The following is a 44,290-nucleotide window of genomic DNA, read 5'->3' on the forward strand; positions in this document are numbered from 1 at the left end:
GGCGCTGCTGACGCGCCTCGTCGAGGTCGACGCGTTCGAGCGCTTCATGCACAAGGCCTACCTCGGCCAGAAGCAGTTCTCGATCGAGGGCCTCGACATGACGGTCCCGATGATCGACGAGATGATCCAGCTCGCCGCGGCCCACGGGGCGCGCGAGGTCGTCGTCGGCATGGCGCACCGCGGCCGCCTCAACGTGCTGGCCCACAACCTCGGCCGTCCGTACGAGACGATCTTCGCCGAGTTCGAGGGCGCCTCCACGCTGGAGGCCGTCACGACGATCCCGCAGGGCGGGACCGGCGACGTCAAGTACCACCACGGCGCGCAGGGCTCCTACCAGCTGCCCAACGGCGAGTCGATCCTCGTCAACCTCGAGAGCAACCCGTCGCACCTCGAGTTCGTCCACCCGGTCGTCGTCGGCGCCGCCCGCGCCGCGCAGACCACGCGCCAGGGCCCGCACGCCCACCGCGACACCGACGCGGCGATGCCGATCGTCCTGCACGGCGACGCGGCCTTCCCCGGCCAGGGCGTGGTCGCCGAGGGCCTGAACCTCCAGGCGCTCGACGGCTACAAGGTCGGCGGCACGCTGCACCTGGTCCAGAACAACCAGGTCGGCTTCACCACCGACCCGGAGGACGCGCGCTCCACCCGGTGGGCCTCGGACGTCGCCAAGGGCTATGACGTCCCGATCATCCACGTCAACGCCGACGACGTGCAGGCGTGCATCCACGCCGTGCGCCTCGCCTTCGCCTACCGCGAGGAGTTCGGCCACGACTTCGTCCTCGACCTCATCGGCTACCGCCGCTTCGGCCACAACGAGGCCGACGAGCCCGCGTACACGCAGCCCGAGATGTACGCCAAGATCAAGGGCCACAAGCGCGCCGCCGAGCTGTGGGCCGGCCGCATGGTCGCCGAGGGCACGATCTCCCAGGAGGACGTCGAGGCCCAGCGCCAGGCGATCTGGGACCGGCTGACCGCGCTGCACCAGGACCTCAAGTCCAAGATCAGGGCGGCCGAGGCCTCCGGCGGCGTCACGCAGCAGACCGGCGAGTACCAGCTCGACCGCTCGCCCTCGCCCGACGTCCCCACGGCGGTCACGCACGAGCGGCTGCTGACGCTCAACGAGGAGCTGCTCACGACGCCCGAGGGCTTCACCGTGCACCCCAAGCTCGTCAAGCAGCTGGAGCGACGCCGCGCGGCCCTCGGCCCCGACGGCGGCATCGACTGGGCCCACGCCGAGCAGCTGGCCTACGCCTCGCTGCTGACCGAGGGCACGCCGATCCGCCTGACCGGCCAGGACGTCGAGCGCGGCACGTTCAGCCAGCGCCACCTCGTCCTGCACGACGCCAAGACCGGCCAGACCGTGTGCCCGATCCAGAGCCTGCCCGGCGCCCTGGCGCCGTTCGAGCTGCACAACTCGCCGCTGAGCGAGATCGCGTGCCTGGGCTTCGAGTACGGCTACTCCGCCGAGGCGCCCGAGACGCTGGTGGCCTGGGAGGCGCAGTTCGGCGACTTCGCCAACAGCGCCCAGGTCATCATCGATCAGTTCATCATCTCGGGCCTGGCCAAGTGGGGCCAGACCTCGCGTCTCACGCTGCTGCTGCCCCACGGCTACGAGGGCTCCGGCCCCGAGCACTCCAGCGCCCGCATCGAGCGGTTCCTGCAGCTCGCCGCCGAGGGCAACATCCGCGTCGCGAACCTCACGACGCCGGCGCAGTACTTCCACCTGCTGCGCCGCCAGGCGCGCATCACCAAGCAGCGGCCGCTGATCATCTTCACGCCGAAGTCGCTGCTGCGCCTGCCGCAGGCGACCAACCGCATCGAGCACCTGGCCGAGTCCAAGTTCTTCCCGGTCCTCGGCGAGCCGCGGGTGCCGATCGAGAAGGTCACGCGCCTGGTGCTCTGCACCGGCAAGATCTACTACGACCTCGTCTCGCACCCCAACCGGGTCGACAACGAGGGCGTCGCGATCGGCCGCATCGAGCTGCTCTACCCCTTCCCCGAGGGCCAGGTCCTGGAGCTCATCAACACCTACCCGAACCTCCAGGAGGTCGTGTGGGTGCAGGAGGAGCCGCGCAACATGGGCGCCCGCGCGCACATGAGCCCGCGCCTGCTGCAGGTGCTCCCCGACCACCTCGCCTTCGGCTACATCGGCCGCCCCGAGCGCGCGAGCCCGGGCGAGGGCTACCCGGCCGCGCACACCGGTGAGCAGACCCGCATCCTGCGGACCGCGCTCGACCTCTCGGTGCCGGTCTCGATGTACCCCATCAAGACGCCGGGCGAGCGCTGAGCTGAGCGCTCGTCCCTGCCTCGACGCCGCCGAGCGGCGCGCCCGCGTCGGGGCGCGCCACCGGCTGGTGGTCGCGGCGCGCGCCGCGACGGTCGAGGAGGTCGCGGCGTCGCTGGTGGCGATGCACTCGACCGACCCAGCGTCCGTGGTCGTGGCCGCGTGGGCGCGGCTGGCGGATCGGGGCGCGCCGGCCCTGGAGGTCGAGCGCGCATTGTACGAGGAGCGCACGCTGCTGCGGTTGATGGGGATGCGGCGGACGATGTTCGTCGTCGATCGCGACGTGGCGCCGGTCGTGCACGCCGCGTGCTCGGTCACCGTCGCCGCGCGCGAGCGGGCGAAGTTGTTGAAGTTCATGGAGACGTCCGGGGTCGGCGGGCCGGACCCGGTCGCGTGGCTGGCGGGCGCGGAGGCCGCCGCGCTGTCGGCGCTGGACGCCCAGGGCGAGGCCACGGCACCGGAGGTCGCGGCGTCCGACGCTCGCCTGTCCGAGGAGCTCGCCATCGGGACCGGCAAGTGGGCGGCGAAGCAGAAGATCGCGAGCCGCATCCTGCTGGTGCTGGCGGCCGAGGGTCGGGTCGTCCGCGCGCGGCCGCGTGGCTCATGGACGTCGACGCAGTTCCGGTGGGCCTCGCTCGAGGCGTGGACGGGCGCGCCGCTGGCCGAGGTCGGCGCCGAGCAGGCCGAGGCGGAGCTCGCGCGGCGCTGGTTGTACGCCTACGGCCCGGCGCTGCCCGCAGACCTCCAATGGTGGACGGCGTGGACGGCGAAGCAGACGAAGCGCGCGCTGGCGGCGGTCGGCGCGGTCGAGGTGGCGCTGGACGGGAGCGCCGCCGGTGTCGCGCTCCCCGACGACCTGGAGCCGGTGGACCGCGGCGACCCCTGGGTCGCGCTGCTGCCGGCGCTGGACGCCACGCCGATGGGCTGGAAGCACCGCGACTGGTACCTCGGCGAGCACGCGGAGCTGCTCTTCGACGTCAACGGCAACGTGTCGCCGACGATCTGGGCCGACGGCCGCATCGTCGGCGGCTGGGCGCGCCGTCCGTCGGGCGAGATCGCGGTGCGGTTGCTGGAGGACGTCGGCGCCGAGGCGACCGCCGGCATCGAGGCCGAGGCCGCTGCGCTCGGTCCGCGCCTGGGCGACGCGACCCTCGCCCCGCGCGCCCGCGGCTACTCGCCGGTGGAGAAGGCGCTGCTGGCCTGAGGGCCGGAGAGGGCGCGCTCGGCGCGCGGCCGGGCGGCGGCTACGGTTGACGACGATGAGCGAGCCGCCGACGACCATCCTGCACATCACGACCGAGTCCGGCTGGGCGCAGGCACAGGCGGCCGGCGAGCTCAGGCCGCCCTCGCTGGCCGAGGAGGGCTTCATCCATTGCTCGACCGCCCAGCAGGTCGAGGCGACCGCGAACCGGATCTTCAGCGGGTCGGGCGACCTGCTGCTGCTCGTCGTCGACCCCTCGCGGCTGAACGCGCCGCTGAAGTGGGAGCGCGCGACGGACGTCGCCGCGGAGTTCCCCCACATCTACGGCGCGCTGAACCTCGGCGCGGTCGTCGACCACGTCGCGCTGCCCGAAGGCGCCGACGGCTACGTGCTGCCGCCGGCGCTACGCGGGTAGCCCGGGGCCCGCGGGCTACCCGTCGAGCGCGGCCAGCACCGCTGCCGCGTCCGGAGCCACCTCGGGGCTGAGGCGCCCCAGGAGCTCGCGCCAGCCCGGCTGCAGCTCGATGGCGCGGCGGACCTGGGTCAGGCCGGTGGAGCGGTCGCCGTGGGCGAACTCGGCGATGCCGGCCCAGAACAGCAGCTCGTGGTTGCCGGGCTGCAGGGCCGCCGCCGAGCGGTAGGCCTCCCCCGCCTCGGCGTGCCGGCCCTCGCCGGTCAGGTCGTCGCCGACGGTGGCCAAGATGTAGGCGTCGTTGACGCCGATCAGCCGCTCCAGCTCGTCCAGCGGCTCGGGGTGGTCCTCGACGCGGAGGTCGACCACCCGCCGCCAGTCCTCCCCGGCGGCCGGCACGACGACCATGGCCGAGGACTGCTTGCCGCGCACGTCGCCGCCCTGCGCCTCGGCGCCCCGCAGCGCCGCGAGCATCCGGCGGGCGAGCGGACCGGTGCTCGACGCGAACGCCTCGGCCATCGCCGGCCAGACGGCCTCCGAGGCCATCATGTTGGCCTGGACGCTGAAATCGTTCCCCGCGGCGTGCCCGGCGTACGGGATGCACCCGTCGCCGGTGTGCGTCGCGGGCGGGCCCGACGGCGTGATGACCGCGACCTGGCGGAAGCGCGCCGCCTCGTCGGCGGCGATCAGCCCGCCGAGGGCCGCGGACGCGGCGGCGCCGCCCTGCAGCGCGTCGAGCAGGTTCGGGCCGTAGGCGCGCTCGGCGATCGACTGCGTGACGACCGCCCCGACCCCGGGCCGCGCCCATGTGACGATCGAGCCCACGGAGAACCAGTGCGACTGGACGGCGGCGCCCAGCTCGCCGGTGTCGTCGTCGCGTGCGACGATCGAGTACGTGCCTCGGCGGACCATCGACACAGGATCCCATCAAGCGGTGCTCTCGCGCATTCGCGCCATCCCCGAGGGGTTCGTCCGGACCTACGGCGACGTCTCCCCCGGCGCCCCGCGCTTCACCGGCACGGTGCTGCGCCTCACCGACGAGGACGTCCCGTGGTGGCGTGTCGTCCGGGCCGACGGCTCGCTCGCCAAGGGCGACCGCCAGCGCGAGCGCCTGGAGGCCGAAGGCGTCCCGTTCCTCGGCGCCCGCGTCGACCTGCGCGTCGCACGCATCCCGCACGACGTGTGAACATGCCGACCTCGCCATGCCCAACATCTACGACCCCGTCTTCGACGAGCCGCGTGAGTCCCTCGACGGCTTCCACGCCCAACGGGCCCGCCTCGGCCACCAGCTCGGCACCGAGCGGCTCGGCCTCAGCCTCTGGGAGGTCGGCGCCGGCCAGGCCGTGTACCCGTACCACTTCCACCTGGCCGAGGAGGAGGTGCTGGTCGTCCTCGACGGCCGGCCGCTGCTGCGCTCGCCGCACGGCTGGCGGCGCCTGGAGCGCGGCGACGTCGTCCGCCTCCCGCCCGGCGACGACGGCGCCCACCAGCTCGTCAACGACACCGACGAGACCCTGCGCTTCCTCGCGGTCAGCACGCACGGCCAGCCCGACATCGTCATCTACCCCGACGAGGGCAAGATCGGCCCGGCCGAGCGCCGGCCCGACGGCAGTGGGCTCAAGCTGTTCTTCCGGCTCGACTCCGCCGTCCCCTACGACGAGGGCATCGAGCGCCCGGAGATCGGCGATGTGGACCCAGCGTGAGCTCACCCTGGAGCCGCGACGCCGCGGCTTCCACCTCATCACGCGCGAGGTCGTCGAGCGGCTGCCCGAGATCGGGAGCCTGCGCGTCGGCCTGCTGCATCTCCACATCCTCCACACGTCGGCGTCGCTGACGCTCAACGAGAACGCCTCGCCCGACGTGCGCCGCGACTTCGAGACCTGGGCCGACGCCGCCGTCCCCGAGGACTTCGCCTGGACGCACACCGACGAGGGCGCCGACGACATGCCGGCGCACGTCAAGGCCTCGTTGATGGGGTTCTCGCTCACGCTGCCGGTCGCCGGCGGGCGCCTCGCGCTCGGCACGTGGCAGGGCATCTACCTCGGCGAGCACCGCGACCGCGGCGGAGCGCGGCGCCTGATCGCCACGCTCACGGGCGAGTGAGCGACCACGTGAGCGCCACCACGGGTCCCTACGCGGCCCTCGTCGCCGAGCACGGCCTGGCGACCAGCCACCGCCTCGTGCTCGACGCGGTGCCCGCCGACGCCCGCGTCCTCGACGTCGGCTGCGCGACCGGCTACCTCGCCGCGGAGCTGGCGCGCCGCGGCTGCACCGTCGTGGGCGTCGAGTACGACCCGGTCGCCGCGCAGCAGGCGCGCGCGGCGTGCCGCGAGGTCGTCGTCGGCGACCTCGAGGACGCGAGGACCCGCGCGGAGGTCGAGCGCGCCGTCGCCGGCGCCGGCGGCGTCGACACCATCATCTGCGCCGACGTGCTCGAGCACCTGCGCGACCCCTGGACCGTGCTGTCCTGGCTGCGCACGGTGCTGGACCCGGGAGGCCGCGCGGTGATCTCGGTGCCCAACATCGCCCACTGGACGGCGCGCCGCGCGCTGCTGCGGGGCCGGTTCGACTATGCCGACTTCGGCCTCTTCGACCGCACGCACCTGCGCTTCTTCACGCGCGCGAGCGCTGCGGAGCTGGCGCGCCGTGCAGGCTTCGCCGTCCGGGAGGAACATCCGGCTGGCGCCCCGCTCCCGCTGGAGTCACGGGTCCCGGCACTGGCAAGGGTTCGCGACCGCTGCGTACGCCGGTGTCCCGGGCTCCTCGCGCTGCAGGTCGTGTTGGTCCTGACGGTGGCTCAGCCGCGGCCATAGCGCGTCCTCCTCAGCTCCTTGATGTCGTCGGGCATCGGCCGCGTGCCGAGCGGCCCGGCGCCCAGCAGCTCCGGCTGCAGCCGCGTGCGCACCAGCTCGCCGCTCACCGCGTCCACCCGGAGCGCCGACGTGCCGGGGCGCGCGCTGACCACGCGGATCAGCTCGGTGCCCTCGAAGACCAGGCCGACGCCGTCGTCGGCCGCCCACCCGCCGGGAAGCTCCCCGGAGCGCACGGCCTCCAGGAAGACCGGCAGGCGCTCGGGCTCGCCGTCAGCGTGCACGGTCAGCGACCCGGGCAGGAAGCCCAGCCCGCTGTTGGGCTCCGGCGGGCCGAACGACTTGGTGCACCCGCCCTCGAACCAGCACATCGCGCCGGCGCTGAGGCCCGCGAGGACGATGCCCGACTCCCACGCCTCGCGCAGGATCGCGTCCATCCCGTGGGCGGCCCAGATCGCCAGCAGGTTGCGCATCGACCCGCCGCCGACGTAGATGACGTCATGGGCGAGCACGATCTCGCGCAGCGAGCGCGGGTCGCCGTGGCGGCGAAACAGCGACAGGACCGTCGCCAGCGCCGCGCGGTTGCCGTAGGTCATGTGGAACGAGGCGATCTGCTCGTTCGGGTCTCCCGACGCCGTCGGGAGGAAGAGGATCCGCGGCTCGCGCCGGCCGGCCAGCTCGAGGACGAGCTCGTCCAGCGCCGGGTCGCCGGGCGTCGACGTGAAGCCGCCGCCGCCCATCGCGAGGATCGTCGGAGATCGCGCCGGGCGAGCGCTCACGCGACGGCGGCCAGGCTGGCGGCGGGCTCGCCGAGGTACTGCACGGCCAGCGGGTGCTCGCCGTCGGCGGAGATCCGGTAGGCCCTCGCCGTGGCCCGCGACGACACGGCACGCAGCAGCTCACGCCCCTCGAAGTGCAGCGCCGCGCCGTCCTCGGCGGCATAGCCCTCGCGCATCCGCCCCTCGGCGACCATCCGGCGGTAGACCTCGCCGCGCTGCGCCTCGCCGTCGTAGTGCACGCAGTTGGAGTGCGGCAGCAGCCCGAGGCCGCGCACCGGCTCGGGCGGGCCGTGGAACGCGGTGATCGCCTCCGAGAACCAGCACAGCGACCCGGCCGAGAGGCCGCAGAGCGTCACGCCGCGGCGCCACGCGCGCTTGAGGATCGTGTCGACGCCGTGCGCGCGCCAGGCGCCGAGCAGGCTCAGCACGCTGCCGCCGCCGACGTAGATCAGGTCCTGCTGGAGGAGGTGCGCCTCGAGGTCGCCCTCGACGGCTCCTCCACCCTTGTCGCGGCGAAAGAGCGACACATGGCTGGTGTCGGCGACCGCCGCGAAGCGCCGGTAGAAGCGCACGACGTAGTGGTCGGCGTCGCCGGAGGCGGTGGGGACGAAGCAGACGCGCGGCCGATCGGCGCCGGTCGCTCCCAGCACGTAGTCGTCGAGGAGCGGGTTGCCCGACTCCATCGAGAACCCTCCGCCGCCGAACGCGACGATCTGCGGTGGCCGCATGGACATGGCGCTAGGTTGCCCACCCGGATGGGCGTGTGGCTCCTACGGCCGGTCCGAACCGTGCTCGACCGGCGGTCCTGCGACCCGCGGCGCCGCGCGGTCCTCAGCGGCCCTGCCAGACCGGCTCGCGCTTCTCCTTGAACGCCGTCGCGCCCTCCTTGGCGTCCTCGGAGGCGAAGACCGAGCCGCCGATCGCGCCCTGCGCGTCCCACTGGTCGGAGCTCGTCCAGTCGTACTGCTGCTGGACGATCTGCTTGGAGGCCGCGACGGCCAGCGGCCCGTTCTTGGCGATGCGCACGGCGAGCTCCAGTGCGGCGTCGAGCGCCTCGCCCTTGCCCGTGATCCGGTTGACGACGCCGAACTCGTGGAAGCGCTCGGCCGGCAGCGGATCGCCGGTCAGGGCCAGCTCCATGACCACGTGGTAGGGCATGCGCTTGGGCAGGTGCAGCAGCGCGCCACCCGCGGCGACGAGCGAGCGCTTGACCTCCGGAATGCCCATCTTGGCGCCCTCGGCGGCGACGATCAGGTCGCAGCCCAGCGCGACCTCGAACCCGCCGGCTACGGCGAAGCCCTCGATCGCGGCGATCAGCGGCTTGCGCGCGCCGCGCTGGGCGATGCCCGCGAAGCCGCGATCGCCGAACCAGGGCGACTCGCCCTTGACGAACGCGCCCAGGTCCATGCCGGCGCAGAAGAACCCGCCCGCGCCGGTGAGGATGCCGACGGCGAGGTCGTCGTCGCCGTCGAGCTCGTCGAGCGCGCCGGCGATGCCCTCGGCGACCGCGGCGTTGACCGCGTTGCGCACCTCGGGGCGGTTGATGGTGATGACCATGACGCCGTCGCGGCGCTCGGTCAGGACGGCGGGCTGCTCCTCGGACATGGCGGGGAATCTAACCGCGTCGTGGCGCAGCCGCGCCGCCGGTCACCCCGCGCGGTTGGCGAACGGCACATACGCGCGGCACGGCTCGCCGCGCAGCGACGGGCAGAGCGGCAGCGCCGTCGGGACGGCGATCCCCGGCACCACCGGCAGGATCAGGCGCGAGGGCGTGCCCTTCGCGTAGGCGAGGGTGACCGCCGCGGCGCCCTTCGCCGGCGTCGTGTCTCCGAAGGCCCACACCGGTTGGTCGCCGCCGGGCGCGCTGATCGTGATCCGGATGCTCGACCCGGCGCGGTAGACGTGCCCTTGGTAGTACAGCGGCACGTTGACCTCGGCGAACCGGCCCGCGGGCAACGGCGACGCGTCGGCCCGCGTCAGGCTCGGCACCGGCTCCAGCAGCGTGCTCTTGCGGGGATCGAGCTTGCGGCGGCTGGCGCGCAGCCATCCGCCCTGCACGAAGGTCTCGGCGCCGTCTGGCCGGACCTCGGAGACGGTGACCTGGAGGTCGACGCTCGGCGCGCTGGCCTTCACCCATGCCTGGAGCGCGCCCGCGCCGACGACCGCCGTGCTCGCGCTCAGCGGGGCCGACACGTAGGACAGCGCGCTGCCCGCGGGCGGCTGGAGCCACCGGTACGGCGGCGCGGCGGTCCACAGCCCGCCCGCGCCCGCCGCTGTGTCGCCCGTGAAGCTCGTGGCCGGCCGCGCGCTCCTGCTCCACGTGAACGCGTCGCGGCCGCCGGCGCCCGCGGGCGCCGCGTCGGTCAGCGCGCCCCCGGCGCCGAGGTACCACGACTGCGCGCGGGTACCCGGGAGCGGGAAGCGCGCGAAGGACTGCTCGAAGCCGGCGACGGGCGCGCCCGCCGTGGCGCCGCCCGCGCCGTTGTCGAACAGGATGCGCACGGGCGGCAGCGCCTCGAAGGCGGCCTTGGCGTCGGCGTAGCCGGCCCGGCCCTGGATCGGGTCGTCGGGCAGCTGGACGCCGGGGACGCCCATCGCCGTCGCGAAGATCGTCGGCGCCGCGGCCTTCAGCGCGGGCGCGAGGTTGGGCGCGCGCCGCGCGACGTAGAGCTCGAGGAAGTCGTACCAGCGGTTGAACGTCGCGGGGTCCAGCGAGTCGATGTGCGTGCCGTTGGTGAACGTGAACCACTTGCGCGTGGTGCCGGTGAAGCGCGACGCGAGGGTGGCGCAGTGGCCGCCGGTCTGCTCGTCGGTCCACTGGCACGCCAGGTAGGTCGGCACCTTGATCTTGTGCACGAACGTGGCGGGCGCCAGCGGATCGGCGACCGACGGCACGTAGTAGCGGTTGTCGTGGGTCTTCTTCAGCAGGTCGACGGCCGCGGCGTGCAGGACCTGGTTGGCCTTGCAGGTCTGGTCGCCCTCCTGGATGCGCTTCAGCGCCCACGCCTGGCCGCCGGTCCTCGACGCGGGCTTGGCGTCGTGCACGCGGTCCTTGGCCCAGGAGAGCGCGAAGCCCGAGTTGAGGATGCCGCCGGGGTAGAGCGTCGTCGCCGTGTTGTCGATCACGCTGAGCGGCGTGATGGCCGCGAGGCTCGGCGGCGCGGTGGCGGCGGTGAAGAGCTGGCTGATCCCGCCGTAGGAGATGCCCATCATGCCGACCTTGTGATGCAGCGCCCAGGGCTGGCGGGCGACCGTCTCGATCACGTCGTAGCCGTCGAGGCCCTGCAGCGGTTCGAAGTAGTCGAAGGCGCCGCCGGAGCAGCCGGTGCCGCGCATGTTGACGTCGACGACCGCGTAGCCGAGCAGGTTGGCGATCGTCGCGATCGAGCTCTCGCCGCCGGCCGGGTTGGCGTACCCGTAGCCCGAGTACTCGACCAGCGTGGGGAACGGCCCCGAGCCGGTCGCGCCGATCGGCAGGTGGACGTCGATGGCCAGCTGCGTGCCGTCGCGCGTGGTGACGTAGCCGTAGCCGCCGGCCGGGAGCTTCTGGTCGTAGGCCTTGGTGCTCGGCGGCGTCGAGCGCTGCGAGAGCACGGCGAAGGGCTTCGTGGTGGTGCCCGCGCGCGTGCGCACGCGGTAGCCGCTCCCGGGTGCGACCTCGCGAAACACGACCCCGCCGAGCGCCCCGGCGCGCTGCGCGTCGACACGCTTGCCGCGCCGGTTGAACAGCGTGAGCTGCGCCCCCTTGGCGGCGCCGGTGACCTGCACCTGCTCGACGCTGCCGCGGGCGGTCAGGCCTTTGGCGTCGGCGCGGGCCGGGCCCGCTCCGAGGCCGAGCGCCGCGGCAAGCGCGCACGCCACCAGCAGGTTGACGCGACGCGACCCCACGTTCAGCGGCTCCATGAGCGCACCCTCTCATGAAGCCGCCGCCCCGCGGGCATTTCCGGCACGGCTGCGTGCCGCTTGCGCTACCTGCTTGCGAGCGACGCGATCAGGTCGCCACCACCGGGTCAGACCATGAACAGCGTGAGGTCGGGCTCGCGCTCGCCGCGCAGCACGGCGAGGTCGACCTCGACGCAGCGCAGGCCGCGCGACTCCGCGAGCACGCGCGCCTGCGGCTTGATCTGCTGGGCGGCCAGGACGCCCTGGCAATCGGCCATCGCCGGATCCTCGCGCAGACGCTGGAGGTAGCGCGTGAGCTGCTCGACCGCGTCGATCGTCGCGACGCGCTTGATCTCCACGGCGACCCAGCCGTCCTGCTCGTCGCGGCACATGAGGTCGACGGGCCCGATGTCGGTCGGCCACTCGCGGCGCACGAGCCGGAACCCCTCACCACACCAGTGCGGCTGCTCGGCCAGCAGCTCCTGCAGGTGGGCCTCGACGCCATCCTTCTCCAGCGCCGCGGCCTCGCCCATGTCGTGCGTGACGTCGGAGACGACCTCGACGATCCGGATGTCCAGCCGGTCCTCCGTCGCGCCCGCACGCTTGCGGACGACCATGCGCTCGATCGGCTCACCCTCGGTCTCGATGACCGTCGGCGGCGTCATCCAGTTCTGGGGCTTGACCGACGACCCACCGTCATGCCAGATCGAAACGCCCCCGTCGTTCTTGATCATGAGCAGCCGGACGGCCTCGGGCAGGTGGGTCGTGAGGCGGCCGGTGTAGTCGACGGAGCAGCGGGCAACGATCAGGCGCATCGCGATGAACGCTACGCGGAGTACCGGGCGGAAGGGACGCCCGCCCTCGCTCGCAGCGACGTTGCCGTCGATTGCCGGCCCCGGGCGGCGAAGGACGAGCCACCCTCGTCCCGCAGGACAATGGCCCACAGAGGAGAATCGCGAGCATGTGCCCGGCCGCAGCGCAGGCGGTTCTCCCGCCTCCCTGGACCTTGAACGTCTGATCGGCGACGCACGCAGACGACTGCCGAGATCCCATAAGGCGCTTCTCGAGCAGATCGGTGTCCAGGATGCAGTCGTCAACAGGTGGCCCGACGGCGTCCAGGCCTTCTACGAGACGTTGAAAGCGACGCCGCCCACGGCCGGCGATCTGGCCAATGCGCTCGCTGTGTGGCTTCCGGACGTGCGCGTCGTGGCCTACAACGGCGACCTCCTCAGCCACGCGCTTGACGTCCACGACCTCGACCAGGCATCGGTTCAACGGGCCGTCGACAACATCGCCTGGCACGAATACGGTCACGCCTTGAGCGCTACACGCGCGTCCTCGACGACGAAGCGCGATGGTCCTCGGCTCCTCGGCCTTCTCCCTCCGGGCCTGCGTGCTGCGATCGACTACCCGGGCGGATATCGTCAGATGCAGGTGTTCGACGAAGTGATCGCGAACGTATACGCGCTCGTAATTGGTCGAGCCGTCCAGTCAGGTGACTACCGTATGCCCAGCTTCCTCCACCCCGACGTGTGCGACGCTTTCAAAGCTGTCGTCCCGTGGCCTCCGGACGCCCGATGACCGAGCCGCCTGACACCCACGCCTTCCCCGCGAACAAGCTTGGCGCCTTCCTGCGCGCGATGGCCGACCCCGAGGGAACCGGCGCGATCACCGCGACCAGCGAGCACGACATCGCCAAGATCGAGGCACGGCTCTCCGAAGTGCACCGCGACGACGGCAGCGCTGAGCGGACCGATTAGACGATCTGGACGAGCGGTCAGCTCTGGCAGTTCTGCGGCTTGACAGATGACCCACCGTCGTGCCAGACCGACACGCCCCCATCAGCCTTGATCATCAGGAGCCGGGTGGCTTCGGGCAGGTGGGTCGTCAGACGACCCGTGTAGTCGATGGAGCACCGCGCAACGATCAGCCGCATATCGGGACCCTACTTCCCGCGGCCCCGCTTCTTCGCCGCGCACGTCTTGTAGGCCTTGGTCAACGTCGCCGTCCGGCCGTCGGCGAGCGTGATCGAGACCTTGACCGAGTACTTGCCCTTGGGCAGGCCGCGGAGGTCGACCTTCGGCTTGACGTCCTTGCCCTTGTAGGTCTTGGCCTTCCCGGCGACCTTGACCACCACCTTGGTGATCTTGGTGCCTGCGGGCGCGGCGAGGCGGAGGGTCAGCGTGCGACGGCTCGAGCAGGTCTTCGTGGACCCCGTGGGGAGCTTGATGATCGACGTGGCCTTGAGCGGCGCCGGCGATGCGGCCTTCACCGGGGGCGCCGGCGCGATCGCGGGCGGCACGGGGAGTGGGGCGGGCGGGTCCGAGACCGGCGGCGCGGCCGCGCCGGGGAGCTGCAGCACCGCGTCGGGCCCGGAGGTCGTCCGCGTCTGCGGGCCGTTCGTCGCGGTCGCGACCGCGCGGTAGTGCAACAGGCCGCCGGCGGGGAAGCCACCGCCCAGCGCGCCGAACACGCCCGCGCCGTCGGGCGTGGCCGGCAGGGCCGTCCCGTAGGCGTCGCTCGGCCCGGCCTCGAACGCCACCGACAGCGTGCCGCCGCCCGTGACCGCGGCGGTGAACCACGCCGCGTCGGTCGCCGTCGCCGTCGCGCCGACCCCGGTCAGCGCCGGCGCGGCGAGCATCTCGTCAGCGCCGATGTCGAGTCCGCCCTCGCTGATGCGCGCGTCGCCGTCGATGTCGCCGGTCCCGGTGGCGGGGTCCGGGACGCCGGCGTCGATCGTCGGCGAGCCGAGCCGCTGGTGGTAGTCCGGATCGCCCGGCGCGAAGACGGCGGCGGCGTCGGTCTGACCGGCGCCGGTCTGGTTGCCCTCGCCGAGCACGAGCGCGCCGCCCGCCAGGTTGTGGGCGTACGACGTGCGGAAGTTCGAGGTGGCGACGGAGAGGTCGAGCCGGCCGGGGTGCGTGAAGAAGTCGCTGGTCGACGCCGCGACGTCGTTCGCGGTCCCGCGCATGATGGAGTTGCGCACCGCCACGGCGGTCGGCCGCAGCGTGTCGCCCGGATAGAGGCCGTCGGTCCGCGCGAGCAGGCCGGTGCTGTCGGCGCCCGTCGCGATCGCAGTCACGTTCTCGACGGTCATGACCTCCGCTGGCGCGACCACGCCGCTGGCGAGGACGGCAACCCCGCCGGCGAGGTCGTTGGTTGCGACGCTGTCGCGCAGCGTGCCCGTCTGGATCTTCACCGCGGTGAAGGTCTCGAGAGCGGCGTGGACGACCATCCGCTCGGCGACCGGCGCCACGACGCCGGTCCCGAGGTTCAGCTGGCCGGTCATCCGCAGGTCATGAACCAAGGTCCCGCCGAAGCTCACGTAGGCCTGGTCGAGCACCGGATGGGCGCCCGGCGCGGGACCGAGCGTCCCCGCCCCTGCGTCACGGTCGACGGCCCCTGGTACGTCCCGTCGAGCAGTTGCACGTCGTCGGCCGCGGTCGCGGCGCCCGCCGCATAGGAGAGCCGGCACGGCGCCGCGACACTGCACGGCTTCTGCGCGCGCATGGCGCCCGGCCCGGCGACGAGCGTCTCGGCACCCGCGCACGGCGCGAGGGCGAGGGCGGCAGGCACCACAAGAGTCCCAAGCACCAGGCGGAGGAAGCGCATGGCGCGAGATCCTGAACGACCGTGTCCCACAACGGAAGACGGCCTCCTCGCCCGGCTAGGCTCGGCTCCCTCTGGAGCAGGTCCGCTCAGTCGAGCCCTGTGGCAGGAGACGGCATGTCGCCACGATTCCGACGCACCCCGCATGGCCGCGCTCGGACGACGCGCTGCGCTCGCGGGCCTGTTGGCCGCCCAGATCCTCCTGCTACCTTGATGTACATGACGACCGTCGGAGTCGCGGAGCTTCGCCAGAACCTCAGCCGCTACCTGCGGCTCGTCGAACAAGGCGAGCGGCTCGTCGTCACCGAGCGCAACCGGCCGGTGGCAGAGCTCGGTCCGCCGCCTACGACCGGCGAGACACTCGATCGCCTCATCGCCGAAGGCCGGGTCTCCAGGCCCACGCGCCGCAGCCTGCCCGCACCACTGCGGCTCGACGGCGATCCGACGGCTCTCAGCCACGCACTGAACGAGATTCGCGGAGACCGCTGAGCCGGTGGCGCTCTTCTACGCCGATGCGTCGGCGTTGGTGAAGCTCGTTTGCGAGGAGTCCGAGACCGCTGCGCTCGGCACCTTCCTGGCCGGCGCCGACATCATCTCCAGCGAGCTCGTGCTCACGGAGGTGCCCCGCGCGGTGCATCGTGCCGCATCCGAGGATCCCGCGCTGCCGCTCGACGCCCTCATGGCTGCCGCCGACGACGTCGTTCAGACGCTCGCGCTGCTGCCCGTCGATCGAGCGCTCCTGCTTGCCGCCGGCGCCCTCGCCGAACCGATGCTGCGCGCCCTGGACGCCATCCACATCGCCTCGGCCGTCACGGTGCTGCCGATCGACGCTTTCGTCACCTACGACGATCGTCAGGGCGCCGCCGCGCGACTCGCCGGTCTCCGCACCGTCGGGCCGGGCTGACGATCCCCGCCTGGTGCTACCGGCGGTAGCATTATCGGTATGAAGCTCAGCGTCAGCGTTCCGGCCGAGGACATCGCCTTCCTCGACGCCTACGCAGCCGAGCATGACCTCGGTTCGCGCTCGGCGGCGATGCACGTCGCGATTCGCGCGTTGCGCGTCAGCGCCTTGCCTGGAAGCTACGCCGAGGCATGGTCCGACTGGGAGGGCGACGGCGAAGCCGACGCCTGGGACGCTACGGCGGGTGACGGCGCCGCATGAGGCGCGGTCAGGTGTGGCTCGTCGATCTCGACCCGGTTCGCGGCTCCGAAGCCAACAAGCGACGCCCCGCCGTCATCGTCAGCAACGACGCCGCCAACAGCACCGCCGAACGCCTCGGCCGCGGCGTCATCACCGTCGTACCGGTGACCTCCAACCTGCGCCGCGTCTACCCGTTTCAGATCCTGCTTCCCGCAGAGGAGACCGGTCTGCACACCGACTCCAAGGCACTCGCCGAGCAGGTCCGATCCGTCGACTCCCAACGCCTGACCAGCCACGTCGCCACCGTCCCACCACGACTCATGGCCGATCTCGGCGACGCCCTACGCCTCCACCTCGCGCTCTGACCTGGCGGCGGTCAGACACTGCAGTTCTGCGGCTTGCAGCCGCCCGTGTCGGCATGCAGCAGCATCGACACCGACCCCGACTGACGGGCTCAGGGCTCCCACCACTCGATCGACGTCGCGCGCTTCAACGCCCGATCGAACGACAGAACGCGACCGACCCCGCTGGCCTCCGCTGCGGCGACGAGCTGGGCCTCCGCGAAGTGCAGTCGCTGTTCCTCGTAGATCTCCAGCGCTCGCAGGAGCACCGGCTGATCGGCGACCGACACGGTCGGCATCGCCAGCAGCGCCCGCATCGTCGTGGCCACCTGCGCACGCGGCGCTTCGTAGAACGATTCGAGGACGAAGACGCACTCCGCGAAGACCACGTCGGTCACCAGAAGGTGCTCGGCGTCTCGCAACACGGCCGTCGCCCTGCGGGCTTGAGCCGGAGGATCGCCGGTCAGGTGCCGGATCAGGACGTTGGTGTCGACGAAGGCGATCAGCGACGCGACTCGGCGTGCTCGCGATGCGTCTCACGCAGCACCCGGTCCCACGACGTCCCCTGGCGCCCCGCCGGCACCGAGATCGTCCCGGCCAACTCGAGGAAGTCCGGCGTCTTGGCGACGACCGCACGATCGCCGTGGACCCGGAAGACCACCTCGTCCCCCGGACGCAACGCCAGCGCATCGCGAACGGACTTGGGAACCGTGATCTGCCCCTTGCTCGTCAACTTCGCAGCGACATCCATGTCCTTACCTTAGCATCAGAGTAAGGCGCGTCCGCGACCCGCAGGAGAGCCTGCGGCCCCTACATCCCGGGAGGGATGCAGAGGCCGGCAGGCGGACGGCATTCCGTGCCCGAAGGGCGCTGGCTTCCGTTCCGGGCATCCTTGCCTGCCTTCTGAGGAGGTCATCGGCTGCTGGGTGGGGGACCTGAGTGCCCGTGTCAGCGTGCGGACTTATGGACACTCGACCTACCCGGCGAGGCGCGTGCCCGCCGTGCGCATCGAGGCGTCGCGGCGACGGTCGCCGATCGCGAAGCACGCCTCGGGCGCCTCGGCCCCGGTGAGCCACCGCTCCAGCCGCTCGGCCAGCGCCGGGCCGTGCTTGAAGGCGTGGCCGGAGCCGCCGCCGACCAGCCAGACGCGGCCGCCGTGCTCCGGGTGCGGGGCGACGACGAACCGCTCGTCGGAGGTCATCTCGTACTGGCAGACGCGGTTGCCGACCAGCGGCGCGCCGGCCAGCGCCGGGAAGCGGTGCGCGAGGTAGGACCGCGCCGCCGCCAGCCGCTCGGGCGTGGCCTGGCGCTCTACGGCGGTCGGATCCACGACCGGGCCCTCGTCGTCGGGGCCGACCTTCACACCGCGGCCGTCGAGGTCGCCCAGCCCGTAGGCGGCGCCGTCGAAGTCGACCCAGCCCGGCACGCGCGGCGTGGCCCAGGAGCCGTCGCCGCCGAAGTAGAAGACCTCCGCTCGCGTGATCCGTAGGTCCAGCACGTCGCCGAACAGCTCGGCCATCCACGCCCCGCAGGCCCACACCACGTGGTCGGCCTCCAGCACGCGGCCGTCGTCGAGCACCACGCGCTCGCCGTCGGGCCGGGCGATCGCCGTGATCCGCTGCGCGCCGGCCTGCACCGCGCGGTCGGCCAGTGCGCGCACGCCGTCGCGCGCCCACAGGATCCCGGCCTCGGGCTCGTAGAGCGTGAAGGCCAGGTCGTCGTCGTTGACCGACGGGAACAGGTCGGCGGGATCGACGCGCTCCACCGGGATGCCGAGCGCCTTCAGGGTCCGCTCGCTCGCCGCCTCCCAGCCGTCCGGCTCGCGCGCGAACCACGCGAGGCCCGACGGCACGACCAGCCGCGGATCGAGCTCGCGCCACAGCTCCAGCGCGCGCCGCGCCATGCGGGCGTGCAGCTCGTCGGCGCCGTGCGAGGAGCGGATGAGCCGCGACTCGTCGCCGCTGCCGGACCGCACGTGGCCGGGCGCGAGGCGCTCGACGTGCGTGACGTCCCAGCCCGAGCGGGCGAGGCGGTCGGCGAGAGAGGAGCCGAGTACCCCGGCACCCACGACTACGGCAGACGACGACATGGCGGGGAAGCTACCGGGCTCCCCCGCCGCGCTCGTCCCGAGACCCTGCCCGGAGCTACTTGACCGTGAAGGTCAGGAACTTGGAGGCGGTCTTCTTGTAGGGCGCCTGGCCCTGGTAGACCAGCCGCACGCGCCACTTGCCCTTGAGCTTCAACTTGGCCTTGAAGGTGAAGGGCTTGTTGGCGGGCTTCAGGCCGCCGACGAGCTTGCGCCACTTGCCCTTCTTGTTGCGGAACTGCCACTCGACGGCGACCTTGCCGCCCAGCGAGGGCAGCGCGCCCACAGACTTGCTGGCGCCGCGCGAGAGCGAGCCCGCCACCGAGCAGACGCGCTTCTTGCACTTGACCTTCCTGGTCTTCAGCTTGAACGCCGGCGTCAGCGTCGAGGCGAGCTTGGCGACCTTGGTCACCGACACGGTCTGCACGGTCGTGTTGCCGTTCTTGTCCAGCGCGGTGACCTCGACGGTGTGCGGGCCGAGGGGCAGCTTGCCGGAGCCCTGCCACGGCGCGAGGCCGACCGGCGTGTCGTTGACGAGGCCGTCCGTGTAGTTGCGGATCTCCTGGCCGCCGTCGAACGCGAAGGTGATGCGGGCGATGCCCACGCCGCCGTCGCTGGCGGCTGCAGAGAGGTCGAGCTTGTCGACGAACTGCTGACCGGGCACCGGCTTGACGATGCGGATCGACGGTCCGTCGAAGTCGCCGCACGGTCCGGCCGAGCCGCCGCCGGCCTGCGCGACCGCCCGGAACGCGCTCAGCGCGGGCTTCGGCGAGCCGTCGACGCGCAGGAGTCCGTAGTGGTTGAGCTCGTCGACCGATTCGGTGGTCGTGTCGCGCATCGTGAACCAGTCGGCCTGCGTGACGTATGGGTCGTTGGCCAGGCAGCTGTACGCCTTGGCGAGGAACGCCGCCTGGTTGGCCTCGTTGACGCCCGACGGCTTCTGCCCGGTCCACATGCCGCGGGTGCAGGACGTCGGGCCGCCGTTGGTCGACGACCAGCCCAGCTCGCTCATCCAGATCGGCTTGCCGCCGTCGCCGTGGGCGGCCATGGTGTCGTGCACCGTCCGGTAGCCCAGGAAGGTGAAGCGCGCGAGGTTGCCGTTCTCGCGGTAGAACTCGTCGGGGCCGCGGTCCAGGCACGACGTGTCGGTGTGCACGGCGACGACGTCGAACGAGCCCTGCGCGCCGGCCGTGTAGAGGTTCTCGAGCCAGCTGTAGTCGTTGCCGGTCATCGGGCCGGCCACGACGGTCGCGCTCGGGTCGCCGGCCTTGATGCCCGCGTAGGCGGCCTTGAGCATGGCGGTGTACTTGGTCGCGTCCGGGCCCGGGTGCCAGAAGACGTTCTCGTCGGGCTCGTTCCACACCTCGTAGCCGGCGACGGGGCCGACGGCCTTGTTGTGGGCGGCGAAGCGCTTGAGGAAGTCGGCGAAGTCCGCCGGATCGCTGGGCGGGACGTGGACGTCGGACGACCCGTTGGCCCACGCCGGCGCCTCGGTGACGACGAACAGCGGCTTGACACCGGACGCGTTGAGCTGCTTGATCGCGTCGTCGTAGACCTTGGTCGTGTTGGCGAGGTTGACCTCGTTGGAGGGATACTCGCCGCGCGCGTTGGGCTCGAAGTCCTTCCACAGGGCGAAGATGCGGACCTGCTTGGCGCCGGTGGCGATGGCCTCGCTCACGCGGTCGGGCGTCGGGGCGCCGGCGATGTTGACGCCAGGGCTGGCGGACTGCGCGGCGACCGGCACGAGCAGTGCGGCAAGGGCGGCGAGCGTGGCGGCGAGGGGAAGGGTCTTGAGCAGTCTCATGGCAGGGGAGGACACCGGGGTCGTCCCACAGATCGGAGTACCGCCCGGTTACCTTGACCCGGATTTGTACGAATCCGGACACCTTTGGACGCGGTAGCGTGGCCGCCATGTCCGTCATCGGCCACGCCGCCCCGTCCGCCCCCGGCCTCCTCGTCTCCACCAATCCGGCCGACCTCGACGACCGCGTCTTCGAGACGCCCGCGGCCGACGCAGCGGCCTTCGTGGCCGCCTGCGCCGCGGCCCGCGAGGCCCAGAAGGCGTGGGCCGCGACGCCCGCTCCGCGCCGCGGCCGGGCCATCCAGCAGATCGGCCGGATCGTCGAGGCCAACAAGGAGGCGCTCGCCCGCCTGGTCACCCGCGAGATCGGCAAGCCGTATCCCGAGGCGCTCGGGGAGGTGCAGGAGATCGTCGACACCTGCGACTTCTTCCTCGGCGAGGGACGGCGGCTCTACGGCCAGACCGTGCCCAGCGAGATGCCCGACAAGCAGCTGTTCACCTTCCGTGTGCCGGTCGGCGTCGCGGCGATCGTGACGGCCGGCAACTTCCCGGTCGCGGTCCCGTCGTGGTACCTGGTGCCGGCGCTGCTGTGCGGCAACGCGGTCGTGTGGAAGCCGGCCGACTACACGCCGGCGCTGGGCCGCGCGCTCGGCGACCTCTTCCAGGCGGGCGGCCTCCCCGCCGGCGTGCTGAACGTGGTGCAGGCCGACGGGCCCACGACGTTCGCGGGTCTCGAGCAGGCGCTGGAGGCGGGCCTGGTCGACAAGGTCGGGTTCACCGGCTCGAGCGCCGTGGGGCGCGAGATCGGCGCGCTCTGCGGCCGCCACCTGCAGAGCCCGTGCCTGGAGCTGGGCGGCAAGAACCCGATGGTGGTCATGGACGACGCGGACCTCGACCTCGCCGTGGAGGGCGCGCTGTTCGGCGGGTTCGGCACGGCCGGCCAGCGCTGCACGTCGCTGGGCACCGCGATCGTGCACGAGCGGGTGCACGACGAGTTCCTGGCACGTCTGACCGCCGCGGTGCAGGACGCGCCGATCGGCGACCCGACGCAGGACGTGCTCTACGGGCCGATGATCCACCAGCGCTTCCTGGACCGCTTCGTCGACCACCACCTGAAGCTCATCCGCGACCACCACACGGTCAGCGGCTCCACCGGCATCGGGCGCATCACGGCCGGCAACCCGCGCGCCGGGTTCGTCGGCGGCGATCCGGAGCGCGGACTCTACGTCCACCCCACGATCGTCGGCGGCGTGCGGATCGACGACGAGCTGGCCAACACCGAGACGTTCGGCCCGCTCGTCGGCGTCGCCCGCTTCGGCGACTTCGACGAGGCGATGGCCTTCGCCAACGGCCACGGCTACGGGCTGTCGTCGGCCATCTACACGCGCGACGCGGTCAACGCCCTGCGCTTCCGCGAGCGGGTCAGCGCCGGGATGGTGTCGGTCAACAACTCGACCTCCGGCGCCGAGGCGCACCTGCCGTTCGGCGGCAACGGCCGGTCGGGCAACGGCTCACGCCAGTCGGGCATCTGGGTGCTCGACCAGTTCACCCGCTGGCAGTCGATGAACTGGGACTACGCCGGCAAGCTGCAGAAGGCGCAGATGGATGTCGACGACGTCGACGCCGACCTTGAGTTCCGTCTGAGCCAGTAGGCGAGATCCGAGCGACGAAAGAGCCACCTCGTCGCGGGGCCTGGCCCCGTTGTGAGGGTGGGAGTCAGCCGAGGCCGGTCAGCGGGTCGGCCCAGGATGGTGGGCCTTCGCGGTACCAGCGCGGCGAGGTCGTCGGCGGCGGCGTGAGCGCCGCCTGGGCCACGAGGAGCGTCGGCTCGGGGTCGGCGACCTGCGCGGCCAGCGCGTCGGCGAACGCGTCGCCGAGGCCGTCGACGGACTGCGCGCGGATCCCGAAGGACTCGGCGAGCATCGCGAAGTCCGGCGTCACGAGGTCGACGCCGTAGGTCTGCACGCCGCTGTGGCGCTGGTCGTAGCGCAGCATCCCATAGCCGCCGTCGTCGACCACCACCACCGTCAGCGGCAGGCGCTCCTGCTTGGCCGTCGCCAGCTCGCCGCAGGCGAAGAGGAAGCCGCCGTCGCCCGAGACCGACACCGTCGGGCCGGCCGCGGCGGCGCCGAGCGCGGCGGGGAACGCGTAGCCCAGCGTCCCCCACCCCATCGGGTACTGGAAGCGGCGGGCCGCCGCGGGCGCGTGGAGGGCCGCCAGCCAGTAGCCCGGGATGCACATGTCGGCCACGACGTGCGTCTCCGGGGGCACGGCGCGGGCGAACCCGTCGAGGAAGGCCAGCTCGTCCGGGTGCTCCTCGCGCAGGCGCGCCAGCGCGGCGGCGCGCACGGCGTCGAGGTCCACCCAGGACAGCGGCCCGGGCGGGAGCCCGGCCGCCATGGCCCGCGCACCCTGCGCCGCGTCGGCCTCCACCAGCACGTCGGGCAGGTAGTTCTTGCGCGCGTCGGCGCCGTCGACGTTGACCGCGATCAGCCGGTGCGGGCGCGGCAGCCGCCAGTTCATGGTGGACATGCCGTCGAGGTCGCTGCCGAGGGCGAGCACGACGTCGGCCTGCTCCCAGATCGCGCCCGCCTCGGGCAGGTGCGGCGGCAGGCCGATGGCCAGCGGGTGGTGGCCGACGAGGCCGCGCGCCGAGTAGGTGGTGAAGATCGGCGCGCCGAGCCGCTCGGCCAGCACGATGACCTCCGGCCCGGCGTCGACCGCGCCGCCGCCCGCCCAGATCACGGGCTTCCAGCTCTCGGCCAGCACCTCCAGCGCGCCGCTGACGTCGGGCGGGTCCTCGACGACCTCGGGCCCGAACTCGACGATGTCCCAGCGCGCCACGTCGCCCGACAACCGGTCGGTCGGGATCTCCACGAACACCGGCCGGCGCGGCACGGCGAGCGCCTCCGCCACCGCCGTCTCGATCTCGCCGGGATCGTCGAGCCGGTAGGTCCCCTTGGTAACCGGCGCGAACAGCGCGCGCTGGTCGGAGGCCTCGTGCAGCGCACCGCCGACGACGCCGCGGCGCTTGAGCGTCGTCGGGATGTCGGTGGCGATCACCACGACCGGCGACCGCGACGCCCACGCCTCCCCCGTCGCGCCGAGCGTGTTCGCCGCACCGGGACCGGTCGTCACGAGCGCGACGCCGACCTCGCCGGTGGCGCGCGCGTACCCGTCGGCCGCGTAGACCGCGGCCTGCTCGTGGCGCACGCCGACCAGCCGGATCGGCGAGCGCCGCAGCGCCTCCCAGGCCGGCAGGTTGTGCACGCCCGGCAGCCCGAAGACCACGCGGACGCCGGCGCGCTCCAGGCCGGCGACCAGCAGCTCGGCGCCGGTGCTCATGCTCAGTAGCCCTCGGCGACGACGTTGCGCAGCGGCTCGCCGCGGGCGAACCGCCCGAGCTGCTCGCCGACGAGCACCCACGCCGCGCGGTCGCCGCCCGGCGTGTCGCCGGCCACGTGCGGGCTGAGCAGCACGCCGGGGGCGCACCACAGCGGATGGTCGGCCGGGAGCGGCTCGGGATCGACGACGTCGAGCACCGCGCGCAGCCGGCCGGACTGCAGCTCGGCGAGCAAGGCGTACGTGTCGGTCGTCGCGCCGCGCCCCGCGCTGACGTACAGCGCACCGTCGCGCATCGACCTCAGCCGCTCGGCGTCGACCATCCCGCGCGTGGCGGCCGTCAGCGGCAGCAGGTTGACCACCGCATCCGCCCACGGCAGCAGCGCGCCCAGCTCGTCGAGCCCCGCAACGCCGTCGCGCGGGCGGCGCGCCACGCCGCGCACGTCGCACCCGAACGGCGCCAGCAGCCGCTCCGTCTCGCGCCCGATCGACCCGTGGCCGAGCAGCAGCACGCGCAGGCCGCGCAGGTCGGAGATGTCCAGCCGCTCCCACCGCCGCGCCGCCTGCGCCTCGGCGAACGGCCGCACGCGCTTGACGTCGGCCAGCAGCGCCGCGACCGTCCACTCGGCCATCGCCGCGTCGCGCGTGCCGCGGGCGCTGCACAGCGTGATCGAGGCGGGGATCTTGTCGACGATCCAGTCCACGCCGGCCGAGCGCAGCTGAACGACCTCGAGCGCCGGCATCTGCGCGGGATCGATCTCCACGCCCCACGCCGGCGCCGCGAACTGCACCTCGGGCGTCGGCTCGTCGACGAGCACCACGCCGGGGATCGCGCCGATCGCGCTGCGGCCGTTCCCACCGGTCACCACGCCGTAGGCCTCGCGACCGGCCTCGTCGTCGGCCAGCCAGGCGACGACGGTCATGCCGGCTCGGGCGTCGTCATGCGGCGGGGAGCACGCGCGGCTGGGCAGCGTGGAGGCGCAGGAGCAGCTCGCGGACCTCCTCGTCGTCGGGCGCGGACCGCAGGGCGCGCTCCGAGGCGGCGATCGCATCGCTCACGCGGTCGGTCCGCGCCAGCGCGTGGGCGTAGCGCGACCACGCCGCAGGGTGCTGGGGATCCAGGAGCGTCGCCTGCTCGGTGGCGGTGACCTCGCCGCCCAGGTCGCCGCCGAGGTGGTGGGCGAGCGCGAGGTCGAGCAGTCCTTCGACGCTCGGGCCCAGGCGGCGGGCCTGGCCGAGGGCGTCGAGCGCGCCCTCGCGGTCGAACAGCCGCAGCCGGAGGCGGCCGACGCGCTCCCACGCGCCGGCGTCGGCGGGGCCGAGCTGGGCGGAGCGCAGCGCGGCCTCGGCGGCCAGGTCGTAGGCGCGCATGTCCTCGTAGATGCGCGACGCGTAGCGCTGCGCCGCCGGGCGCGTCGGGTCCGCGCGCGCCCAGTCGCGCACCGCGCGGCCCGCGGCGGTCAGCTCGCCGGCCTGCCAGAAGGCCAGCGTGAGCAGGCGCAGGACCGACACGTTGGACGGCTCGGCGTCGCGGGCGTAGACCAGGCGCTTGGCGGCCAGCGGGTAGTCGCCCTCGACCATCGCGTGCTGCGCGGCGGTCATGAACCGCTGCACCCGCTCGTGGCCCGGGTCGGGCTTCGAGAAGTCCACGAACTGCAGTGACCCGGCCGGCACGGTGCGCACGCCGGGGTTGAAGCGCACGCGCGCCCACTGCTGGATGTCGTCGCCGCCGCCGGTGAAGTAGATGCCCGCGACCTCGCCGACGCCCCACTCGGGATAGGACAGGCAGCGCGCGTAGCGGTGGACGACCGAGTGGTCGGGCACGCGCGAGCCGAACGGGTCGTGCTTCTGCGTCTCCTCGGCGTGGGCTTGGCGCGCCTGTGCCTCCTCGTAGTTGCGGCGCCCGGCCTCGGCGCGCGCGGCACGGGCCGCCGCGGCGCTGACCTTGACGGCGTTGCGCGACACCTTCCCGCCGCGCGAGCCCTCCGCGAGGTTCTCGAGCTGGTCGGCGGCCTCGTTGATGGCCTTGAGGTGGCGCTCGTGCTCGAGCTGCTTGCCCGGCGGGGCGAGGTCGGGATGCCAGACCTTCGCCTGGCGACGGCGCGCGAGCTGCACGTCGCGCATCTCGAAGGGCGGCTCCAGCTCCAGGAGGAGCAAGGCCTGTTCGATGTCGAGGACCTGCGGCACGACCTTTGAGGGTATCGGCCCACCACATAGGCTCCTAGCCCTTGGATCTCTCCGGCTACACCACGCTGCGCCTGGGCGGCCCCGCCACCGAGCTGGTCGAGGCGACCGACGAGGCGGCGCTGCTGGCCGTCGTCTGCGAGCGCACGTCGGCGGGCGAGCCGCTGCTGCTGCTGGCGGGCGGCTCGAACCTCGTCGTCGCCGACGAGGGCTTCGACGGCACGGTCGTCCACGTCGCGACGCGCGGCATCGCGCGCGAGGGCGACGTGCTCCACGTGGCCGCCGGCGAGCCGTGGGACGCGTTCGTGGCGCGCTGCGTCGCCGACGGCCTCGCCGGGATCGAGTGCCTGGCCGGCATCCCCGGCTCGGTCGGCGCGACGCCGATCCAGAACGTCGGCGCCTACGGCCAGGACGTCAGCGAGACCATCGTGTCGGTCCGTGCGCTGGATCGCTCCACCGGTGTGGTCGGCGACCTGGCGCCGGAGGACTGCGGCTTCGCCTACCGCTCCAGCGCGTTCAAGCGCGAGCCCGGCCGCTGGGTGGTCCTGCGCGTGAGCTTCGCGCTCGCGCCGGGCGAGCGCTCGCGGCCCATCCGCTACGCCGAGCTGGCGCGCACGCTCGGCGTCGAGGTCGGCGAGACCGCGCCGCTGCGCGCCGTCCACGAGGCCGTGCTCGGCCTGCGCCGGGGCAAGGGCATGGTCCTGGACGCCGCCGATGCCGACACCGCCAGCGCCGGCTCGTTCTTCACCAACCCGATCCTCACGCGGCCCGAGTTCGCCGCGCTGGAAGCCCGGGTCGCCGAGCGCCTCGGACCCGCGGCCCGACCGCCCGCCTTCCCGGAGCCCGGCGGCCGGACGAAGTCGTCGGCGGCCTGGCTCATCGAGCGCGCGGGGTTCGCGCGCGGGCACGGCGACCCCGCCGGCATCGCCATCTCGACCAAGCACGTCCTCGCGCTGACCAACCGCGGCCACGGGACGACGGCCGGCCTGGTGGCGCTGGCGCACGAGATCGCCGACGGGGTGCAGGCGGCCTTCGGGGTCGCGCTGGTCCCCGAGCCGGTGTTCGTCGGGCACTCCTGGTTCGCCGGCGCGCAACCGCGCGCGTAGGCCTCCTATCCTGGAGGGACATGGCGCCCCAGTACATCTTCCAGATGCAGCGGCTCACGAAGGCCTACGGCCCCGAGAAGCCGATCCTCAACGACGTCTCGCTGTCGTTCCTCGCCGGCGCGAAGATCGGCGTGCTCGGCTACAACGGCGCCGGCAAGTCGACGCTGCTCAAGATCATGGCGGGGATCGACACCGACTTCCGCAGCGGCGAGGCGATGCTCGCCCCCGGCGCGACGGTGGGCATGCTCGAGCAGGAGCCCCAGCTCGATCCCACCAAGACCGCGCGCGAGAACGTGCTCGACGGCGTCGCCGAGACCAAGGCGCTGATGGACCGCTTCAACGAGCTGTCCATGAACTACTCCGACGAGACCGCCGACGAGTTCGCCGAGCTGCAGGCCAAGATCGACGCGGCCGACGGCTGGAACCTCGACACGACGATCGACTACGCGATGGACGCGCTGCGCTGCCCGCCGTCCGACGCCGACGTCACCACGCTCTCGGGCGGCGAGCGCCGGCGCATCGCGCTCTGCCGGCTGCTGCTCAGCGCCCCCGACCTGCTGCTCCTCGACGAGCCGACCAACCACCTCGACGCGGAGTCGGTGGGCTGGCTGGAGCGCTACCTGGCCGACTACAAGGGCGCGGTGGTCGCGGTGACCCACGATCGCTACTTCCTCGACAACGTCGCCGGCTGGATCCTCGAGCTGGACCGCGGCCGCGGCATCCCGTACGAGGGCAACTACACCTCCTGGCTGGCGCAGAAGGAGAAGCGCCTGGAGATGCAGGACCGGCGCGACCTGGCCAAGGAGCGCGTCATCAAGGCCGAGCTCGAGTGGGTGCGCAAGAACCCCAAGGGCCGCCAGACCAAGCAGAAGGCGCGCGTCTCCAACTACGAGGCCCTGGTCGCCGAAGAGAAGAACATCAAGCTCGACGACGTCCAGATCCACATCCCGGTCGCGACGCATCTCGGCAACGTCGTCGTGCAGGCCGACAGGCTCCGCAAGGGCTTCGGCGACAAGCTGCTCATCGACGACCTCGAGTTCGACCTGCCGCCGGGCGGCATCGTCGGCGTCATCGGGCCCAACGGCGCGGGCAAGACCACGCTGTTCAAGATGATCGCCGGCCAGGAGGATCCCGACGAGGGCGCCCTGCGCGTCGGCGACACGGTGCAGCTCTCCTACGTCGACCAGAGCCGCGACTCGCTGGACCCGGAGAAGTCGGTCTGGGAGGAGATCTCGGGCGGGCTGGAGCAGATCAAGGTCGGCGAGCGCGTCATGAACTCGCGCGCCTACACCTCGGGCTTCAACTTCAAGAAGGCCGAGCAGCAGAAGAAGGTCAAGATGCTGTCGGGCGGTGAGCGCAACCGCGTCCACCTGGCGAAGCTGCTGCGCACCGGCGGCAACCTGCTGCTGCTGGACGAGCCGACCAACGACCTGGACACCGACACGCTGCGCGCCCTCGAAGAGGCGCTGCTCAACTACGCCGGCTGCGCGGTGGTCATCTCCCACGATCGCTGGTTCCTGGACCGCGTCGCGACGCACGTCCTGGCGTTCGAGGGCGACTCGAAGGTCACGTGGTTCGAGGGCAACTTCGAGGCCTACGAGGAGTGGCGGCACGCGACGCTCGGCGACGAGGCCGACCGCCCGCACCGCATCACCTACAAGAAGCTGACGCGCACGTAGCGAGCGCTAGGGGAACACTGGCCCAGAGGGCCAGGTTCCCTTGCGGGTCTTCGCCCAGGGGGCGAAACCCGCGGCGGGTAGGGACCCACGCTCCTAGGCCGCTCCCAGGCCCGGGCGCGCGTCGAGCGCTGCCAGCGCGGCGGGAACCTCGCCCATGTGCGCGCACACCGCGTCGGCGCCGCGCAGCTCCGACGGCTTGTAGGGCCCGGTGGCGACCGCGATCACGTGCACCCCGTCTGCACGCGCGCACGCGATGTCGCGCGGCGTGTCGCCGATGACGACCGTGCGCTCGCGCGAGTAGGGCTCGTCGAGCGTCCCGGCGCGCGCGCGGGCCAGCGCGGGCAGCGCCGCGCGGTCCTCGTCGTCGGAGCCGTAGGCGCCCTGGCCCTTGGGGAAGTGGTGGCCGATGCCGGCGCGGTCGACCTTCAGCCGCGCGACCGGCTCGAGGTTGCCGGTCACGAGCGCGAGCTGGAGGCCGTCGCGCGCGTCGAGCGCGTCGAGCACCTTGGCGACCTGCGGCGCCAGGTGGTCGGAGAAGTCGGCGGGGCAGCGACGCGCGTACTCGACGCAGGTCACGGCGCGCACGTCGCCTACGCGGTCGTCGATCCGCTCGGCGGGCACGCCGGCCAGCGTCAGGATCGTCCGGGCGATCGCGAGGTCGGTGCGGCCCGCGGCCTCCACCTTGCCGGCCGGGATGTCGATGCCGTGCACGCGCTTCAGCGCGGCGTGCAGCGCCGCCGCGTGGTCCCGCGAGGCCTTGAGGAGCAGGGTGCCGTCGATGTCGAAGAGCAGAAGCACGCATCTAGAACGTAGACCATGCCGTCAAGCCGTCAGCGTTGCTCGTGCCTTCAAGATCTGAGAGGCTTGCGCCAGGGATGAGATCGGGGATGAGAGCGGCTAGGGATCGGCCGGAGCCGGCGCCTGCGCGAGCCACCGCGCTGGGCCGCAGCGCCGAGGACCTCGACGCCTTTCAGGAGTTCTACGTCGCGACCGTCCAGCGCCTGGTGGTCTACTTCACGCGGCGCACCCTCAACGCCGAGGTGGCGCTCGACCTGACCGGCGAGACGTTCGCCGTCGCGCTCCAGCGCCGCCAGCAGTTCCGCGGCACCACCAACGCGGAGGCCGAGGGCTGGCTCTTCGCGATCGCGCGCAGCCAGCTGTCGCACTACTGGCGCCGCGGCGTCGCCGAGCGCAAGGCGCTCGAGCAGGTCGGCATGGATCCGCCGTCGCTCGGCCAGGCCGAGCTGGAGCGCATCGAGGAGCTCGCGGGCCTGCCCGAGCTGCGCCGGCGCGTGCGCCACGCCATCTCCGGGCTCAGCCCGCAGACCGCCTACGCGGTCACGCAGCGCATCGTCGAGGAGCGGGAGTACGACGACCTCGCCGCCGAGCTCGGCGTGTCCCAAGACGTCGTGCGCGCCCGCGTGTCGCGCGGCCTGCGCGCCCTCGCCGCGACCTTCTAGCGGGCGAAGCTGACGCCGCTGGTCAGGCGCCGCGCGAACGCCGCCGCGAGCTTGGCCGCGTTGGCGACGTCGTCGAGCTGCACCATCTCCACCGGCGAGTGCATGTAGCGCAGCGGCAGGCCGATGAGGCCGGTCGGGATGCCGCCGCGGCTGACGTGGATCGCGTCGGCATCGGTGCCGGTGAAGCGGGCCGACGCCGAAAGCGTGAACGGGATCTCGTCCGCCTCGGCGGCCTCGTGCAGCAGCTCGAAGACCTTCGGGTGCATCGTCGAGCCGCGCTCGATGACCGGGCCCGAGCCGAAGGGGTGCGTGCCGTTCTCACGCTCGTCGATGCCCGGCGCGTCGGTGGCGTGCGTCACGTCGACGACCAGCGCGACGTCGGGGCGCAGCGCGTGCGCGAACGTGCGCGCGCCCCCGAAGGTGATCTCCTCCTGCACCGCGGCGACCGCGACGACGTCGCCGGCCGCGCCGCCGGCCTCGGACACGAGGCGCGCCGCCTCGTAGGCGACGTAGCAGCCGAGGCGGTTGTCCATCGCGCGCGAGATCACCCGGTCGTTGGGCAGCTCGAGCGGCTCGCCGGCGATCACCGCGACGTCGCCGATGCGCACGAGCGCCTTGGCCTCGTCGCCGTCCTTGGCGCCGATGTCGATGTGCAGGTCCTTCATCTCGGCGGCGCGCTTGCGCTCGTCCTCCTTGAGGAGGTGGATGGGCTTCTTGCCCACCACGCCGGGGATCGTGCCGCCCTGCGTGGTGAGCTCGACTCGCTGGCCGACGAGGATGACCGGGTCCCAGCCGCCGACGCCGATGAAGCTCAAGAAGCCCTTGTCGTCGATGTGCGTGACGATCAGGCCGATCTCGTCGATGTGCCCCACGATCGCGACGGTCGGGCCGTCGCCGGTGCCCTTCACGCGGGCGGTGACCGTGCCCATGAGGTCGGTCTCCACGTCGGCGAACGGCGTGCATGCCTCGGCGAAGGCCCGCGCCGGGGCGCCTTCGTAGCCCGACGGGCCGGTCGCGGTGAGCAGGCTACGCAGGACGTCGGGAAGCGGCATGGATGGGCCAGAGTACTGCCCTCGTGCACGCTGCGACGCGCCGATCCGGCGCGCGGTCCCGGGCACCACGCGTACCCTGCGTAGGCACGAAGCGCGTCACCTTCGCCGCCCCTGGCGAGTTGCACGGGTGTGGGGAGCCGTATCGACAGCGCCCACGCCGCCCGTCACCCTGCTGGTCGAGCACTTCCCATGATCCGCGTACTCGTCGTCGACGACCATCCCGTCCTGCGAGCCGGCCTCGAGGCCGTGCTGCGCGCCGAACCCGGCTTCCGCTGCGTCGGCGGCGCCGAGGACGGCGAGTCGATGTGGCGCCTGCTGCGCCGCACGCGGCCCGACGTCGTGATCCTCGACCACCGCCTCGGGGCCGAGGATGGCGTCGAGCTGTGCCGCGCGCTGCGCAGCGAGCCGGTGCCGCCGGCGATCCTGCTCTACACGGCCGATCCGGGACCGGCGCTGGAACGCGAGGCGCTGGCCGCCGGCGCGTCCGGCCTCGTCGACAAGGCCGTCGACGTCGACGTCCTCTTCGACGCGATCCGCGTCGCCGGGCGCGGCCCGGGGTCGTCCGAGGCGGCCCAGGTGGCGTGAGGCGGCGCGGGCGGTGCCCGGGCGGGCGTGGCGGACGGGAAAGCGAGCGGCGCGCAGGCGACGGTCAGGCGGCGGGTCGCCGGCGAAGCGTCAGGACGCGCCGCAATTCGGCGGCAATCGCCGCCGGCTCGGCGCGCAGCCGCTGCCACGTGTAGCGCAAGGTCTGGAAGTCCTGCGCCGCCAGCACGCTGTCACGACGGCGGTCCGTCTGGAAGTTGCGCGCCGTCCCGTGCACCTGGCGCGGAGACGCGAGGGTGCCCGACCGCGTAGACGCCGGCGAAGAGCCGATGCAGCCGGCCGCTCTCGGCGCGCTCCTGCGCGGCGCGGCCGCTCAGTCCCGCATCGCGGATCTGCCCGAGTGCGACGACGCCCTCCTGCGCTGCGGCACGCTCGGCGAGCGCCAGATCGATCGCCGGCGGGGCCGGCCGTCGCGGTTCTGGTTCGTGCGTCTGGCCCACCCGACGACCTTGTCGCAACCCGCGAGACACGGGGCGCGCGCACCGTCACGATCCGGCGGAGGTTTCGTGCCGACATCGTCGACGCCCCGCGCAAGTCCTCCCCAGGGTCGGTGGGCCCGTTCACCGCGGTCACACCGCGCCCAACAGGCCCACCCGTCGAGCACCGACCGACCCGCAGCACCGTAGGCCCGTTCACCGCGGTCACACCGCGCTCAACAGGCCCACCCCGCCCCGCTACGCCGCCTCGGCCGCCAGCTGCCGCAGCACGTAACGCAGGATCCCGCCGTGGCGGAAGTAGTCCGCCTCCTTGGGCGTGTCGATCCGGACGCGGGCGGAGAAGGAGATGTCGCCGGCGCGGACCTGCACCGCGCGGGGCAGCTCGCCGGCGTTCATCGGCTCGGCCAGCCCAGTGATGGTGAACTCCTCCTCGCCGGTCAGGCCCAATGAGGCGGCCGACTCGCCCTCGGGGTACTGCAGCGGCAGCACGCCCATGCCGACGAGGTTGGAGCGGTGGATGCGCTCGAAGCTCTCGGCGATCACCGCGCGGACGCCGAGCAGGTTGGTGCCCTTGGCGGCCCAGTCGCGCGACGAGCCCGAGCCGTACTCCTGACCGCCGAGCACGACGAGCGGGACGCCGTCGGCGATGTAGCGCTGCGACGCGTCGAAGATCGAGGTCTGCTCGACCTCGCCCGACCCACCCAGGTGCCGCGTCACCCCGCCTTCGGTGCCTGGCGCCAGCTGGTTGCGCAGGCGGATGTTCGCGAACGTGCCGCGGATCATCACCTCGTGGTTGCCTCGTCGCGACCCGTAGGAGTTGAACTCCCGGGGCTCGACGCCACGCGACTGCAGGTACGCGCCGGCGGGCCCGTCCTTCTTGATCGCGCCGGCCGGCGAGATGTGGTCGGTGGTCACCGAGTCTCCGAGCTTGGCCAGCACGCGCGCGTTCTCGATGTCGGTCACCGGCGACGGCTCGGGATCCATGCCGTCGAAGTAGGGCGCCTTGGCGATGTAGGTGGAGCGCTCGTCCCACGCGTACCGGTCGCCGCTGGGCACCTCGAGGCCGCGCCAGTTCTCGTCGCCCTCGAACACCTCGCCGTAGGACTTGCGGAACATGTCGGACTGCACGGCCTCCTCGACCGTGCGGGCGATCTCGGCGGTCGAGGGCCAGATGTCCTTCAGGTAGACCCCGGCGCCGTCGGCGTCGAGGCCGAGCGGCTCGTTGATCAGGTCGATGTCCATGGTCCCGGCGATCGCGTAGGCCACGACGAGCGGCGGCGACGCCAGGTAGTTCATCTTGACGTCGGGGTTGATGCGCCCCTCGAAGTTGCGGTTGCCCGAGAGCACCGACGCGACCGCGAGGTCGGCGTCGTTGACGGCCTGGGAGATCTCGTCGGGCAGCGGGCCGCTGTTGCCGATGCAGGTGGTGCAGCCGTAGCCGACCAGGTTGAAGCCGAGCGCCTCGAGGTCACCGGTCAGCCCGGCGCGCTCGTAGTACTCGGTGACGACCTTCGAGCCCGGCGCCAGCGACGTCTTGACCCACGGCGCGCGCGTCAGGCCGCGGGCGACCGCGTTGCGCGCCAGCAGGCCGGCGGCGAGCATGACGGACGGGTTGGAGGTGTTGGTACACGAGGTGATCGCCGCGATGACGACGTGGCCGTGGTCGACGTCGAACGTCTCGCCGTCCATCTCGACCTTGACCGAGCTCGCCGACCGCTCGGCGATCACCGTGCCGGCCGCGACGGCCGGGGCCGGCTCCGGCTCGTGCGGGTCGGGCTCGTGGCCGGGCGCCCCGTTGGCCGGCGGGTCGGACGCCGGGAACGTCTCGGCGATCGCCTCGTCGTGGCCGTGGGCGACGTCCTGGCCATGGTCCTCGCCGAGCAGCTCGCCCAGCGCCGAGCGGAAGCCCTCCTTGGCGCCCGACAACGCGATGCGGTCCTGCGGGCGCTTGGGGCCGGCCAGCGACGGCTCGACCGTCGACAGGTCCAGCTCGACGACGTCGGAGTAGGTGGGCTCCTCGGCGTGCTCGTCGTGCCAGAGGCCCTGGGTCTTGGCGTAGGCCTCGACGAGATCGATGAGCTCCTTCGGGCGACCGGTGAACGCCAGGTAGCGCAGCGTCTCGGCGTCGATCGGGAAGATCGCGCAGGTCGAGCCGAACTCGGGGCTCATGTTGCCGATCGTCGCGCGGTCGGCCAGCGGCAAGGCCGTCACGCCGGGGCCGAAGAACTCCACGAACTTGCCGACGACGCCCTTCTTGCGCAGGATCTCGGTGACCGTGAGCACGAGGTCGGTGGCGGTCGCGCCCTCGGGCAGCTCGCCGTGCAGCTTGAAGCCGATGACCTGCGGGATGAGCATCGACATCGGCTGGCCGAGCATCGCGGCCTCGGCCTCGATGCCGCCGACGCCCCAGCCCAGCACGCCCAGGCCGTTGATCATCGTTGTGTGCGAGTCGGTGCCGACCAGCGTGTCCGGGTAGGCGCGCCGGGTCTTGTCGTCGACGAAGACGACGCGGGCCAGGTACTCCAGGTTGACCTGGTGGACGATGCCGGTGTCCGGCGGGACGACCTTGAACGTCTCGAACGCGTCCTGGCCCCACTTGAGGAACTCGTAGCGCTCGCGGTTGCGCTCGAACTCGCGCTCGGCGTTGAACGCGAACGCGGTGCGGGTGCCGAACTCGTCGACCTGGACGGAGTGGTCGATGACCAGCTCGGCGGGAACCAGCGGTTCGATCTTGGCGGGGTCGCCGCCGAGGTCGGCCATGGCGTCGCGCATCGCGGCGAGGTCGACGACGGCCGGCACGCCGGTGAAGTCCTGCATGACCACGCGCGCGGGCGTGAAGGCGATCTCCTTGCTGGGATCGGCCTTGGCGTCCCACGTCGCGAGCGCCTCGATGTCGGCCGCGTCGACCGCGCCGTTGCCCTCGGTGCGCAGGAGGTTCTCGAGCAGGATCTTCAGGGAGAACGGGAGGCGCGCGACGTCGAAGCGCGACTGCAGCGCCTCGAGCCGGAAGATCTCGACCTCACGGTCGCCGACCTTGAGCGTGCCGCGGGAGTCGAAGCTGTCCGGGTGATCGGAATGCATGTTGGGGTCCTATCTCAGCGGTCGGCGGGGAGCACCACGAAGGCCTCCCCGTCCGGCGTGGTCAATGTTCGGAACTGCTCGTCGAAGGTGGCGATGCGGCGGGTGTTGACGCGCGCTGCGAGCGCGACGAGCGACGCGGTGGTCAGCCCGACTTCGGGATGGCGCTGGCCGATGGCGAGCGTCTCCTTCAGCGCGTCGGCCCACCAGCGCACGGCGTACGCGCCGCGCTCGAAGTCGCGGCGGACCGCGCTGCGGGCCTCGTCGCCGGCCGCGTCGGCGATCGCGCGGTCGATGTCGGCGACCGCCAGCGGCGAGGTCACCAGATCCTCGTCGAGCGTCGCGACGAGCGCGACGGCGTCCGGGTGGCGCGGGTGGCGCCGCCGGGCGAGGGCGAGGACGAAGTCGGGGTCGACGATGACCGCCATCAGCGGCGGTCCTCGAAGCCGACGGCCTCGGGCCGCGTGCGCTGCGGGCGCTGGACGGCGGCCGCCAGCGTCCGGCGGATGAACTCCGCCTTCGTGATGCCCTCGTCGGCCGCGCGACGGGCGAGCCCGTGGTCGAGCTCTTCGTCGAGGTAGATGCTGGTCTTCTTCAGCACGGCGCGACGTAGGGTAGCACCCTACGTAGGGTCCGTGGGCGGTTCAGATGTGCTCGAGCAGCGCGGCGTCCAGCGCCTGGCCGAGCTGCTGTGGGCTGACCACGCCGTCGGTGAAGACGTGCAGATCGCCGTCGTCGGAGCCGATCAGCAGCGTCGGCGTCGCCGTGACGCCGTAGCGGCTCTGCATGGACTTGACGGCGCCGAGCTCCTCGGCGACGCGCGACCCGTGCCGGTCGACCATCACCTGGTCGACGTCGAGCCCGTCGACGCCCCCGAGGACGTCGCGCAGGAACTGGTCGGTGACGTACCCGCTGTTCTCGGCGCCCTGCACGTCGTAGAAGCGCGCCGACGCGTCCCACATGCGGTTCTGCTGGCCGGCGCCGAGCAGCGCCCGCGCCGCGCGGGTGGAGTCCTTGCCGAGGAAGTCGACGAGCCGCAGCTCCATGCGGACCTTGCCGGTCCGCACGTACTTCTGGACGATCGCCGGCCACGTCTTGACGGCGAACTCGCGGCAGAACGGGCACTGCGCGTCGGCGAACTCCACGAGCAGGACCGGCGCGCGCGGGTCGCCGAGCACGAGCCCGTTCTGCGGGATCCCGCGCACGATGCTGGTGACGTCGCGCGCCGCCGGCGTGCGCCGCTGCGGGTCGGCGCCGCCGCTGGAGATCGCGATCGCCACAGCGACGATCGCCGCCGCCCCGCCGAACAGGGTCGCGAGCACGGCGAGCCGCCGGGTCATGCGAGGGAGCGCGGCGCCGGCACGCCGGTCAGCACGCGCCAGGTGCAGACGACCGCCAGGCCGGTCATCAGGATCGCGCTGGCGACGCACCACTGGCAGATCGCGTCGATCGTGAACAGCTCGCGGTAGGTCAGATACGCCGAGAAGCCGAAGCCGACGAGCGCGACGAGGGCCGCCAGCATCCGCGCCGCCTCGGAGCGCACGAGCAGGGTCAGGAAGATCGTCACGTAGCCGATGAGCCCCAGCAGCGCGACCGGCACGCCGGCCAGCTCGGCGTACTTCGAGGTCTGCACCTTGTGGCAGCCGTGGGCGATGTTGCACACCGGCTCGATGCCGGCGTAGTGCACGTACACGAGGTAGCCCGCCACGCCGATCCCGAGCACGGTGAGCACGAGGCCGGTGGTGCGCAGCGCGCGGTCGCTCACGTGCCGCTCTGGGCCAAGACCGCGTCGACCAGCTTGCCGACGCCCGCGGCGGTCGGCGCGTTCTCGGTGTCCTTCTTCAAGGTGCCGCCGGTCGGGCCGACCAGGATCGTCGGGGTGCTGTCGACGCCGTAGCGGCTGGCCAGGGTCTTGGCGGCGCCGAGCTCGGACGAGACGGCCGACGAGCCGGCGTCCGCGACGGCCTTGGCCGGATCCGCCCCGGCGGCCTTCAGGACCTGGGTGAGGAAGGCGTCGGTCACGTAGCCCGAGTTCTCCTGGCCCTGGTTGCGGTAGAAGATGTCGGAGGCGTCCCAGAGCTTGTCCTGCAGGCCGGCGGCCTCGATCACGCGCGCGGCGGTCAGCGAGTCGGGGCCGATGAACGTGAGGTAGCGCAGCTCCATCTTCGCCTTGCCGGTGCGCACGTAGTTCTTGATCAGCGCCGGCATCTCGTTCAAGGTGTAGTCCTTGCAGAACGGGCACTGCGGATCGGCGAACTCGACGATCGTGGCCGGGGCCTTGGCGTCGCCCAGCGTGATGCCGGTCTGCGGGATGCCGCCGAGCAGCGCCTTCGTCTCCGCGACGCCCTGCAGGCTGCCGCCCGACGCGGCGTTGCCGCTCTTCTTGGAGCCCCCGCTCGAGACGGCCACGGCGATGATCACGACGACCGCCGCGGCGGCCAGCAGGCCGCCGAGCTGGAGGAGCCGCCGGCGCCGCGCGTCGCCGGCCGCGACCGCGCGCTCGCGCTCGATCCGTTCCGCGCGCGCCGCCTCGCGACGCTCGCGCTTGCTGGGGGGATTCTCCTGGGACATGGTCGGGCTCCCGAAGTCTAGGTGGGCAGGCCCCGCGCCGGGATCCTTGCGGACACCGGCGCGGGACCGGACGTGGTCAGCCGCGCTTGCGCGAGGCGGCCAGCGCGCCGCCGCCGGCCAGCAGGCCGAGGGCGCCGACGATCAGCGCGATCACGCCGAGGGTGCTGGAGTCCCCGTCGCTCGTCGTGGTCGCGGCGACGGGCGCGGGCGCCGAGGTGGCCTCGGTCGTCGCGGTACCGGTCCCGCCCGACGGCGCGGCCCCGTGGGGGTCGGCCGCCGCGATGACGTCGAGCTGCGGCGCCGGGTGGTCGGCGTCGGGCGCCCCGATCCAGCGCACGACCGAGCCGTCGCTGTAGGTCTGCAGCGCCTTGAACGTCAGCGTGTCGCCGGCCTTGCCCGGGACCTGCACCGACAGCGGGAAGTCGTGGAACTGCCCGGGCGCGATGCCCGCCGACGTCGCCTTCGCGGTCCAGGTGATCGTCTTGACGCCCTCGGTCACCTCGCCGTCGTCGGTCTTGACCGGCGTGGCGAGCTTCTCCTTGGCGACCTTGGTGCTCCAGCCCGCCACCGGCTGGTAGCTGACCGAGGCGAACCCCTCGGGGAACTGCACCTCGACCTTCGTGGTCGTCGCGCCGTCGGTCTCGTTGGGGACGCGGACGTTCTCGACGACGAAGCCGCCTGCGGGCACCTGCTTGGGCTGGAGGGTGACGTGCGCGTCGGCGGCGGCCGGGAGGGCCAGGACGCCGGCGGCGATGCTCGTGGCCAGGGTGATGCGCTGCTTCATGATGATGTCCTTGGTGTGTCGTTGACGTAGGAGTCCTGCTTGGGTCACGGCGTCAACGGCCGCGGTGGAGGACGGGAGGCGATCGCGGCGCCCACGAGGCGCCCGCCGCGGGGCGCAGACGCCCACGGGCGCCGGGGCGCGCGCGGGGACGTGCGCACCGCGGCGCGGCGGGGGCGCGGACGGATGGCCGCCTGGGCGCGGGCCAGCGTCTGCTCGCCCGGGTAGCGGCCGAGCAGCAGCGTGCCGACCAGCACCGCCAGCGGCAGGAGCGAGAGGAGCACGGCGCTCATCGCACGGGCACCGCGAAGGTGGTCGTGTACTCGTCGAAGTCCGAGACGCGGTCGGTCACCCGCAGGCGCCAGTGGCCGGCCGGCGCCAGCACCATCGCGTCGGCGACGTAGTGGCCGGGGCCGGCGCGGTGCACCGTCGCCATCAGCGGCCCGATGCCCTTGTCCGGCAGCGACGCGTCGACCGTCAGCTCCTTGGTGCCCGCGAACGGCGCGCCGTCGGAGGCCCGGAAGAGGTAGAGGTGGACGGCGTTGGCGCCGGTGCGCGCGGGGTCGACGGTCAGCTCCACCTGGAGCGGACCGGTGCGGGCCGAGTGCGAGAACGGCCCGGCCGAGAGCGCCGACGGCGGCGCGTAGGACACGAGCGCCGCGGTGACGCCGAGCGCCACGACGACGAGCGCGACCTCGGCACGCAGCGTGCTGCGCAGCAGGCGGCCCGCCACACCCGGGGCGGCGCCCTCGCGCGCGAGCGCGCGCAGGCGCGGGATGCTTCGCTGCCGGTTGACCGCCCCGAGGCCGACGAGCGCGGCCACGAGCACGACCTTGATCAGCACCGCCCGGCCGAACGCCGTGTGCAGGAGGTCGTCGAAGGCCCGCAGGTGGACGATCGACTGCGCCACGCCGGTGGCCAGCAGCGTGGCGACCGCGGCGAGCGCGACCGTGGAGAAGCGCGACACCACGCCGCCGAGCAGGACGGAGCGGGCGGCCGGCGGCACGGCGCGCGTGGCCGCGGGCACGGCGACGAGCAGCACGACGAGCCCACCGATCCACGCGCTCATCGCGACGACGTGCGCGACGTCGAGCGGGGCGAGCAGCGCGACGGGGTGCTGCGTGGTGGCGTGGCCGCCCAGCGCCGGGGTGATCGCCAAGAGCGCGGCGGGCAGCGCCCAGGCCAGCGGCCGCCGAGGGCCGAACGTCGCCAGCACGGCGCCGAGGACCGCGAGGTCGGCCAGGCGCAGGCCCCAGACCGTGCCGAAGCGCGTGCCGAGCACCTCGCGCACGGTGCCGGGGTCCAGCGCACTCCAGAACGACGTGCCGGCCGCGGTCGCGCCCTGCAGGACGATCCCCGCCGCGCCGGCGACGAGCCCGATCCCGAGGCCGGCGATCAGCAGCTTGCCGCTGCGGCGCGCGAACGCCGTGCCGGCGGCGTCCGGCGCCCCCGCGGCCGCGGCGCCGGGACCCCACGCCAGCAGCCCGAAGAGCAGCGTGCCGAGCAGGAGCGCGATCGCCAGGTAGTCCGCGCCCCGCGCGACGCCGAAGGCGACCTCGGTCACCCGGCCCGCCGACGAGCCGCCGAGCAGGTCGCCCACGGTCTGCGCGGGCGCGGCGCCCGCCTTCCCGATCGAGAACACGAACCCGCCCGACACGGGATGGCTGTCGGCCGAGATGACGCGGTAGGTCGCGGTGAACGTCCCCGGCGCCAGCCGTGGCTTCAGCCCGACCGCCAGCAGCGCGCCGCGACCACCGGGATGGACGACGTGGCCGTCGTCGACCCGCTCGCCGCGGGCGTCGAAGAGGCGCACCGCGCCAAAGTTGCCCTCGACGGGCTCGTCGAAGCGCAGCACGACCTGCGCCGGCTGGGTGCGCGCGACGGCGCCGCGCGCGGGCGTCGACGCCTCCAGCGTGGCGTGCGCCAGCGCGCTCGCGGGCAGCGCGAGCAGCAGCGCGAGGGTGATGAGGAGACCGCGCCTCACCACGCCTCGGCGGGCCCGCGGCGCCGGCGGCGCGTCACGAGCACCGCGACGCCGCCGAGGAGCACCAGCACCGCGAACGCGACGATCGCCCCGACCGGCGCGCCGCCGCCCTTGGGGGGCGCCCACCACAGCGTCCCGAGGATCCGGCCCTCCTGCGTGCCGATCCGGATCGGGATCGCGTAGTCGAACACCTTCGTCCGCTTCGCCTTGTCCTTGACGATCGCCGGCGTGTCCTTGGCCATGTAGTGCATGCGGTGGTCGTGCCACTCGAAGACGCCGGTCTTGTCGAGCACGTGCCAGTCCGGAACCGCCTTGGCCGAGGCGGTCTTGGGAACGGTCACCGCCCCGTAGCGGTCGGTGTTGAGGTAGTAGGCCGGCGAGTTGTGGTTGACCTGCACCGTGCCGTCGGGCGCCAGCCGTGCGTACGGCTCCCGGTCGTAGCCCTGCACGAGGACGGTCGTCGTGCTGCGGTTGGTCAGCTGGAAGCGGTCGTCGCCGCTCAGGACCTGCAGCGCGAGGCCGGGGACCTTCGGCTGCAGCGCCCGGACGACCGACTTCATGTTCGGGTTGCCCTGGTGGGCCAGGGCGGCGGTGGAGGCGGCGATCGCCAGCAGCCCGGTGAGGGTGGCGGCGACGGCCAGGGGGCGGCGCATGGCGCACCTCCGGTTGTTCTAGGGGTTGACGGGGGCGGTTAGGCGACCGTCAACGGGGGCCCGCGCTCGGCGAGCGCCGAGGCGAGCAGGCGCCCGCCGCGCACCACGACGGCGCGGGGCCGGCGGCGGGGCAGCGGCGCGGAGACCGGGCGATCCCGGCGGGGGGTGGCGCGGCGAGCGACGAGGCGCTCGAGCTGCTCCTCGCCGAGGTAGCGACCGGCCACCAGCGGCAGCAGCAGGACCAGCGCCGGGGAGAGCAGCAGCAGCCCGGTGTCGAGGCCGGTGACCGACTCCGCGGCCGCGACGACGATGCCCAGGAGGGCGACGGCCAGCAGCGGACGGAGGTCCCGGGACGCGGGCATCGCGCGCAAGCCTACGCGCTCAGGCGCGTCCGTGTGGATCAGTCGCGTTCGAAGCGACCGCTGCGGCGGTCGACCTCGAACCACACGCGGCAGCCCCGCGCGGTGCGCTCGACGCCCCAGCGCGACGCGAGCTTGTCGACCAGGCGCAGGCCGAAGCCCGCCGTCTCGTGGCGGATCTCGGGATCGAAGCCCGGCCCGTGGTCGGCGACCTCGACGCGCACGTGGTCCTGGCTCAGCCGGGCGTGGAACACGATCCGCTCGGTCGGATGCGCGGCACCCGCGTGGCGCACCGCGTTGCCCACGAGCTCCGAGGTCAGCAGCGAGACCGTGTGGTCGAGGTCGGCGTTCAGGCCCCGGTCGCGCATCGCGTGGCGCGCCGTGCGCACGGCCTCGGGGACCGGTGCGAAGGCCAGGAGGATGTCGGTGCTGGGGCTGGTGGCGGAGGCCATGGGACGCGCGCGGCTCGGGATACAGACCAAGGGTCACCGCTCGACCCTCCGCTCAACCCCCCGGTGGGTCCGTGGTCCTCTGCCCGACGACGAGGAGACGACGCGTAGCGTGGCGCGCATGCCGCGCTGCGCGTGGTCGGCCACCGTGCACACGAGCTGGTAGCGGCCGGGCGTGCGGAGCGCTACGCGCAGGATTCCGGTGCCGCCGGGCTTGACCGGCGCCAGCGTCGCGAGCGTCCGACCCGACCGGCGCACGACGAGGTCGTGGACGTCCTCGCCCAGGTTGCGGAGGTTGAGCTTGAGCCGCCCGGCCCGCACGCGGGGGCGGTAGACGGCGAGGGAGAACTCCCGTGCGCCGACGCCGACCGCGCGCACCGGATCGGCGGCCGCCGTCGCGACGAGCGCGGGCGGCCGCGCTGACACGGGCGCCGGTGGCATCTCGGGCACGAGCATCAGCCGCGCACCAGCGCGACCTGGCCGAACTGCGCCGCGCCCGGGATGACCTCGGCCGGATCGGTGCCCAGCCACTGCCCGAGCAGGCTGCCGTAGACCCGGCGGAAGTCCACGGTCACCTTGAGGTTCTTCTCGCGGTCCAGGTCGGTGAGCGAGGGGTACTCGGTCAGGATCCCGCCGAGCGCGCGCGGGCCCTGGACCCAGGCCACGCCACCGGGGCCGTGGTCGGTGCCGCCGGAGCGGTTGGCGGTCGGGCGGCGGCCGAACTCCGACCAGACGAAGGTCAGCACGCGGTCGGCGATGCCGCGGGCCTCGAGGTCGGACTGGAACGTGGCGAGCGCCTCGCCGGCGGCGCCGAGGTCGCGGTCCAGCGTCTGGGCCTGGCCCTCGTGGGTGTCGAACGCGCCGTCGGCGTCGACCGTCGCAACTCGGATGCCCAGCGGCTGGGCGAGCAGGCCGGCGAGGACCTTCAACCGGTCGGCCGTGTCGTTGCCCTCCGGGTAGGTGACCGGCGCGGCGAGCGGGTCGGCGTCCTTGGTCTTGCGCAGCGGCGCGAGGCGATCCGAGACGGTGTGGGCCAGCCGTGCCGCGCGTGCGGCGGCTGCCGGACCGGCGGCGTGCGGCGTCGACTCAGACAGCGCGGCGTAGGCCTTCACCGCGGCGTCGCCCCAGTCGCCCCACACGCTCCACATGGCCAGCTGCGCGTCGCCGGCATCGGAGACCGAGGCCACCGGCGCCTTGACCGCGCGCAGCGTCGGCGACAGGCCGTAGCCCGCGCTCAGGCCCTGCAGCGGGTTGTCGCCGCTGCCGTGGCGGTCCAGCCAGCGCCCGAGCCAGCCCGAGACCGACTGCTGGGAGACCATGCCCGTCTCCCAGAACGCGCGCGACGCGAAGTGCGACAGGTTGGGGTTGGCGTAGTCGATGCCCGGCAGGAAGCCGATCTGCCCGCGGTCGAACAGGCCTCGCAGCCCGCCGCCCGGCCCGCGCGCCAGCGACGGGTGCAGGCCCAGCGACGTGCCCTTCAGCGCCAGCGGCGCGGCCGGCGCCACCGCGCCGCGCAGGTCGCGGAGCACCCCTTCCTGGTCCAGTGGCACCAGCGTGTCGAGGAGGTCCAGGCCGCCGGGCAGGAAGACGGAGACGAGCACGGGCGCGTCCGGGGCGGCCGCCGCCTCGGCCGCGGCCGCGTCGAGCATGTGCCCGGTCGGCAGCGTACGACCGGCGTAGACCGTCACCCCCGCGCCGATCCCCCAGCGCAGCAGCTGGCGCCGCGTGAGCACGTCGTTGCGCGCCGCCTCGCCGGCACGGTGGAAGTCTTGGCAGGCGCGATGGGCGCGGAGGCGGGGCATCGGGTTAATGGAGTTGGGCGTCGGGGGCGGAGAGCAGGAGGTGGCGCATCGCGCGCTGGGTCATGTCGGCCGCGACCTGGCGCTGCCACTCCTTGCCGGCCATGGCGTCGTAGCCGCGCGCGAGCGCCAGCAGGCCCTTGCGCGCCCTCGGCGAGATCCACGGCTGCCCGGTTGCCTCCAGCGCACGGCGCAGATGCTCGTCGGGCTTCATATCGACAGGTGTGGCGCCGTCCTCGACCTTCAGGCCCGGCTGCTGGAGCGCGACGTTCGCGGCGACGAACCGCATCCGCATGCCGTTGGACGACATCCACGCCGGCCCCCACTCCCAGCCGGCGACCGATGGCGGCCCGAAGAGCCGCTGCCCCATGCCGGAGGTCACCCATGTCCAGTCCTCGGTCTTGACG

Annotated in this window: 51 protein-coding genes and 1 pseudogene; 18 read left to right on the forward strand and 34 right to left on the reverse strand. The window is 73.1% G+C overall.

What is annotated here, in order from left to right; translation table 11 throughout:
- From VK501_RS16525 to VK501_RS16535, 3 genes are all read left to right on the forward strand, one after another.
- Positions 1-2,287: multifunctional oxoglutarate decarboxylase/oxoglutarate dehydrogenase thiamine pyrophosphate-binding subunit/dihydrolipoyllysine-residue succinyltransferase subunit (locus tag VK501_RS16525; RefSeq protein WP_324339208.1), on the forward strand; the 2,287-nt coding region annotated here is incomplete at its 5' end.
- 67 nt (positions 2,288-2,354) lie between these two features.
- Positions 2,355-3,488: a winged helix DNA-binding domain-containing protein gene (locus tag VK501_RS16530; RefSeq protein WP_324339210.1), complete on the forward strand. Its 1,134-nt coding sequence runs from the start codon at positions 2,355-2,357 to the stop codon at positions 3,486-3,488.
- A 55-nt stretch (positions 3,489-3,543) separates the two neighbouring features.
- Entirely contained in the window at positions 3,544-3,900 is a 357-nt protein-coding gene (locus VK501_RS16535) for a DUF952 domain-containing protein (RefSeq protein ID WP_324339212.1), read from the forward strand.
- A gap of 15 nt (positions 3,901-3,915) precedes the next feature.
- Here the strand turns inward: VK501_RS16535 and VK501_RS16540 are convergent, their stop codons facing one another.
- Positions 3,916-4,809, reverse strand: coding sequence for a DUF1028 domain-containing protein (locus VK501_RS16540; RefSeq protein ID WP_324339214.1), 894 nt, complete (start codon positions 4,807-4,809; stop codon positions 3,916-3,918).
- Positions 4,810-4,831: 22 nt separating this feature from the next.
- Here VK501_RS16540 and VK501_RS16545 point away from each other — a divergent pair, with 22 nt between their 5' ends.
- The 4 genes from VK501_RS16545 to VK501_RS16560 are packed head-to-tail and all read left to right on the forward strand — an operon-like array spanning position 4,832 to position 6,710.
- Positions 4,832-5,083, forward strand: a complete 252-nt coding sequence (locus VK501_RS16545; RefSeq protein ID WP_324339216.1) for an MGMT family protein — start codon at positions 4,832-4,834, stop codon at positions 5,081-5,083.
- A 16-nt stretch (positions 5,084-5,099) separates the two neighbouring features.
- Positions 5,100-5,600 (forward strand): cupin domain-containing protein, encoded by a 501-nt coding sequence (locus VK501_RS16550; RefSeq protein WP_324339218.1) that lies wholly within the window; start codon positions 5,100-5,102, stop codon positions 5,598-5,600.
- A complete protein-coding gene (locus VK501_RS16555) occupies positions 5,584-6,000 on the forward strand; it encodes a secondary thiamine-phosphate synthase enzyme YjbQ (protein ID WP_324339220.1) in 417 nt (138 codons plus the stop codon). The genes VK501_RS16550 and VK501_RS16555 overlap by 17 nt, the downstream gene beginning before the upstream one ends.
- Positions 6,001-6,008: 8 nt before the next feature.
- Positions 6,009-6,710 carry a class I SAM-dependent methyltransferase gene (locus VK501_RS16560; RefSeq protein WP_324339222.1) on the forward strand — a complete coding sequence of 234 codons (702 nt, stop codon included), beginning with the start codon at positions 6,009-6,011 and terminating at the stop codon, positions 6,708-6,710.
- Here VK501_RS16560 and VK501_RS16565 read toward each other — a convergent pair.
- The 5 genes from VK501_RS16565 to nucS all read right to left on the reverse strand — a co-directional run bounded on the left by VK501_RS16565 (position 6,695) and on the right by nucS (position 12,183).
- The gene (locus VK501_RS16565) at positions 6,695-7,486 is read right to left on the reverse strand and encodes a peptidase E (protein ID WP_324339224.1); all 792 of its coding nucleotides are present in this window, start codon (positions 7,484-7,486) and stop codon (positions 6,695-6,697) included. The two genes, VK501_RS16560 and VK501_RS16565, sit on opposite strands and share 16 nt — an antisense overlap.
- The gene (locus VK501_RS16570) at positions 7,483-8,214 is read right to left on the reverse strand and encodes a peptidase E (protein WP_324339225.1); all 732 of its coding nucleotides are present in this window, start codon (positions 8,212-8,214) and stop codon (positions 7,483-7,485) included. Before VK501_RS16570 ends, VK501_RS16565 begins: the two co-directional genes overlap by 4 nt.
- A gap of 103 nt (positions 8,215-8,317) precedes the next feature.
- Complete coding sequence (locus VK501_RS16575) at positions 8,318-9,091, reverse strand: crotonase/enoyl-CoA hydratase family protein (RefSeq protein ID WP_324339226.1); 774 nt, start codon at positions 9,089-9,091, stop codon at positions 8,318-8,320.
- Between the two features lie 42 nt (positions 9,092-9,133).
- Positions 9,134-11,389, reverse strand: a complete 2,256-nt coding sequence (locus VK501_RS16580) for a CocE/NonD family hydrolase (RefSeq protein ID WP_324339228.1) — start codon at positions 11,387-11,389, stop codon at positions 9,134-9,136.
- Between the two features lie 107 nt (positions 11,390-11,496).
- Positions 11,497-12,183: an endonuclease NucS gene (nucS, locus tag VK501_RS16585; protein ID WP_324339230.1), complete on the reverse strand. Its 687-nt coding sequence runs from the start codon at positions 12,181-12,183 to the stop codon at positions 11,497-11,499.
- A 148-nt stretch (positions 12,184-12,331) separates the two neighbouring features.
- On the opposite strand from nucS, the gene VK501_RS16590 reads away from it, so the two are divergent.
- Both VK501_RS16590 and VK501_RS16595 read left to right on the forward strand, forming a co-directional pair.
- A complete protein-coding gene (locus VK501_RS16590; RefSeq protein ID WP_324339232.1) occupies positions 12,332-12,949 on the forward strand; it encodes a hypothetical protein in 618 nt (205 codons plus the stop codon).
- The gene (locus tag VK501_RS16595; protein ID WP_324339234.1) at positions 12,946-13,128 is read left to right on the forward strand and encodes a hypothetical protein; all 183 of its coding nucleotides are present in this window, start codon (positions 12,946-12,948) and stop codon (positions 13,126-13,128) included. The genes VK501_RS16590 and VK501_RS16595 overlap by 4 nt, the downstream gene beginning before the upstream one ends.
- Before the next feature lie 20 nt (positions 13,129-13,148).
- On the opposite strand, the pseudogene VK501_RS16600 reads toward VK501_RS16595, so the two are convergent.
- The 3 genes and pseudogenes from VK501_RS16600 to VK501_RS16610 form a co-directional block, all read right to left on the reverse strand.
- A pseudogene (locus tag VK501_RS16600) lies at positions 13,149-13,304 on the reverse strand (endonuclease); the annotation flags it as partial.
- A gap of 9 nt (positions 13,305-13,313) precedes the next feature.
- Entirely contained in the window at positions 13,314-14,711 is a 1,398-nt protein-coding gene (locus VK501_RS16605; RefSeq protein WP_324339238.1) for a hypothetical protein, read from the reverse strand.
- Positions 14,690-14,944, reverse strand: a complete 255-nt coding sequence (locus tag VK501_RS16610; RefSeq protein WP_324339240.1) for a hypothetical protein — start codon at positions 14,942-14,944, stop codon at positions 14,690-14,692. Before VK501_RS16610 ends, VK501_RS16605 begins: the two co-directional genes overlap by 22 nt.
- A gap of 252 nt (positions 14,945-15,196) precedes the next feature.
- Between VK501_RS16610 and VK501_RS16615 the strand changes: the two genes are divergently transcribed.
- The 4 genes from VK501_RS16615 to VK501_RS16630 are packed head-to-tail and all read left to right on the forward strand — an operon-like array spanning position 15,197 to position 16,483.
- On the forward strand, positions 15,197-15,466 hold the full coding sequence (locus VK501_RS16615; RefSeq protein WP_324339242.1) for a type II toxin-antitoxin system prevent-host-death family antitoxin: 270 nt from the start codon (positions 15,197-15,199) through the stop codon (positions 15,464-15,466).
- 4 nt (positions 15,467-15,470) lie between these two features.
- Positions 15,471-15,881 carry a type II toxin-antitoxin system VapC family toxin gene (locus tag VK501_RS16620; RefSeq protein ID WP_324339244.1) on the forward strand — a complete coding sequence of 137 codons (411 nt, stop codon included), beginning with the start codon at positions 15,471-15,473 and terminating at the stop codon, positions 15,879-15,881.
- A 39-nt stretch (positions 15,882-15,920) separates the two neighbouring features.
- Positions 15,921-16,139 (forward strand): ribbon-helix-helix domain-containing protein, encoded by a 219-nt coding sequence (locus VK501_RS16625; protein WP_324339246.1) that lies wholly within the window; start codon positions 15,921-15,923, stop codon positions 16,137-16,139.
- Positions 16,136-16,483, forward strand: a complete 348-nt coding sequence (locus tag VK501_RS16630; RefSeq protein WP_324339248.1) for a type II toxin-antitoxin system PemK/MazF family toxin — start codon at positions 16,136-16,138, stop codon at positions 16,481-16,483. Before VK501_RS16625 ends, VK501_RS16630 begins: the two co-directional genes overlap by 4 nt.
- An 89-nt stretch (positions 16,484-16,572) precedes the next feature.
- On the opposite strand, the gene VK501_RS16635 is transcribed toward VK501_RS16630, so the two are convergent.
- From VK501_RS16635 to VK501_RS16650, 4 genes are all read right to left on the reverse strand, one after another.
- The gene (locus VK501_RS16635) at positions 16,573-16,965 is read right to left on the reverse strand and encodes a type II toxin-antitoxin system VapC family toxin (RefSeq protein WP_324339309.1); all 393 of its coding nucleotides are present in this window, start codon (positions 16,963-16,965) and stop codon (positions 16,573-16,575) included.
- Complete coding sequence (locus VK501_RS16640; RefSeq protein ID WP_324339250.1) at positions 16,962-17,210, reverse strand: AbrB/MazE/SpoVT family DNA-binding domain-containing protein; 249 nt, start codon at positions 17,208-17,210, stop codon at positions 16,962-16,964. The genes VK501_RS16635 and VK501_RS16640 overlap by 4 nt, the downstream gene beginning before the upstream one ends.
- Positions 17,211-17,435: 225 nt before the next feature.
- Positions 17,436-18,548, reverse strand: coding sequence for an NAD(P)/FAD-dependent oxidoreductase (locus tag VK501_RS16645; RefSeq protein ID WP_324339252.1), 1,113 nt, complete (start codon positions 18,546-18,548; stop codon positions 17,436-17,438).
- Positions 18,549-18,603: 55 nt separating this feature from the next.
- On the reverse strand, positions 18,604-20,349 hold the full coding sequence (locus tag VK501_RS16650) for an Ig-like domain-containing protein (RefSeq protein WP_324339254.1): 1,746 nt from the start codon (positions 20,347-20,349) through the stop codon (positions 18,604-18,606).
- 107 nt (positions 20,350-20,456) lie between these two features.
- Here VK501_RS16650 and VK501_RS16655 point away from each other — a divergent pair, with 107 nt between their 5' ends.
- On the forward strand, positions 20,457-21,998 hold the full coding sequence (locus tag VK501_RS16655; RefSeq protein WP_324339256.1) for an aldehyde dehydrogenase family protein: 1,542 nt from the start codon (positions 20,457-20,459) through the stop codon (positions 21,996-21,998).
- A gap of 64 nt (positions 21,999-22,062) precedes the next feature.
- Here the strand turns inward: VK501_RS16655 and VK501_RS16660 are convergent, their stop codons facing one another.
- From VK501_RS16660 to VK501_RS16670, 3 genes are read right to left on the reverse strand one after another with little or no spacing between them, the layout of a single operon-like run.
- Positions 22,063-23,691, reverse strand: coding sequence for a thiamine pyrophosphate-binding protein (locus VK501_RS16660; protein ID WP_324339258.1), 1,629 nt, complete (start codon positions 23,689-23,691; stop codon positions 22,063-22,065).
- 2 nt (positions 23,692-23,693) lie between these two features.
- Positions 23,694-24,611: an NAD(P)-dependent oxidoreductase gene (locus VK501_RS16665; protein ID WP_324339261.1), complete on the reverse strand. Its 918-nt coding sequence runs from the start codon at positions 24,609-24,611 to the stop codon at positions 23,694-23,696.
- Positions 24,612-24,627: 16 nt separating this feature from the next.
- Positions 24,628-25,875: a tetratricopeptide repeat protein gene (locus VK501_RS16670; protein WP_324339263.1), complete on the reverse strand. Its 1,248-nt coding sequence runs from the start codon at positions 25,873-25,875 to the stop codon at positions 24,628-24,630.
- Positions 25,876-25,916: 41 nt separating this feature from the next.
- Here VK501_RS16670 and VK501_RS16675 point away from each other — a divergent pair, with 41 nt between their 5' ends.
- A complete protein-coding gene (locus VK501_RS16675; RefSeq protein WP_324339266.1) occupies positions 25,917-26,978 on the forward strand; it encodes a UDP-N-acetylmuramate dehydrogenase in 1,062 nt (353 codons plus the stop codon).
- A 20-nt stretch (positions 26,979-26,998) separates the two neighbouring features.
- Positions 26,999-28,657 carry an energy-dependent translational throttle protein EttA gene (gene ettA / locus VK501_RS16680; RefSeq protein WP_324339268.1) on the forward strand — a complete coding sequence of 553 codons (1,659 nt, stop codon included), beginning with the start codon at positions 26,999-27,001 and terminating at the stop codon, positions 28,655-28,657.
- A gap of 93 nt (positions 28,658-28,750) precedes the next feature.
- Here the strand turns inward: ettA and VK501_RS16685 are convergent, their stop codons facing one another.
- On the reverse strand, positions 28,751-29,455 hold the full coding sequence (locus VK501_RS16685) for an HAD family hydrolase (protein ID WP_324339270.1): 705 nt from the start codon (positions 29,453-29,455) through the stop codon (positions 28,751-28,753).
- A gap of 89 nt (positions 29,456-29,544) precedes the next feature.
- Here VK501_RS16685 and VK501_RS16690 point away from each other — a divergent pair, with 89 nt between their 5' ends.
- Complete coding sequence (locus VK501_RS16690; protein WP_324339272.1) at positions 29,545-30,117, forward strand: RNA polymerase sigma factor; 573 nt, start codon at positions 29,545-29,547, stop codon at positions 30,115-30,117.
- Here the strand turns inward: VK501_RS16690 and VK501_RS16695 are convergent.
- Positions 30,114-31,169: a M42 family metallopeptidase gene (locus tag VK501_RS16695; RefSeq protein ID WP_324339274.1), complete on the reverse strand. Its 1,056-nt coding sequence runs from the start codon at positions 31,167-31,169 to the stop codon at positions 30,114-30,116. The two genes, VK501_RS16690 and VK501_RS16695, sit on opposite strands and share 4 nt — an antisense overlap.
- Positions 31,170-31,358: 189 nt before the next feature.
- Between VK501_RS16695 and VK501_RS16700 the strand changes: the two genes are divergently transcribed.
- Positions 31,359-31,754, forward strand: coding sequence for a response regulator transcription factor (locus VK501_RS16700; protein WP_324339275.1), 396 nt, complete (start codon positions 31,359-31,361; stop codon positions 31,752-31,754).
- A gap of 64 nt (positions 31,755-31,818) precedes the next feature.
- Here the strand turns inward: VK501_RS16700 and VK501_RS16705 are convergent, their stop codons facing one another.
- The 16 genes from VK501_RS16705 to VK501_RS16780 all read right to left on the reverse strand — a co-directional run.
- Positions 31,819-31,989: a hypothetical protein gene (locus VK501_RS16705; protein WP_324339277.1), complete on the reverse strand. Its 171-nt coding sequence runs from the start codon at positions 31,987-31,989 to the stop codon at positions 31,819-31,821.
- A gap of 457 nt (positions 31,990-32,446) precedes the next feature.
- A complete protein-coding gene (locus VK501_RS16710) occupies positions 32,447-35,290 on the reverse strand; it encodes an aconitate hydratase (protein WP_324339279.1) in 2,844 nt (947 codons plus the stop codon).
- Between the two features lie 14 nt (positions 35,291-35,304).
- Entirely contained in the window at positions 35,305-35,715 is a 411-nt protein-coding gene (locus VK501_RS16715) for a hypothetical protein (protein ID WP_324339281.1), read from the reverse strand.
- Positions 35,715-35,888, reverse strand: coding sequence for a CopG family transcriptional regulator (locus VK501_RS16720; RefSeq protein WP_324339283.1), 174 nt, complete (start codon positions 35,886-35,888; stop codon positions 35,715-35,717). Before VK501_RS16720 ends, VK501_RS16715 begins: the two co-directional genes overlap by 1 nt.
- Positions 35,889-35,931: 43 nt before the next feature.
- Positions 35,932-36,627, reverse strand: coding sequence for a DsbA family protein (locus VK501_RS16725; RefSeq protein WP_324339285.1), 696 nt, complete (start codon positions 36,625-36,627; stop codon positions 35,932-35,934).
- A complete protein-coding gene (locus tag VK501_RS16730) occupies positions 36,624-37,052 on the reverse strand; it encodes a vitamin K epoxide reductase family protein (RefSeq protein ID WP_324339288.1) in 429 nt (142 codons plus the stop codon). The genes VK501_RS16725 and VK501_RS16730 overlap by 4 nt, the downstream gene beginning before the upstream one ends.
- On the reverse strand, positions 37,049-37,858 hold the full coding sequence (locus tag VK501_RS16735) for a DsbA family protein (protein WP_324339290.1): 810 nt from the start codon (positions 37,856-37,858) through the stop codon (positions 37,049-37,051). Before VK501_RS16735 ends, VK501_RS16730 begins: the two co-directional genes overlap by 4 nt.
- A 76-nt stretch (positions 37,859-37,934) precedes the next feature.
- A complete protein-coding gene (locus tag VK501_RS16740; RefSeq protein ID WP_324339293.1) occupies positions 37,935-38,642 on the reverse strand; it encodes a YcnI family protein in 708 nt (235 codons plus the stop codon).
- A gap of 44 nt (positions 38,643-38,686) precedes the next feature.
- Positions 38,687-38,932 carry a hypothetical protein gene (locus VK501_RS16745; protein WP_324339295.1) on the reverse strand — a complete coding sequence of 82 codons (246 nt, stop codon included), beginning with the start codon at positions 38,930-38,932 and terminating at the stop codon, positions 38,687-38,689.
- Positions 38,929-40,623 carry a copper resistance CopC/CopD family protein gene (locus tag VK501_RS16750; protein WP_324339297.1) on the reverse strand — a complete coding sequence of 565 codons (1,695 nt, stop codon included), beginning with the start codon at positions 40,621-40,623 and terminating at the stop codon, positions 38,929-38,931. The genes VK501_RS16745 and VK501_RS16750 overlap by 4 nt, the downstream gene beginning before the upstream one ends.
- On the reverse strand, positions 40,620-41,276 hold the full coding sequence (locus tag VK501_RS16755; RefSeq protein WP_324339299.1) for a hypothetical protein: 657 nt from the start codon (positions 41,274-41,276) through the stop codon (positions 40,620-40,622). Before VK501_RS16755 ends, VK501_RS16750 begins: the two co-directional genes overlap by 4 nt.
- A gap of 38 nt (positions 41,277-41,314) precedes the next feature.
- Positions 41,315-41,638, reverse strand: a complete 324-nt coding sequence (locus tag VK501_RS16760; RefSeq protein ID WP_324339301.1) for a hypothetical protein — start codon at positions 41,636-41,638, stop codon at positions 41,315-41,317.
- Positions 41,639-41,676: 38 nt separating this feature from the next.
- Positions 41,677-42,087, reverse strand: coding sequence for an ATP-binding protein (locus VK501_RS16765; protein ID WP_324339303.1), 411 nt, complete (start codon positions 42,085-42,087; stop codon positions 41,677-41,679).
- 33 nt (positions 42,088-42,120) lie between these two features.
- Positions 42,121-42,540, reverse strand: a complete 420-nt coding sequence (locus VK501_RS16770; protein ID WP_324339304.1) for a hypothetical protein — start codon at positions 42,538-42,540, stop codon at positions 42,121-42,123.
- Positions 42,540-43,886 carry a DUF1501 domain-containing protein gene (locus tag VK501_RS16775; protein ID WP_324339305.1) on the reverse strand — a complete coding sequence of 449 codons (1,347 nt, stop codon included), beginning with the start codon at positions 43,884-43,886 and terminating at the stop codon, positions 42,540-42,542. The genes VK501_RS16770 and VK501_RS16775 overlap by 1 nt, the downstream gene beginning before the upstream one ends.
- Positions 43,887-43,890: 4 nt before the next feature.
- Positions 43,891-44,290 (reverse strand): DUF1800 family protein (locus tag VK501_RS16780; RefSeq protein WP_324339307.1); only part of this gene is annotated, 400 nt, incomplete at its 5' end.

Source organism: Baekduia sp., from assembly GCF_035318805.1.
GTDB lineage: Bacteria > Actinomycetota > Thermoleophilia > Solirubrobacterales > Solirubrobacteraceae > Baekduia.

Coding starts and splice junctions, on each gene's coding strand:
- VK501_RS16640 (WP_324339250.1), bottom strand. CDS start 17,210: ATGGATGTCGCTGCGAAGTTGACGAGCAAGGGGCAGATCACGGTTCCC.
- VK501_RS16770 (WP_324339304.1), bottom strand. CDS start 42,540: ATGCTCGTGCCCGAGATGCCACCGGCGCCCGTGTCAGCGCGGCCGCCC.
- VK501_RS16650 (WP_324339254.1), bottom strand. CDS start 20,349: ATGAGACTGCTCAAGACCCTTCCCCTCGCCGCCACGCTCGCCGCCCTT.
- VK501_RS16655 (WP_324339256.1), top strand. CDS start 20,457: ATGTCCGTCATCGGCCACGCCGCCCCGTCCGCCCCCGGCCTCCTCGTC.
- nucS (WP_324339230.1), bottom strand. CDS start 12,183: ATGCGCCTGATCGTTGCCCGCTGCTCCGTCGACTACACCGGCCGCCTC.
- VK501_RS16755 (WP_324339299.1), bottom strand. CDS start 41,276: ATGCGCCGCCCCCTGGCCGTCGCCGCCACCCTCACCGGGCTGCTGGCG.
- ettA (WP_324339268.1), top strand. CDS start 26,999: ATGGCGCCCCAGTACATCTTCCAGATGCAGCGGCTCACGAAGGCCTAC.
- VK501_RS16725 (WP_324339285.1), bottom strand. CDS start 36,627: ATGACCCGGCGGCTCGCCGTGCTCGCGACCCTGTTCGGCGGGGCGGCG.
- VK501_RS16740 (WP_324339293.1), bottom strand. CDS start 38,642: ATGAAGCAGCGCATCACCCTGGCCACGAGCATCGCCGCCGGCGTCCTG.
- VK501_RS16575 (WP_324339226.1), bottom strand. CDS start 9,091: ATGTCCGAGGAGCAGCCCGCCGTCCTGACCGAGCGCCGCGACGGCGTC.
- VK501_RS16555 (WP_324339220.1), top strand. CDS start 5,584: ATGTGGACCCAGCGTGAGCTCACCCTGGAGCCGCGACGCCGCGGCTTC.
- VK501_RS16760 (WP_324339301.1), bottom strand. CDS start 41,638: ATGCCCGCGTCCCGGGACCTCCGTCCGCTGCTGGCCGTCGCCCTCCTG.
- VK501_RS16535 (WP_324339212.1), top strand. CDS start 3,544: ATGAGCGAGCCGCCGACGACCATCCTGCACATCACGACCGAGTCCGGC.
- VK501_RS16700 (WP_324339275.1), top strand. CDS start 31,359: ATGATCCGCGTACTCGTCGTCGACGACCATCCCGTCCTGCGAGCCGGC.
- VK501_RS16735 (WP_324339290.1), bottom strand. CDS start 37,858: ATGTCCCAGGAGAATCCCCCCAGCAAGCGCGAGCGTCGCGAGGCGGCG.
- VK501_RS16715 (WP_324339281.1), bottom strand. CDS start 35,715: ATGGCGGTCATCGTCGACCCCGACTTCGTCCTCGCCCTCGCCCGGCGG.
- VK501_RS16540 (WP_324339214.1), bottom strand. CDS start 4,809: ATGGTCCGCCGAGGCACGTACTCGATCGTCGCACGCGACGACGACACC.
- VK501_RS16615 (WP_324339242.1), top strand. CDS start 15,197: ATGACGACCGTCGGAGTCGCGGAGCTTCGCCAGAACCTCAGCCGCTAC.
- VK501_RS16690 (WP_324339272.1), top strand. CDS start 29,545: ATGAGAGCGGCTAGGGATCGGCCGGAGCCGGCGCCTGCGCGAGCCACC.
- VK501_RS16660 (WP_324339258.1), bottom strand. CDS start 23,691: ATGAGCACCGGCGCCGAGCTGCTGGTCGCCGGCCTGGAGCGCGCCGGC.
- VK501_RS16595 (WP_324339234.1), top strand. CDS start 12,946: ATGACCGAGCCGCCTGACACCCACGCCTTCCCCGCGAACAAGCTTGGC.
- VK501_RS16775 (WP_324339305.1), bottom strand. CDS start 43,886: ATGCCCCGCCTCCGCGCCCATCGCGCCTGCCAAGACTTCCACCGTGCC.
- VK501_RS16630 (WP_324339248.1), top strand. CDS start 16,136: ATGAGGCGCGGTCAGGTGTGGCTCGTCGATCTCGACCCGGTTCGCGGC.
- VK501_RS16625 (WP_324339246.1), top strand. CDS start 15,921: ATGAAGCTCAGCGTCAGCGTTCCGGCCGAGGACATCGCCTTCCTCGAC.
- VK501_RS16570 (WP_324339225.1), bottom strand. CDS start 8,214: ATGCGGCCACCGCAGATCGTCGCGTTCGGCGGCGGAGGGTTCTCGATG.
- VK501_RS16710 (WP_324339279.1), bottom strand. CDS start 35,290: ATGCATTCCGATCACCCGGACAGCTTCGACTCCCGCGGCACGCTCAAG.
- VK501_RS16665 (WP_324339261.1), bottom strand. CDS start 24,611: ATGACCGTCGTCGCCTGGCTGGCCGACGACGAGGCCGGTCGCGAGGCC.
- VK501_RS16580 (WP_324339228.1), bottom strand. CDS start 11,389: ATGGAGCCGCTGAACGTGGGGTCGCGTCGCGTCAACCTGCTGGTGGCG.
- VK501_RS16550 (WP_324339218.1), top strand. CDS start 5,100: ATGCCCAACATCTACGACCCCGTCTTCGACGAGCCGCGTGAGTCCCTC.
- VK501_RS16745 (WP_324339295.1), bottom strand. CDS start 38,932: ATGAGCGCCGTGCTCCTCTCGCTCCTGCCGCTGGCGGTGCTGGTCGGC.
- VK501_RS16645 (WP_324339252.1), bottom strand. CDS start 18,548: ATGTCGTCGTCTGCCGTAGTCGTGGGTGCCGGGGTACTCGGCTCCTCT.
- VK501_RS16695 (WP_324339274.1), bottom strand. CDS start 31,169: ATGCCGCTTCCCGACGTCCTGCGTAGCCTGCTCACCGCGACCGGCCCG.
- VK501_RS16765 (WP_324339303.1), bottom strand. CDS start 42,087: ATGGCCTCCGCCACCAGCCCCAGCACCGACATCCTCCTGGCCTTCGCA.